We start from the raw sequence: 56350 nt of genomic DNA on the forward strand, positions 1-56350 counted from the left end.
TAAAGACGGTTCTACGAATCAATTGATTAAGCTTACTAAGCACGTTCCAGCACTTTAGCCAGCATACGGTGAATAACCTCGTGATCTCGTGGATCATGCAATTGATACTCTTCACCAGGTAGTGTATACCACTCTGCTGCCCCCGCGTATGTGATAGCGAGGTTCAGAATACCTTGTTCATTGCAGCTTGTCTTAAGCTCGAGCTCTCCGCTGATCACACCCACCTCTGTAGTCATTACGCCATGAGTTGCCGTAAAGACTGTTGATTTCTCTTCCATTGGAGCAGCTCCTTTCTATTAAACAAGTTAGTACATTGTTTATACTCTAAATTGATTAATACGTGCAAGTGTTAAGCATGCTTTGTAGTTGTGTTTTTTCTGCTGATTGAAGATTTAAGCCCCAGTTGTACTTTGTTTGAATCCACCATTTTGCGTATCCACAACCAGCTGCAGTCCGAGTTGGCTTCCATGTTGATGGATCTTGGTCACCTTTTGATCGGTTAGAACTTGCCGTCACGGCAATAAGTTGCGGACCAGTAAGATCGTTCGCGAAATCCTCACGTTTGTCTGTTGTCCAGCTACTTGCACCAGAACGCCAAGCCTCAGCGAGGGGTACAACATGATCAATATCAAGGTCAGATGGATTCGTAATCGTTACACCATCATAATAGCTGTACCAGCTACCGGATGTTACTGGACAATCTCCGCTAAAAGAGTCAGCATCACGCTTAAGAACAACTTGACGTGTATCACATCCTCCACCTTGACTCGACCAGTGTGGAAATAGATCGCGAGAATAGCCAGTCATTGAACCTTCTGTCTTAACCACTAATGCGTTCAACTGAGATTGTGCAGCAGATTTAGTAGGCGTTCCTGGCGGTAGCGCCCATGCCTTTTGATTATCATCAGATGATACGACGACAAAAGACATCACCAGAGTAAAAATAAACGAACACAACATCGATTTCTTCAACATGCTTAAATCCTCCAATATGTAGTTTTTTGAATCGTTATAATTTTATAACATCTCTTAAGAAAAAGGCATTACCTTTAAATCAATTAAACATAATCTAGACCTTAGATATAGGTGGATAGTCTGGATTTTCTACGACAATTCCACTCACGAAAAGCATTATAGTAAAATATAATTATCTCTTTGTGTTATTCCACTATTGCATCGCAGGCTGTTTTTCTCCTGGTAAAGGAGCCGGTTCCATGCTTTGGTCGTTTGGCGATAAGTCAATTCCATAATCTTTTGCAAACACCATGTGTGTCTCTTTAAGAACGTTTTCGTGATTCAGATCCAAGTTAAAGACACGCGCTCCACGGAGGCGATTCTTCTCTTCCCCAGGAAGTCCGTACGCTCCAAATCCAGCGCTTCCGCCATAACCTAACATAATGCCATAATAGTTTCCGGCATACGTGTTGATGTGGTCATGTCCACAAAAGACTCCTTTTACATCACCACGATGCTGCATCGCTGAGAATAATCCAGAGTTGATCGGACCGGGACACTCATCTTCATTTCTCTCACCTGTAATCTGATGTTTGTTCACTGCTCGTGAATGATCAGCTTCAGTTCGGCCATCTACACTCGAATACCACATATAACGGTGCTCCCAAAGCGGAATGTGTATGAACATGAGAGAAGGCACCTTAAATCCAAAACGGTTTTCGATTTTTTGAGATGTTTCATTGTACCAATTGACTTGATCAAAACGAACCCAGTCCCATGTTGGATAACCTTCAAAATTTTGACCCGCAATCTCTTTTGGTGCGTATCTTCCACTATCCATCAACCAGAAATTAAAAGCAGGCTTCTTTCCTTTCGTGTCCCAAACAAGAAGGTTCATGTTCCCAGTTCCTGTGATGTGCTTCGCTCCCTTCTCGTTCACATTGTGTTTATAAGATTGGTAGAATACTAGCATCTTACTCTCATCCACACCGCTTTTTGGGGTAGAATCCTCATCATGATTTCCGAATGTAATGGCCCACTTAATGCCTCTCTTCTCCATCGGTCCAGCAACATTGTTCATCGCCTGTTTCATTTCTAGTTCTGTGTCACATCCACCCGTAATTACGTCTCCGTTCAATACCACAAAGTCAGGCTTCTCAGCATCTAGCACTTTTTCCATCAGCTCAATCGTACGACGGTCGATCCGCTCATCATCTTGTGTATCGTTAAACTGAACGACCTTGAATTTTCCATCCGAATGAAACTTTAGCACTTTCTCTTCCTTTCGATCTGCATGGGCTTTTTCAGTGAATAAGTTGGATGTATCACCGAGCGAACCTAGTGTTAATGCCAACGTGCTCGCTCCACCTATCTTAATAAAATCACGACGATTCACTTGTTTAGAACTCATTTTGCTACCCCTCCGTATTTATTTATGTTGGATTGTTTGTTACAAGATTAAGAGTAGCAAGGCTATTTTTAGGTAGTGTTTGATTGGTGTAAATGTTGTGTGAGGGTGGTTGTTGAGAGATTTTACAATTTTAGGCCCCCACAAAGTTGAAGAAATGGATATATAATACCCTTAACGATAAAATGTGTTTCATTTGGAGGTTTGTATGTATAAATCTAATAAAAATGTTCCCACCTCTGTTGGCAACGTGTATGCCGTCAAGTTACCAGATGGCCGCTATGGAGCAATCAGAATTATTGATAGACAAAAACAATCTACAACTCTCGTAACCACTCCTTATATTAGTGATAGACTTCCTAACATTGATGATGAAAAATTAAAACAAACGCTAGTCCAAAATCGGTTTTTCTTTGATGGGCAAAATGCGGGATCGATTGTTGATGGTAAACCACCTAAAGAGTTAATTTTTATTGGTCATATTCAGATGAAAGAAGAACGCCGCTTTCCCAGTTATAGTGGCGATTGGGATATAGAAACGGGAATAGAATCTTATTATGAATGGCGCTGGGAACATGATCGAGAAAACTTTGAAAAAGAGATGCAGGAAGATGAAGAACGAATGGCGAGAGAATCACTCGCTAAAGTTCAAGTACCCAAGAAAATGATGAGTGAAGAAATGTTTTGGTCTATCATCTCTTTAGTAGATGATGAAGATATAGAAGCTGCCATTCAGAAGTTAGCAGTACTAGGTGTACGGAATATTAAGCAGTTTGAAGAAACCTTGTCTTATAAACTCTTTCAATTAGATACGGAAGAACACGCACGAAACATTGGAGTTTATTCCTATAAGGACGAAAATAAGCATTTTTCGGTTGATTTATTTTTATACTTTCGATGCGCTGTCATTACCAAAGGAAGAGACTTTTATGAATTGGTATTACAGAACCCTATACATATGCCTGAAAACGATACGTGTGAGCCCCTACTAGATCTAGCTTCTGAAGCATACGAGCTTCGCACAGGTAAAGACTTCGAATATGAAACGGGTTGTGATTATGAAACATTCTCCAATCGCAAGGGTTGGAAATAGCGTGACTAAGTGCTTTAGCTAAGGGGTATAATTTACGCGAAATTTGTCGAGATTTAGCAACTCGTCGATAAACGATTGAAACTTGTGGAATTATTATTCAAACTCGTGGAATTATTGACGAAATTTATGGATTAACGCTATAAATTTCTTGAATAAAGTGGTTGAATACCCTACATGGTATGTATTGTTGATAAGAACAAGCCACTAAAATGGAGCATAATTACACATTTTCTTCTAGTTACAACTCACTGTTCTCTTTCAAACGCAAAAAGTGACTTTCTCCAACTCTTTTTCTCAAAAATAGTCGTTCACCATCACATTATAATCATATATCTTCGCTCTCGTCCTGTGTTTTCCCAAAAACACAGGCTGTTTCTATTTCCAGCACCCAATCCTGTAACGGTGGACAGACTGTATCCATATTTTATTATGAGGAATTTGAGCAGAGATTCTCTACTCGTTCTAGATCTGACAAAAAACAAGGAGGTGTTTGTATTGGACAATAAACACCAATGGAATTTGGATGGATTAAGTACTGGAGACTTTCAAGTTAGTGGCGGTCAGCCACATCATCCCCAAGAACAGCAAGCACAAGACCCTCGTCTTATCGTTCCAGGCTGTGTAATAGGAATCTGTTTTAACTTTTGTGGTGGTTGCGCAGGTTGTGCTGGATGCGCAGGATGCGGCGGTTGTGCTGGTCGTTGTGGAGGCTGTGGCGGTTGCGGAGGCTGCGCAGGACGTTGTGGTGGTTGCGGTGGACGCTGTGGCGGATGCGGCGGACGTTGCGGAGGCAGATAATCAGATAAATGCATTGTTCGAAGAAATTTCAGGGGGCTTTGCTCAAGTTTTTGAGCATCAGTCCTCTATTTAATTTTTCTCGCCCCTACAAACATGGTTTCGTCTACCTCAAGTGGACAATTCCTACAAATGTATTTTTCAAAATGACACACATACATATATTCACGGTAATTCAAAATAATTTCACGGTAATCCGCAATATATTCACGGTAAATAGCAATTTATTCACGGTAATTGGTTTTATATTCACGTTACTCAATTACTTATTAATCATATGACATAACGGACAAGCAGAATCCATAGGTATAGATGATGAGCATTAGGTTAGGAGGGGTATTATGCCAAGCGTCACTCTCTCGATGTGTTTGAAAATCAACCGAGACACGTTCGTCTATCCACAAAATAACGGCGGCGTTTATCTCCGTAATAACGTGACTTCTATACAAATGGACGGAAATACGATCGAGCAATGGCTGCAAAAATTAATTCCTATGTTAGATGGTAACCGGTCCATGGAGGAAATTACGGACGGGCTGCCTGATCCATATAAAGAGCAAGTCTTTAAGATCGCTGAAGTGTTATATAAAAATGGTTTTGTTCGCGATACAAGTCAGGACCTTCCACATCAGCTACCTCCTGCTCTTTTAGAAAAATATGCTTCACAGATTGAATTTATTGATCACCTTAGCCACTCTGGCGCGCATCGTTTTCAAAACTATCGTGAATCGAAAGTCGCTCTAATAGGCTGTGGTCCACTTCTCACTTCTCTCACAGCTTCACTTTTACAATCAGGACTTCCTGCTTTCACAATTTTTCACAGTACGGTAAACCAAAATGAAACTAAAATACTGCAAGAACAAATAAAGGTTGCAACAAAGCAAGAGCCCGAATCAACCATTACACTCTTACCGTTTAATGAAAACAGCTGTAAAGAAGATCTATCAAACGTTGATTATGTTCTTTATGCAAACGGAGATGTGAACACAGACATACTCTCTATGATTCAAAATATATGCAGGGAACAATCGATATCATTTCTACCTATTACATTACAAAACAATCAAGCTTTTGTAGGTCCTTTTGTCTTATCAGATTCTTCAGCATGCTGGAAAACAGCTTCTTTACGCTTAAACAAAAAACGCAGCGAGGGAAACAAATCCATATCATCGCGAACAGCTTCAAGCCTGCTTGCGAACGTCGCTGTTTTTATGTTGTTTAAAAAGATAACCGGCGTACAGGAAAATTCTGAAAACTCCATCTATCAACTGAACGTGGAAACATTAGAAGGAAGCTGGCATCCGGTTTCTCCTCACCCTCTCATAAACAAAAAAATGAAGGTTGATCAGGTCGATGACCCTCACTTGTTTTTAAAAGATTCACCCAACCGAGAACTTGATCTGCACTCGTTGTTTTATCAAATTACATCAAGGGAAACCGGATTATTCCGTTTGTTTGAAGAAGAAGATCTAAACCAGCTTCCACTATCACAGTGCAGAGTAAAAGTGGCAGACCGTTACGGTGAAAGTGAGCCAGAACTTATCACAGCCTCAGGCAGAACACACGAAGATGCCCGACTAGAAGCAGGTCTAACTGGACTTGAAACGTATGTGAAGAAGTTATTTCATCATTCTCCCGATAAAATGAGTGTTGGTACCGGCCGGTCTGCAGCAGAAGGAATGTGTAGAGCACTGCAAAACAAGCTACAAGAAATTTTCATGGAGTCTCATAACAAAATGCAAGTCTCTGCAGAAATTGATTCGAGATCCATTCAAGATTCATACTCCACGTTTTTGATTGGAGCACTATCAACTCTTAGTGATGAAATCAAGCTCTTTTTAGGAAAGAAAGTTCATGGTTTTCCAGTGGTATGGGTTCAGCAGCATGGTAAATGTTTCGGCTCTATCGGTCTAGATGAGAACCGTGCGTTACAAAACGCACTTCAAGGAGCACTTATGGATCGGCAAAATAACGAAGAAATTTCAAGTAAGAAATGCATAAAGTCATCAGCTACCATTTCAACCACTGGACTTCAAACGATTACCCTCTCAGAAACAAAAGAAGTACCACTAACAGAAATATTAGCATCAGCTCTACAAACGTTAAAGAACAACAACTGCAACGCAACGTTTTACACACTACATGCAGAACCCATTTTGAACGAAAATACTTCTGGCATGTTTGGAATCACACTCTCTTCGGAGGTTCAATCATGACTCAAAAAATCATTTTGATAGGAAATGGTAGTTTAGCAAACGAAGTCTACCAACAACTATATGAAGCCTGTCACATCTCTCGTTTTAAAACGGTGGAAGATGCTGAAATCAATAATGAAAAACTAGCATTAGTCCTTCATGATAGCTGGAATCCGGCTCAGCATGTTAAAGCAGAAGAATTGTTCCGAAACAGCAATATTCCATGGTTGCGAGGATTTGTATTCTTTGGTGAAGCACATGTTGGTCCACTCGTTCAGCCAGATCAACCAGGCTGCTCACAATGCGCGGATCTACGTTTTTTCATGACCGGTCAAGATCGTAGAGAACATTTTCACATGAAAGACTATCAATGTTCAAAAGAAGAATTACCGCGAGATGTTTGGGCTACTAATCTCGCAATCAACCAGACAGCTGCCCTCATTTGTGATGAGGTCGAGCGTCTCATGCATGTTGGTACTCCTCTCACCCATGAACACGTATACTTGATGAACCTACAAACGTTCAAACTTTCGAAGCATTTCTTTTTACCAGATCCGTATTGTGAAACATGTGGTGACATACTACTTGATACCGATGATCATGCTATGGTTTCTCTTCAATCTAGTCCGAAAATCTCTCGAGACGTTTATCGTTGCCGTTCGATAGATGACCTTCAAAACGTATTAAGTCGAGATTATTTAGATAATCGTACGGGTCTTCTCAACTTTAAAAGATATGACTTGATCTCACCTTTCGCCGACACTGTTGTAAACCTGCCTTTGCTCTCTGGTAATGAACTGAATGCCGGCAGGACACATTCGTATGTGCATAGTGAACAAGCGGGTATTTTAGAAGGACTTGAGCGGTATTGTGGTTATGCGCCACGAGGAAAACGAACAATCGTTTACGAACCATACAACAAAGTGAAAAATGTAGCAATGAATCCCCTATCAATCGGAACTCATGCACAGGAACAATACAGTCAGCACCATTTTCCATTTCAACCGTTTGATCCAGATCGACCGATCCACTGGGTGTGGGGATATTCCTTATCTGAAGATCGCCCTGCATTAGTGCCTGAAACGTTCGCCTATTACAGCATGGGTGGAGGAGAAGGCTTCGTTTATGAGACTTCAAATGGCTGTGCAGTTGGTGGTAGTTTAGAAGAAGCCATTCTTTATGGCATCTTCGAGATCGTGGAACGCGATGCGTTTCTTATGACGTGGTACGGTGAACTGCCTATTCCGCGTCTTGACATGAAATCAATTGATGACTGGGAGCTTCAGCTCATGGTTCAACGCATCCTCCATGTGACAGGGTTTGAGGTTCAATTATTTAATGCTACTACTGAAAACAGAATTCCAAGCATTTGGGCGATGGCAAAGAATACGAAGAACGATGGCTTAAATTTGCTCTGTGCAGCTGGTGCCCATCTTGATCCACTTAAAGCAGCCAAAGGTGCTGTTCAAGAGCTTTCTGGCATGCTTCTTAATATGGAAGAAAGCTTTCTGAAAGACCGTAAGAAATACGAAAAGATGTATAAAGACTCTAGTCTAGTTCGTCATATGGAAGATCACTCGATGGTGTACGGCTTAAAGGAAGCAGAGAAACGATTATATTTTTTACTAGATAAGCGGAAGGTGCGAGACTTTGAAGAAGAGTTCAAACCGGTTCGTCAAACTGACGATCTTTTAGAGGACCTAAATAGTGTGCTGAAAATCTTTAAGAAACTAAATCTTGAAATAATCGTTGTGGATCAAACTGGACCAGAATTAAAACGAAACGGCCTACATTGTGTAAAAGTCATCATACCTGGCATGCTGCCGATGACGTTCGGACATCATCTTATTCGATTACAAGGGTTGGATCGTGTCCTCACGGTTCCGATGAAGCTCGGATATGTGAAACAACCGTTATCACCGAACGAATTGAATCCACACCCTCACCCGTTTCCTTAAAACTGTACGATAGAAAGAAAGGGGCATTGTACATGAACCTCGATAAGTTTTTATACAACCTTCATTACGAGACCGCTAAGATCACGCCTCCCGATTGGGAAGTGAACTGGGAAGATGCCCCGCTTCCCTATAAACTGTACACAACAGATCTGCCTGAAGTTGAATTAACCAGAAATTTTTCTGACACGCACTCACCTAGTACTCATCCAACGCTAGCTGATCTAAGTCAATTTCTTTGGTATTCCTATGGAATTACGCAATTGAGTGAGTCGTATCTTTCCATGGATTCAGTGGAAACGTGGATGACTTATCGACGCTACGTTCCTTCTGGGGGTGCACTCTATCCGAGTGAAGTTTATCTGTATCTGAAACTCCAAGAAATACCCACTGGCATCTATCATTACGATGCTGCACATCATTCGTTAATTTGTTTGCGTGAAGGCAACTTTGATGAGTATTTGAATCATGCTTTAGGAAATCGCTGCGATATGTCCAAATGTTTTGCAGCTGTATTTGTATCGACTTTTTTTTGGAAGAACTTCTTTAAATATCATAACTTTTCATACCGTCTTCAAGGACTCGATGCAGGCTTTTTGCTTGGCCAGATGTTAGAAGTCGGAAAACGTAAGAACTTTGCGACTGGAGTTTATTATCAGTTTTTAGATGGAGCTATCAACCATCTACTTGGGGTTCATGAGGATGAAGAAAGTGTGTATGCTGTTCTGCCTCTCTCCATAGACAATGAAATGAAATGGTTTGAGGATATAAAAGACGTTCAGATTACCTCAGCAAAACTATGTGAAAAGCTTGAACCCATACATCATCAACATTACATGAAGTCAAAGGTTGTTCGCCCTTATCCCATGCTGCTCAAAATGAATCAAGCATGTATGTTGCATGCTTTAACTAATGATAAAAAGCGTTCAATCAATAATGATTCTTCTCTTGTAAAGGTACCGCAAACCAACGATTTAACTTATTCGTTCTCAAAAACATGCAAAGATCGATATTCCCCAGGACAAGATTTTGTATTAAAACCACTACAATTCGAAACTCTAACACACCTTTTAAATGAACTTACTTTAATGAGTAACTATCGAAACGATATTGATCAAGATCTTTCACTCTTAACGTCCCGTGTTTCCTTACGCTTTACTTCATATGGTGTAGTTGGACTTTCTAACGGTATGTATGAATTCTGTAATTCTACTCATGAGATAAAGCAAATCTCACACGGAGATTATCGGATGTCTCAACAAAATGGACTGCTTTCCGATTTTGTGAACATGGCGCAGATCCCTCTTTCTTTTAATTTTAGCGGCAGCAACAACCACTACCAGGAACTGTACGGTTATCGAGGGCATCGGATTCAGCACATGGAAGTGGGTATCCTATCTCATAAATTACTTCTCGCTGCCTCTGCACGAAACATGAATGGTCATCCTGTTCTAGGGTTCGATGTTCCTTGGTATGATGAGTTGTTCCAACTAGGAGAATATGAAAGAACGAGTTTGCTTCAGATTCCAGTGGGTTACCACCTGCCCCCAGCACGACTACAAAGTCCGTTAAATATGTAAAAGCCTGTGGCGATTGTGCTGCAGGCTTTAGCGTTCTATAGTGACAGATTATAGCTGATTTGGACAAACCGTACCGATCGCGATACCAAAAGGCTCAAGACCTACAGTGATCTCTCCAACGAATGTATTTGTTGTAAGATCAAGAACAACTACTGTAGTACTACCAAAATTATTGTTAGTTATATAGGCAAATTTATCGTCTGGAGTAATCGCGATATTTGCTGGAAGATCTAAATCAGGACTCGTAAGTAACGTCGTTTCACTTTTCGTTATTGTATCTATGATAGAAATTGATGGATCACTTAAATTCACGACATAAGCAGTGCTACCATCTGAAGTAATGGCTATTCCTAAAGGAGCACTTGTTCCTGGTACAATTCCTACCGGTATGAGGGTTTCAGCTAGTGTCGTTGTATCAACTGCGGACACAGAGCCCTCAAAACTATTCGTAACATAAACTTCTGCACCATTAGGAGTTACTGCAACCCCAAAAGCACCAGCAGGAGGAATTGCACCAACTGTAATAACTGTCTGTGTGGTCGTAACAAGATCAACAATAGATAGTGTTCCTTGTGTTTGATCAGTCACATATGCTGTTAGACTATCAGGAGAAATTGCTATATTAACTGGATTACTAGGTGCATTTCCTACGGGAAATACGTTAATTATAGAGTTTGTGACTGTACTGATTGCAGTAAGTGTTCCATCATTTGCATTTGTGACATAAACAGTCGTTCCATCTGGAGTCACAGCAACTCCGGTGGGACCTCCAGGTACATCTATGGTGTTAATTACTGTATTAGTTAACGTATCAATAACTGAAACGGTATTGCTAGTAAAGTTAGTTACATAAGCTCTTCTTCCATTAGGTGATAGCGCCACAAGTAATGGTAACTCTCCAACTGATATCGTATCAATCGTTGTATTTGTTTCCGTATCAATAACAGATACTGTGTTATCACCTGTATTTGTAACATAGGCTAACACTTGGCATGCTAGTGGCGGAACCGGGCTAAGAAATATGCCTGCGATACAATCACAGTTAGTGACAAATACTCTGCCATCTCTTAAAATTCCTGAAACACATCCTGTTCGATCATCATAATTTTGAAAGTTTATCACGATGGGAAGGGATGTGTTTTTTAATAGTATGGAAATAGAAGTGCCCGTTTTCAGTGTTTTCAATAACGCGCACGTACAATGCATGCTATGATTCGGTTCGTTCATGTTCTTCTCCTCTTTACCGTTCAATTTAGAACAAACATATATGTGTTTATTCTATGCATGTACCCCTAAATGCGTTAAGAGCATGTAAAAAGACACCTTCACTTGAAGATGTCTTCAATATCTAACTCTAGTTGCTATCTAAATTCTTATACCGATTGAAAAAAACATAAGATGCAATGGTTGCGATGAGAACAGTTGATAGAACCACAACGAGCATGCCCGTAAATTTATAAATGCCTGGCAAGAAAGATATTGCAACAAGCAAAATTCCTGCAACTACAAAGAGCTTCCCGCTCAATTGGTGCGTCTTTCTCCATGTCTTTTCGTTCGCAAGCGTCCACGGTGTGCGTACTCCGATAAAGTAGTTGTGTTTGATTCGTGGCAAATAATTTCCGAGTACGATAAAAAGTAACCCGATACCTAAGTTCACAACCAATGAGATGTCTATATTAACACCTAAACCATAGCTTATGGTCATGGATTGAAGAAGTAAGAAGAATACGTTCATAATCGTAATAAAAATCGTATAACTGCTAGAAAATTTCTTGTAGTTTTCTTTCTTCGGATCAATTCTTGGCATGAAGATAAACAACGCCATCAAAACAATCATTAACAGTGGTGGAAAGAATGCAGCATATTGCTTATCCCAATATCCATCCACCTCACCATGGATGTTCCAATGCATCGGCATTTGATCAGGCAGGTAAGGATAAGCGAATACACCGATCAGTATACTAAGTGCAATAAGAAGGTAACTCCATCCATACTTTTTCATCATTTTTCCTCCTTCGTTGTAAATGTAAAATACCAGCTCATTAATTCATGAAACACTGTTGTGTTTAAAGAATAATAGATATGCTGTCCTCTTCTCTCATCATCGATTAACGAAGCATGCTTTAAGATTTTCAAGTGATGAGATACACTTGGCTTTTGCATGTCAAAATGTGAAGCGATCTCTCCTGCGGTTAGTTCATCTTCTTTTAACAGCGTTAAGATCTGTCTTCGGGTTGGGTCGGATAATGCTTTAAATGCTTCATTAAGAGACATCTTGTCACCTCAGGATGATTCCCCATTATTAGATATTTAGATAAATGTCTAAATATCTAATTACATAATATGTTTATTCTGCCTTTGTGTCAATCATTTCAGTAAAATGTGTTCAATAAAAATAAGCACATTTATTAGTTAAATAAATGTGCTTACTTCAAGGAATATTCTTCTGATTTAACGATGCGATGGCCAAGATCCCTGCATTTTTCTCAACAGCATAATTTGACCAGTATGATAGGCATCATGAAGAAAGATATCAATGAGATCACTTTCTAATCCATTCTCTTTTAATTCTTCTAAACTCATCTCACTTAGTAAGCCTTTGAGCTTGTTGTGTACGCTTTCTGCGCGATTAGTGGTAAGATACCAGTCATCATCGTCTTCCGTTTGTTTGGTGATAAAAAAGGTATCGTTTCCATCAATTCGCGTCCATTCTTGTCCTTCCAACGTGGCAACAAGTCGTTCTTTGTAATAAATGAGATGATTGACGTTCTCCCAGATAGATTTCGTTGCTACGCCCGGCGGTCTAAAGCTCGCTTGCTTAGCCGTTAATCCCTCTATAGCTGGTTTGAGCGGGGCATACCAGCTCTCTTTATCAAATGTCGAATCTAGTACATCCAGTAAGAATTCTGCTCGGCTCAAGTTACTAACCCTCCTAATGATTTGTCGGATTTTTTATCATAGGCTCAACGAGATCTGTATCTGGCGGGGCGTATCCAAGTTGTCTGCCAATCTTCACAATCTGTCCTTTGTGATGGAATTCATGAGTCATCGTGTGCGTAAATAACCACAATGCTGTAAAGTCTGCTTGACTGCCATTTCTAAATGTCACTTCTATTGTGTGATCCCAATTGTCTTCAAATTTGTCGAGAAATTCATAAACCAACTCATCTGTTTTTCTGAAAAGCTCACGCATCTCTTGAACGTTATGTATGGACTCAGGAGTAATTTCTGGAAGTGACTTTCCAAGAGCACGATCACCGAGCCATCCTTGATAACAACCTGCTACGTGGGCATGTAGGCTGAGAACAGATTCACCACTAAACCCTTCAAGTTTCTTTTCATAATCAGCTGGATCTAATGTCTCGCAATATTGAAAAAGAGTCTCTCTCGTTGAACGTACCCAATCATACTGAGTTCTGAACAAATTCATACTCTCACTCTCCTTTTTGAACTTACGAATACTTCCCTATCGTTAAGTAGATTTCCTTCTTAAAGGGTTTAAGAATATGACGTTAACCTCGTTAAAAAAGATGCATTCCTTGTGCTAGGAATGCATCTTCGATAAAGAAATGCTTATAACGTTTGTAAAAACCGGTCAATTCGGCGCATTGCCTCTTCAAGCTTTTGCACAGAGGTCGCATAGGAACAGCGAACATGCCCCTCTCCACTCTCTCCAAAAACACTGCCTGGTACAACGGCAACCTGTTCTTTCATCAGAAGCTGTTCGGCGAACTCTTCCGATGACAGTCCTGTCTTTTCAATGGAAGGAAATACATAAAATGCACCACCTGGAACATGGCATGATAAACCCATCTCCTCTAGAGCATGAATGACCAAACTACGGCGCTGCCGGTAACTTTCTTTCATTTTCACTACATCTCTCTGCCCGTTAACGAGTGCTTCAAGGGCAGCATGCTGAGCCATCGTAGGAGCGCACATCATCGTATACTGGTGAATTTTTAGCATAGCTTGCAGAATAACCTTAGGTCCGCAGGCAAAGCCCAAGCGCCAACCCGTCATGGCAAATGCTTTTGAGAATCCAGAAATTAAGATCGTGCGGTCACGCATATTTTTCACTGCAGGAAAACTCGTATACGGTTCATCGTACGTAAGTTCAGCATATATTTCATCTGAAATAACGAGCAAATCATGCTTCTCCACTACCTCCGCAATCCTCTCCAAATCACTTTTAGATAAAACAGTGCCTGTTGGATTATTCGGACTGCACAACATAAGCACTTTCGTTTTGTCAGTGATAGCCGCTTCGATTTGTTCAGGCTGAAGCTTGAAATCATCTTCACTGTAGGTATTTACGGGCACAGGAACACCACCGGCGAGAGTAACTGTTGGTGCGTAGGAGACAAAACTTGGTTCTACAACAATAACTTCCTCTCCTGGATTAAGGACCGCTCGCAATGCTATATCAATAGCCTGTGAAGCACCGACAGTAACGATTATTTCATCTTCAGTACTATACATAACACCAAACCGTCTTTTCATATAGCGAGAAATCTCTTTTCGGAGCTCAAACAATCCTGCATTAGCTGTATAAGCCGTATAGCCTTGTTCTAACGAGTGATAACTTGCTTCAATCACATTCCATGGTGTAACGAAATCCGGCTCACCGACACCAAGGGAAATAACGTTTTCCATAGAAGAAGCAAGGTCAAAGAAACGACGGATACCAGATGGCTGGATGGATTGCACGGTATTTGATAGATATTTAGAAGTGGGTTCAGTAATCATGGTGACACCACAATTCGTTTATCCTCATCATTATCACTAAATACAAGGCCGTCATGTTTGTATTTTTTTAAAATGAAATGAGTGGTTGTTGAAATGACTGAATCGATAGTCGAGAGTTTTTCCGAAACAAATCGTCCAACTTCCGCCATCGTTTTCCCTTCGATCGATACTGACAAATCGTAAACGCCGGACATGAGATATACCGCTTTAACTTCAGGAAAACGGTAAATTCGCTCCGCCACTTTATCAAAGCCAACACCTCGTTTTGGTGTGACCTTTACATCGATCATAGCTGTTACAGCACCGTCTTCGGTACCTTTCGTCCAGTCGATAATGGCCGAATAGCCTAGAATCACTTTTTCTTTTTCAAGCTTGTCTAGTATTTGTTTTGTTTCATCCTCTGTAATTCCCATTAACCTTGCGATTGTTGCTGTTTCAAGACGTCCATTTTTTTCAATGAGTTGCAATAATTCACGTTCTGTAGAATCCAAATCAATCACTCGCTTTTAGTAGAATATGCAGACCATTATAACAAACCCTATAATTTAATCCACTTGGAAATTATTTAATAAATGGATATCTGTTAGATTTTCTATTTACAATACAAATACTCCGTATCATACATTGTAGCTCTGTAACGCTCTTACCCTGGTTCTATTTAAAGCCATTCATAGCAATCGTCAGCTAAATGCTGTAACTCTTCTATGAAAATACTAGCGTGATATCCGTCACATACCGCATGATGCACTTGTATAGATAATGGAAGCAATATTGTCGAATCCTGTTTAAAATATTTTCCACTTGTTATAATCGGTAACAAATAACTGTTTCCCTCATTTATGTTCAAGTTGAATCCTGTAAAGCTAACCCAAGGAATCATGGATATCGGAAATGAATTTGGTGGTTCATTCTGTTTCGTGAATAACCCCTTTATGCTAGAATATCGCTCTATATCATCATTATAGTTTTTGTAAAAACGATCAAAATGATTGGAATATTCTGTCCAAATGCTCGAGAACGATTTGTTATCACTATGAAAGATTGTATAGCTCGGCAGCATCTCTTCCCAATAACCTAGTGTTTCATCCTTAAAACAGGTGCGGAATTCTTTATGAGAATTAACAACTTTACTAACCATGTGAATGAAAGTCGGATAAAACGTAATGCCTTTTTTCTGAACCTGTTTTAGTAACCTTGTAATGTTAATATTTGCGGTCAAGCTAAAGGTGCATTTTTGACGTAAATAGTGTTCAAAATATGGAGTTCTATCCCAATTCTTTTTATTGATTGCATGAAATGTCATGTATTTCGCCTCCTGGAATATTTTTTTAAGTTTCAGGAGGCTTACTTATCTGCTTTCACCATTTTTCTCACCTCTCAAATTTCACTGAGTGCACTAGTTATTCTACTTTAATATTAGCAACGAACTCCGTATCACCTTGATCAGAATCAAAGTCTATCTCTAGAACATAATTACCCTTTTCTTTAGGGAAAAAGAAAGTCTTGTCAGCATCATTTAACATTGTGAGATCCTCACCTTTTCGAGCTACTACACCAATACTTACTCCCGAATATGGATTCATTCCTTCGATCTCATTTTGTTCAATGATTAAAAACCCGCTACTTCCAGGGTTAACGGAAATTTGCTTTTCTTTTGCAGCAACTTCTTTTAAACTTATGTATTCTTTATCATATTCACCTTCAGTAAAGTTCCACTTTCGATTTCCTTCTTTAAGTTTATATAGCTCATCGCCCACCTGAAGAAATGCTTCTGGAGGACTTTCATAGTAATCTTCACCAATACAGCCTGTTAACAAAAAAGGAGTAAGAAGCAGTGTTGCTAGAAAGGTTACGCTTTTGGATTTATTCATATTTAATATTTCCTTTCCTTACTAACCTTGAACAAAAATGAATTATTAGAAAGTATTTTCTTTACCTAAACCGTTTAAAACGATTAAAAAGTTTGTCAAGTTCCTTTAATGATTCTGTACATATGTTTAACAACATTCAATAAAAAATGCACTTCTCCTTCTTGAAGAAATGCACCCGCAGTGGAATATAATTCGTTAATTACTATGCACTTTAACATAAACTGAACCAAACAATTTATCATCAACGTACGCATTCAACTTCCACATCCCTGAATGAGGCAGTGACATCATCGAAGGGATATGTGCATCAGCTCCATTGTTTGATCCGCCTACAACTGAATCTACAAGAGACACTTCTTCATCTGTTTTTTGTGATGTGGCAATAACTTTAAACGGCTTACCAGGTAAGTCTTCAGATTCCCACAAATGCCACATATACTTCTGCTCTTTGTTAGGGAAAAATCTAGTGACTTCTGAGTCATCGTAAATAAAACCTATCTTATCTTTTTCACCAATCATCGTATAACTACCAGACTCAAATAAGGTACTTTCTTTCCAACTATCTTGATTACATGCCACAAGGACTAAGATACATATAATTATAAAAATGACTTTTCTCAGACAAGATTCCCCCTTTCTTTACGGATAACTGCTTTTTCTAAAGTTTCTCCTGTTTCTACAGCACCGCCTGGTAGAGTAACCATATAAAACTCGAACATTCTTATTGTTCTAGTTTTCAATACTTAAGTTTGATTACAATTTATGTTCATTGTTGATATATTAGTTATCATAGATTTATTATTTGAAAGAAAATAATTAATAGAAAGAGGTTGAATTTTTATGAAATCGTTGAGCAACATATTTCGTTCATCCACTTTTAGAAAAATTGTCCCTGTTCTATTTCTTTCTAGTGCAACTCTTGTAGGTTCAATCAGCCATGTTGATGCCAAAGTAACAAGACCCGATGAACAAGGAACTGCAAATCATCATGTTTTTTCCAAGCTTGAGGAAAAATTTGATGCGAAACTTGGAATCTATGCTTTGGATACTGGTACCAACCAAACCGTAAACTATCATCCAGATGAACGTTTTGCTTATACATCTACTCATAAGGCTCTAGCTGTAGGAGCACTATTGCAACAGAAATCAATAGAAGACCTTAATCATACAATTACCTATACACGCGAGGATCTTGTTACTTATAGTCCGATTACCGAAAAGCATGTTGATACCGGGATGACTCTTAAAGAGCTTTCGGATGCTTCTCTTCGATACAGTGACAATACTGCTGGAAACCTTATTCTTAAACAACTGGGAGGACCAACTGGATTTAAAAGATCACTGGAGGAAATTGGTGATTATGTTACCTACCCTAAACGCTATGAACCTGATTTAAATGAAGTTAATCCCGGTGAGATTCACGATACAAGTACACCAAGAGCACTTGCTACTAGTCTTCAAGCATATGCTCTGGGAGATATACTCCCAACAGAAAAACGCGAACTATTAATAGATTGGATGAAGAGAAATACTACTGGAGATGCCTTAATTCGAGCAGGAGTGCCAAAAAGGTGGGAAGTAGCTGATAAGACTGGGGCAGGATCATATGGTACGCGAAATGACATTGCGATCATTTGGCCGCCAAAAAGTGACCCTATCGTTCTTGCTGTACTTTCCAGTCGTGATCAAAAAGATGCTGATTATAACGACAAGCTTATTGCTGAAGCAACTAAAGAAGTAATAAAGATTCTTAAAGTAAAAAAATAACAAAGGTTACGTCCAAAGGATGAAGTAAATAAGCGTTTTAAAAAATGCAGGATAACTTTTATCTTGCATTTTTCTTTGCTCTTTTAAACTGTGTTGTACGAATAGAAGAGTTCATAAGATATTTTCTGTTTCGAAACGAAGGAGGCTCTTATGATAAACTTTTTTTCTATCAATCGTTTAAAAGGGTACCAGAAACTATTATTTATCATAATCCCACCTTTCAAATTAATTATTAACTACAGCATTATAATGGTGCATTTTACTTCTCTAGAATCGCACCCTAATGTTAAATAAAAAATGACTAAGCTAAAAAACTATGTTCATTAAGCCACCGTATTCTTAGAGATATTCTTTTATTCCGTTTTCGAAGGCACGATTATCGTTATTTATCAAACCATGCAACGCTTCTTGTAAAGCAAACGTGCTCTTATAAAATGTAACACGCTGAGCTATTTCTGAACCATTTGGATAAAGGTCTATACACTTGTTAAAGAAATCCTCACCATAACTTGATAGTATTCCTGCAAAATCAAAGGCAGGATCACCAATACGGGTACCACCAAAGTCTATGACCCCTGAAATTTCACAATTTTTGGAGTTCCATAAGATATTCGAAGCTCCAAAATCTCCATGTATAAGAGTCGTTTTTAAATGTTCTTCATTATTAAGGAAACTCTCAAATGAATAAAAGATATCCTTTTGAGCTTTTTCATTGATAAACGGAAAGAGCTTGTCCTGTATATTTTTAAAGAGTTCTTTCATTTCTTCATAAGGGTTACGATCTTTTAATTCTAGATCCCTATTCAACTTCTGTTTTGATATGGAATGAATTTCAATTAAAAATGTTACGAGTTGTTTTGCAAATTTTATTGAATCCACATTATCAACTCTAACTAAATGTTCATTCCAAAAAGGATCACCTTCAATACGTTCATAACCAGTAAATACTTTACCAGGTTCTAATAGGTCAAATGACTGATATTTTGGACATGGAATTGGGATGGATATTGTGCCCCTAATAAGTTCTAAGATTTTCGTTTCTTCTATTAAACTTACAATTCCTTTATCGTACTTGGGAAATCTGAATACAAGAGAATTGTTAATTATTAAAACATCGTTATTTTGACCAATATCATTAGGATAAACATCCTCAATTAAAAGTTCAGGATAGACTGCTTGAATACGTTCAATATAATCATTCATTAGTATACTCCTTGTTTTTCAACCTAACATTTATTATTTAGTGCTTCATTTAAGCACCCTTTTCTTGAAGACTTGAATTAATTACCTTTAACTCAAGCTGGGTTCATTTGTTTTAGAGTAAATACAAGTGTCTGTCAGCATGCTGCCATCTGCCGATAGGTCATCATTCCTTAAAGTACCTTCAAATGTAAAACCAAGTTTTTCTGGTATAGAGCGACTTTTAACGTTTCTTGATTCACATCTTATTTCAATCCTCTTAAATGCGAGGTGATTTAACCCAAAGTTAACTAACTCCTTTACAGCTTCGGTCATATATCCATGTCCGCTATGTTTTGTATGAATCCAGTAGCCCATCTCACATTTTGGAATATCCCAGTCAATCCTGTGTAGGCTAGCTGTTCCAATAAAGTCCTTCCCTCCATCTTTATCAAACATAAGAAAACGAAAATCTTCTCTTTTTAAAAATTGTATATGAGCATTTCTTAATAGTATTTCGGTTTCTTCAACACTAGGGATTTCTTGAAAGAGTGAAAGCCACGCTTTTAATTCATCAAACGAATCTTTTATGGCTTGGTGCACAGTCTCTCCATCTCCAGTTTGAAGTGGTGCTCGAAGAATTAGTCTTTCCGTTTCTAATTGTAAAGGAATATCTAATAACAAGGGGTTCATCGTATCTTCCTCGCCTTTATTATTTTAGATTAATTATGAAAAGCAGTAAGAGCATTTCTACTTATTAAAAAATGCACCCAAAAGCGGAAGAACAAGGTTCTTAGTTTTCTTTCCAGATAACCGCTTTCTTAATTAACTCTTCAACAAATACTTCTTTAACTTCTTGATATTTATGCGTATCATCAGGGAACTGTTTTGCCAACACCTTTTTAAGATCTCCGTATTTTTTTGCATCTTCTGGATTGTTGTTTAGGTAATCTTTGAATGTTAAATGTGTTTCAATGTTTTCATTTCCAAGTTGAAAAATATGAATGTGATGAGATCTTTTACGTTTCCCTTTTGTAAAATATCTTCTTCCTGTTATTCCATGTTCATTCCTTGGTTCATATCCTAAAGAAAGCATTTCCTCATTGTATAAATGAACTTTCTCGATATCTTTTACAACGATTAAAATATCAATGATTGGTTTTGCATAACCAACAGAAGGTAATGATGTACCACCTATATGATAAATTTTAATCAGCTCATCTTTAAAAATTCTTTTAAGTTTACTTTCTTCTTTTAAATAAGCGTTCTTCCATTCTTCAGTCCATGGAAGTATCTCTGTCTTTCTCACCAGCATTTACTCCTCCCGCATAGAATCCCACTTCTTCACAAGCGCCTTCCATATTCCCATGCCTCTGTAATTTTTATAATACGACGTTTAATGATAGTTTCCTTTCCAACAATCTATTCAAGTTATGCTAGAAACAATTCAGCCACATAAAAAAACGCAACGAATTTCGTTGCGAGCTTCAACCATATTTTACTAAAAATCCCTTTTATATTGAACGGCCAAATAAATGCCACATGCTAGAATGGCTAGTGCGTATTTGTATAAGAAGAAGATGTTCGCCATATACTCAGTAGGAAAAACGATGTCACAAAGAATGATTGTCAACAGCATAAAGTAGCTGCTCTTCAGATAAATGTTTTTTGTCCGTTCATCTTCATTCCCCATCTTCTTATAGAACACATAGGCTAAAACCATACTAACCATTAACAATAAAAAACCAATTCCTAAGAGAATGTTCCAATTGCCAGTAGACTGTTCAGCCCATGACTTCAAAGGATAAAAAGCTGCACCAGGGATATCTGAGATCGACTTAATTTCCATTTTCATCAATTCCTTTCTTATAAGTAAAAATATCGTTTACATCCACCTTAAAGAATTCGGCAATTCGAAAAGCTAACAACAGAGTGGGTACATAATTTCCCTTTTCCATTACAAAGATGGTTTGTTTGGAGACCCCGACTTTTTCTGCTAATTCTTGCTGCGACAATCTGGCAAGTACACGGTATTCATAAACCTTATTTGAAATGGAATCACCAAAATCTTTCTTCATGACATCACCTCTTCTATTTAATTATAAACTAATTTCTTACAAAAAGTAAAGTAAACTTATACTTTGTTTTAAATTACTTTTATTTTTAATCAAGTTACTTTGATTTTAATGAAAATTTCTATTATAAAAAAAGCTGAAAGAAACATTAGTACATTAAGTTATATATTTTTATGTGATTTTCCATGTATCCATATAAAGCACGCCTAACTTCATTTGCCGTATGTTGAAATAGATGTTGATTAATTACCCACAACAACAAAAAAAGGCCGTGGTTTATTTAACCACAACCTTTTAACTAACACTATCTTGTTTATCTATCTTGTCCAAGGAGCATTTTAATGACCTCTAGTGATTTAACGTGATAGCCTTCAAGTTCGAGGACCTTAAAGCAGTAATTTTCTACGACTGCCTCGTCTCCCATTGCAATGTCCAAGCTTTCTGATAGAATTCATCCACCAATCGTATCTACATCTTCATCACTCAGGTGGAGACCAAAAAGGTCATTCACCTCACTGAACAATACCTTACGATGAAGAACAGTCTTATTTGACCCAATTGAAACGCAGAAATATATTCGTCTAGGTTTCGGATTACAAGGAGTTGTGTCTTTTTCAGAAAGGTCGGTAAGTGAATATGAAGAAAAGGCTTTCCTTATGAAATAGATTGAGTATTTAATTTTCAGTGAGTAGAATTAAGAGATGCGGCAATCATGACTGCTATGAAGCTAAAAAATGTAATCTATGTGCTAATTCCTTCTATATTATCAAACTTCTAAATGATAATGTTATGAGGGAATCATAATGTTTAAACCAGCTTACGAAAATGTAATTAAAAGGAAAAGAAAGGATGAGAAAAATGGCATGTTTTACTATCGATGAACAAGTGATTAATGGCGAGTCGCTTCCCTTATTTTCCCTTACCGTCAACGATTCGCAGGCAACATCAGTTTACAGTGATGCTGATGTGCAGGCTAAGTTGGTGAAAATCCTACGCAGCAATACTAGCATCCCCGTTCTTGATCTACAGGAGGGGTTATACATGCGCCTGTCAGTAGAAGACAATATCGCTTTTTTTAAAAAATGGTTCGAATGTAAAATGCCATTACCTCAAATTCTGGTGGAGTTTGAACTGCATACATGTGCAAAGAAAGCTTTGGACAAATGCTCCGAATCTGAAATTCGACGAGTATACTTTGCTAAATATTTTATAAGCGGATACAAGAAAATGGCATTCCTGGAGCCGATACACGGTGTTGATGTTATAACAGTTAATACGTTTATTAATATGCTTCAAAAAATAAAGCATCTACAGATACCTGTGCTTATTTTAGTATCCAGCATGGAACATGCAGTTTTACTTGGAGATAGTGTGTACAAGCTTCAACAAAATGGGTTGCAAGAAGTTGAAGTTGATGAAATGGCCACAGTACAGCCTGAAATGGAAAGTTCCACAGAACCATTTGTTGCAAATCTATTCAAAATTTCTGCACGTGTAGGAGATAAAATAATTCTATTTGATCCGACAGAGATCGATTATATCGAAAGTCAGGATGGAAAGACAATGATTATTATTAATGAGGAATCTTTTGCGATGGAATACACACTGGCTGAAGTAGACAAGAAGTTAGAGGTTTTTGGATTTTATCGTTGTCACCGGTCCTACATAGTAAACCTGCAAAAGGTACGTGAGATTATTACATGGTCAAAAAACACGTATTCACTCAGAATTAGCAATAAGGTTCAGTCAACTATTCCCCTGTCTCGTTCTAAAATTCAAGATATCCAGGAAAAATTAATCCTCAAATAGACACAGTTCACCATAACTAGAAGATCTTTTTAAAGATACTTTAACTTGATATAAGTACAGTTCAATCTCCTTTTCGTACATTTCAGCCTGATATGACTGCATTCAGTAATTCACTCCTTTACGATAAAGGAAATCGTCGAAAGGAGTGTTTTAGTTGGAACATGTCATTGAAGTAAAAGGAATGCAGAAAATTTTTGGCGCACATACCGCCATTAAAAAAGTGAGTTTTAATGTGAAGCAGGGGGAAATTTTCGGATTTCTTGGTCCAAGTGGATCCGGTAAAACAACGACTGTTAAAGTATTGACCGGAGAGCTGAAACAAACTGTTGGTGATGTTAAAGTACTTGGTATTGATTCAGCAAATTTCGGAACGTCAGAGTTCAAATCCCAGATTGGAATATTATCAGATAACAGCTCGTTATATGAGCGACTGACGATCTATGATAATCTGAAATTATTTTGTAAATTATATCGTGCACCACTGAAGCAAATCGATGTGGTACTGCGAGAAGTTAATTTGCATGATGAACGATCCAAAACAGTTTCGATGTTGTCAAAAGGAATGAAGCAGCGTGTTCTGCTGGCCAAAGCGCTTATTCACAATCCTAAACTGTTATTTCTAGATGAACCAACATCTGCTCTGGATCCTGGAAATATGGCACATATTCACCGTGGACTTCAAAAGCTGAATGAAGCAGGTACAACCATTTTCTTGACTACTCATAATATGGAGGAAGCGACTGAGTTATGTGACCGGGTTGCGTTTTTGCATAATGGAGAACTGCAGGAATTAGACAGCCCGAATTCACTCCGCTATAAATATTCCACGCACGCATTTCATGTGGAAACCTTTAAAGGCAATCGGTTGGTCATCAGTAATCAACCGGATAAGGCAGAGCAAATCAGGGAACTGATCGCAAATGGAGAAGTTAAAACCATGCATACGGATAATCCGACACTTGGTCAGATCTTTCTAAAAGTTACTGGAAAGGAGTTAGAATAATGAGTGTTCAACGAATACTTGCAATTTTTGAAAAAGACATAAAAGATTTCCCAAAAAATATGGCGCTGTTGATGTTGCCAGTAAGTAATGCGTTACTCGCATTAATTTACTCCCTAACTTTTGACGGAGAACTTCCGATTAAACTTCTATATGTAATTATTGGGGCAACTTTATCAATGGTTACTTCAGGCATCATGATGAGCATGATAGCCGAAGAAAATGAGAAGAACACAATGAGAGGTTTGATACAATCTCCTGCTTCGCTATTAGATATCATTATTGGGAAAAGTCTTGTTACAGGGATCATTACAGTTATTTCCCTAATGGCTTCACTAATGATCGTGGGCATTGAACCGTTTTTGAACTTCAGGGCGATCATTGGACTAATCTCGTTGTTCCTATTCTTTCTTTTGTTAGGTATCGGTATTGGACTATTTTCAAAATCGCTTGCTGCCACATCCGGTTATCTGATGCCAGTCATGTTCCTGTTTGGTTTCACGCCAATGATTGCTACATTTCAGTTTGCGGAAGACAGTATGATAGTTAGAGTCACTAATACGTTTCCCATCATGCAAGCAATCGAATTGTACCAAAAAAGCTTTTGGCTACCATTATGTATAATTGCTATATGGATAATCGGAGCAGCATTGTTTACGTATGTTTGTTTTCGAAAAGTCATGACTGATGACTAATCGGGTAAGTTTGGCTGGTTATCGTTACTCATACATTTAAGTTCATATCAGTACAATTCAGCTCCAAATATGTACATTAGAGCTTGTTATGACTGAATTAATGATTAATCCATTGTAAGGTTGGTACAACTCAATTTAATGGAGGTGTTCTGAAAAAAGTATTTATGAACAATTAGGAGTTGTAAAAGGTAACAGCGGGTATATGAAGTATTATCGGTCTAAACGAATTTGATGCTTTTGCTAGTTTACTGAACGCACGTGACAGGTGAGTATCGGATAATTAATTCAGGGAGTGATAATCATGTTCGGAAAAAAAAATGACAATGATAAAAGGTTTGTTGAAAAATCCGTGCAACATTATCAGTACGGAATGATCTTAGTACTCGTCGATACAGCAACAAATGTCCATTACCTGCATACCTGGTCTACACAGGGAACTTCCCTTACACCATTATTAGACGAAAATGGTGATGTGGTTATAGAAAAGGATTCCAATTAATGTTTTCACCGTGAAATCACAGAGACCTGGGCAAAACCCGGCATAAAATGTCCCCTAACCATAAAATGTTACGCTACCTATCGCAAACACTAATATTGTAAGCTTAAACGTCTAACAAATTGTACAACGACCTGTTAGACGTTTTTGAACCAATTTATTAATAAATTATAAGAAATAAAGAATAAATTAATGAAAAAAATTAGATTTAAAGTAAAATTTTCATCAGCCTGAGCTTCCAAAGTCTATTCATTTTAACATTTTCCACCTTTTTTCCTAGCGGATGACTTGCCTAGTAGAATTATTTGATTCAATTTATAACAAATTTGGAACCTATCTTTTTGTTAGCCAGGCATCGATCAACACGGTATTGTAAAAAATTAAGTTTGGAACAACACCCCATTCAGCGCATCAACGTACCTTTTCGCTGATCGTTGAACGGACTCTGCAGCATCTTCTTTGATCACTCGGTTAAAAGCATCATAGATACGATTAAAGTTTAGTTCTTCCATACGCTGAGCGATCCTCTCAACCGTAGCACCTGGTAAAGGAATAAAGTTTGGATAACTATACATAAAACTGACCCAATCCCGGTCCGCTACAATACGTACAATATCACCACAAAGAAGAACACCTTGTTTTTGGTTCCCTTCTTTCCATTCAAGGATGGTGCCCCCCTTAAAATGACCACCAATTCTCTGAAGAACGATTCCTTCACTTAGTTCGAGTGTGTCACCTGACCAGTACACGATTTTTTCACTCGACCTCGTTACCCACTTCTTATCATCTTCGTGAATATAAAGTGCAGCATCAAATGTTTCAGCCCATTCCACTTGAGTGGAATAATAATGAGGATGTGATAAAGCTATCGCATCAATTCCGCCGAGCTGCTGAATCGCTTCAATCGTACCTTCATCTATGTAAGTCACACAATCCCATAACACGTTATATCCCTTGCCCTTTACGAGGTATGCCGTCTGGCCGATTCCAAAGCTCGGGCTCGTCTGAACACGATACAGATTCTCTTCTTCAACACTAACTTCTGTTTTATAGTTGCCGCTTTCTACCATCGCTTCTAATGTTGTCCAGAATTGCCCTTTTGAGCTCACATACTGTCTTTCTTCCTTACAGATGGAACATGACGATGGTTCATGTAATGTTGCTTCATATTGAACCCCACACGTCTTACAAATATAGTTATGCACGATATTTCCCCCTTCTATCTCTCTAACTCAAATTATAATAGCTGAAGGAAATAATTAGAAATTTTATGCTTGTAAATAGGATCACAACAAGAAAAAAACCTTACGAAAACATGATCTCGTAAGGTTAAAAAACCGTAATCATTCAAAAGTAATTTATAGTAGTTCCTTATTCTTCAGATAGGATCGCTTTAATGAAATGTATGTGGATAAAAACTTTACTACACTAACACTTACTAACAACCCCGATATTTCTAGCCATTTGTTCAGACTCGTAGGTACACCAATAAATAATAGATAGATTGTTAAAAAGATAGCAATAAAACCAACCGTTTTCATGATTGTAGCTTTTAACTCTTTTTTGTAGGCTCTCTCTGTTGAAATATCTGTGTATTCAATGCCAGATAAGATATATCTCCCCGACACATAAAAAAGAAAGATACCCATAGCTACCAGTAAGATTGTTTGTGCATCTAAATGGAAAGACTTGTTGCCGATAAGCATAACAAATAGGGAAAGAAAAAGAAGGATTGCACCCTCAGAGAAAAAATATAACATCTTTCTTTCTTTGTATTCATCATCCGGTAGTAAAAAAGACATCCAAGATTTCATTTCGCATCAACCTCCCAAAATAATTCATCCAACGTTTTCTGCAGTTCTTTAGCTATTGCAATACACAACTGAAGACTGGGATTAAACTCGCCCTTTTCTATAAGACCGATCGTTTGTCTAGTGACACCAACTTTTTTCGCTAATTGTTCCTGAGTGATGGCAGCATTCATTCTAGTTATTTTAACGTTATTCTTCATTTCTCACCCCAGTTGGATGTTAAATATAGTTTACATATGCAATTTATATATTACATACGATATAAGAAAAAGTCAAATTTTTCATAAATTTAACAAATTAATTTAAAAAAACGTATCCTTGAAACCAGCTATACTGCGAACGTCTTCTATAACATTAAATTCTTAAAAAATATTTCTTTCCTACGGATTTGATGAATATTAAACCCTTGAACACAAACATCCTCACCTTATCAGTGAGGATGCCAGAACGTAGAACAAACCGCTTTACAATTTTAGTTATAATGGGATTTGTCTACATATTGAATTTAGTTAATAAGTTTGAAAAGTGGTTAATCATATATAACATTCTTACCTTGTTCAGTTAAAGTCTTCAAGTGAGTAAGCATGTGATTGATTTGTTGCTCTGAATGTCTTTCCCATGATTTTAATTCAGCGATGATTCTCAATGGTGATTTAGATCTGTAGGATCTTGTTGGGTTACCGGGGAATCTTTTATCGGTCACGTTCGGGTCATTTTCAAATTCACCTAGTGGTTCTACGATATAGATTCTCTCTTTCGATTGAGATTTTGCTAATTCAGCTCCCCATTTAGCAGCATCTAATGTAGCGGTAAAATAAATATAGTTAGATTTTTTGTCTTGGTAATTTGATTGGTATAGCGGTTCTAATAAGTCTCCAATTTTCAGCTCTGCTTTAGTACCATGAAAGAAAGGACCTTTATCTAAGACTTCTTTTTTATCATTCATCCATAGACACCTCTAACTTTTTTAATTTGTTTAAAACAGTATATAAGTAAAATTCAAGAAAGAGTAGTCTATAATTTTTTTAGCATTCGGAGTATAATTAAAGTAGAAAGAGTGATATAGCGTTATTAAGTTTACCCTTCTTAGAGAATTGACAATTTTACAGATGTTACCAAAAAGTACATAAAAAAACATAGGAAGTATATCATCTTCCTATGTTTTCATCCTATTACTTATCTGTTTGTTTTTGCTTCTTTTTCAAAAACTCCATGCGTAGTTTTTCAAGATGCTTCTTTTTATCAAACCTGGCAGGCGTCTGTTTTTCATGAAACTTTGTTACAGCTACCTGAGCTTTGTCATCCAATTGATATTTCCCCACATTGTTCACCTACTTTTTTATCTTCAATTCATCTTATATACTATACCTTAGTTTGCTAAAAGAAACCTTATAATTATTTGGAAACAAATCAACTAGGAAAGATTATTGTGTCATCATTGAATATAAAATTCTATCCAATTCATTTATTGTTTTTAAAATAATGCACAGGACGAATTTCTATGCGCCAGCCGAATTCTTCCCCCTTGCTCACTTGAGTTGTTGGATGTAAAGAAGCAAGTTGAGTTGCTTCATCCATGTTTTCTGCTTCAAAAATGAAAATACTTCCTATCATTTCTTTAGTTTCTGTATATGGCCCATCTGTTACGATTATCTTGCCGTCTACACGGCGCAAGCTTTTAGACTCTGTGTCAAGACCGGCATCAAGCAAAACCTCACCGCTATTATAAAAATTCTCAATGTGTGGTTGACATTCACTCATAATAGCTTCAATCTCTGTCCTTGGACGTGCATCCATCTTTTCAGGGTTGTAATAGCCCATACATAAAAATATCATGATCCTCTCTCCTCGATTACTCAAAATTTTGTATACACTCATACGACGATCAACAATCTGTATAATCGACAAGATGTTAAAATTTTTTAAAGAAAACCTTTAATCTCTTATTTCAATAAAAAAGAGCGCATTCCTTTAGTTAAAGAAATGCACTTGATTGCAGAGATTTTTTTATGGAGGTTTTCTTTTTATTTTGGAGCCAATATAATTCTTTCATCTTTCTGTTCAATAATGATCTGAAAGGTATTACAGATCAACCTCTGCCTTAATGCGTAAGGAATGGTAAGATATCCTTTATTGGAAATTATCTGTTTAAATTCTCTTTTTGAAGACTTATCAATGACTCCTAAATAAGACGTATCTCTAGGTCTTACCGTATTCCTTTATAAAAGTTATACACTTTTACGTTTTCAAGCAGTCCTATCCTACGGTAATATTTCAAACTTAACTATTCCATAGAGTTCATTAACTGAAAAAAGTATTCGGGCTTTTGAGTCTTATTGAGCTTATGCCATGAATGTAAGGTATCCGGTGCAAGAACATCTAATCTTTTCAACACTTCCCTCGCAAATTCGAGAGGAGCTATTCCTGAAGCCGTAACCAAATTCTCATCAGCAACTGCTGGTCCCTCCTCATATAATTTTTCTCCTTCATAATTTGGACAGACCATTTTCAAGTAGTCTAAGTTATTACTCGTATGCTTTCTTGTATCGAGGTAACCCCTATTCGCAAGTGCCACTGTTGCACCACAAATTGCCGCAACAATCGTACCCTGCTTTAAAGCGTCGCCTGTTTTTTCCATGATGGGTTGATGAATAACTTCTCCCCATGTATTACCCCCAGGTAAAATTAAAAGATCTTTACTCTTTAGGATACACTCCTCTATAGATATATCTGGTTGTATACTTAGTCCACCCATCGTAGTAACCATTTCTTTATCAGCGCCTACAGTTACTACGTTTAAAGGTGCTGTATCTTTTTTAAAGTACCTCCCTGTATGTAGCTCAGCAATCAAATAACCATACTCCCAGTCTGACATTGTATTAAATACATATAGATACACTCTTCTTGTTTCCATCCCATAACACTTCCTCATCACATGTAATATAGACAATTATAAAATAACTTCCCTGACAGTTAACGTCAGGGAAGTTATCATACTTGATGAAAGTTTATTAGATCAGACAGAACCTCAATAATCCTTTTCTTAAGACTTATAGGCTCAATCACTTGAATCGAAGTACCGTATGGTAAAAGCATGTGAGGAACATATGTATGTAAAATATCTTTTTCCAGAAGAAATGTTGCTTGATTTGATGATTGACTCTGTAAATAATGTCCCAAAAACCAATGTTGGACAATATCTCCCAAGGCATTTGTACTCCCATTAATAACTAAAGTGGTGCTCTTGTCTTTATCTTTAAGAGTTGGCAGTAGGTTTTTCATAAAAAAGTCAGAAGCTGAAAAATCTTCTGGCCGAATAAACTTGTCTTCGGTTTGAATGAGCCTTTCGATTCGATCTATTCTAAAACTACGGACTTCCTTCCTACGATGACAAAAGCCAATCACATACCATTTCCTATTCCAATAGATGATTCTGTATGGATCAATCTATCACTTGATTGGTTCTCTTTACTGTTTTGGTAGGTAATCTTTACAGAGTACTCATCAGCTACTGAAGTCTCCAACTCCTTTAACGTAGATTCTGCAAAGAACGAAGGTAAGTGGCTGATTACTTCTAGACTCGATAAATGTTGGTTTCTTTTTGTTTCCTGTTCTTGATTTGAGTGTCTACCTAGTTTAGATACGGCTCTATTTAGTGCTTCACCTCCATAATAGCCCGCTTCACCTGCAAAAACAGCTGCGTGAAACAGTGACGTCTGCTCTTCAATATCAAAGAAAAGAGGAGCCTCTATAAATTGGTTCAATAGAGAGTATCCACCGTTATGTCCCGAATCTGAAATGATAGGTACACCACTTGTTGAAAGGGTATCAACGTATCGATACACCGTCCTAATATTGAGCTCTAACTTCTCTGAGATTTGTTTGGCAGTGACTTTTTCACCTGACCGAAGCATCCATAAAACGGCTAGCATATTGTCGATTTTAGGCATAAGAAAACTCCACTTCTTCATAAATCATATTCTATAGATCCAATCTCTAGTATAGCTCATCACAAAAGAATATTTTCTGTATTTAGAGTTCATTTTTAATGTGATTTCTACATTTTTAAGATTACCAATATACCTTTAACAGAGCTCAATAAAGAAGAGTTTGCAGACATATAGGTGTCTGCAAACTCACAGAATTACTTTTAGTTATAGAAATTAAAAAATAGTCGGTACCATTCCCCCATCCATACGTATGGGAGCTCCTTTAAACGCGGATGCATAAGGACTGCATACAAATGTAGTTAATCTACCTATTTCAGAAGGTCTGATAAATCGCTGAATTTCAGATTGAGGTAGGTTTGTAGTCATAAATTCTCTCTCTTTCTCTGAAAAATTCATGTCTTCATTTGGGTAGATCCCTTCAATGATTTGATATACATTTTCAGAGAGCGTTGGTCCTGGCAGGATTGTATTAACTGTTACTTCTGTTCCTTTAGTTAATTTAGATAAGCTTTTTGACAATGATAATAGCATTGATTTTGTTGTACAATACTGAGGCATTTGTCCTGAAGGCATCATTGCTTCTTCACTCGCAATGAAGATAATGCGGCCATAATCATTGTTCAGCATTTTAGGTAAATAAAATTTAGATAATCCATTTGCAGCAAGAAAATTAGTGCGGAAATATTTTTCCCATACTTCATCATCTACGTCCTCATATTGCATGATTTCATATATCCCCATATTGTTAACTAAAATATCAATATGGGGATATTTTTCAAACAATACTTCTCTCTGTTGAATATCCACTAAATCAGCTGTAGCATTTTGAGGAGAGGTAGCTGGGAAATCTGATTTAATTTCATTTACAACTCGTTCTACTTCTTCATAGTTTCGTCCATTAATTAGTACATGAACACCTTCTCTAGCAAGTTCAATGGCAATTGCTTTACCTATCCCTTTCGTCGACCCGGTAACTAATGCTGTTTTATTGTGTAATTTCATATCCACAATTCATTTCTCCCCTGTATTTACTTCGTGTGAAAAATTATATTCTTAAAGATAGTGCCTATTTAACGAGTGTTTACCTAGATGTTCATTACGCCAATTTGAAGGAGTATCACCTTCCCAAAGGCGAAAGGCACGGTAGAACGAGTTCTGGTCTTCATACCCAATCAGGAATGCCACTTCTTTAATATCGAGGAAGGGGTCTGCCAAGTACTCTCGTGCCTGCTCATGTCGGACCTGTTTCAGTAAATGCTTGAAGTTTGTCCCTTCATCAGTCAGTCTGCGCTGCAAGGTACGATCGCTCATCCCTAATTCGCTAGCGACAGTCTGAATGTCAGGGCGCCCCCCTGTTAAGCTCCGTTTCGTAATCCACTTAACCATCTCGGTGATTGAGCGACTGCGTTGCTGCTCATTTAACGATTGGTCTAGTACGGGAGTGAGAATCTCCAGTAACTCCGCGTTGTACGAAACAAACGGACGATCCAGATCTCTTCTATATAATGTCAACCTGTTACAATTTGCACCGATCTGAATACGGCAGCCAAAGTAATCTTCAAGCACCTGTACATCGCCCATAGCGTGTGAAAATTCGACGAACCTCGGCGTTAATGGTTTACCAGTGCCGCGGCGTCCTAGCTCCAGAAGAAATGCTAGCGTAATACCAACCAGCAGGGGCGGACCAGGTTGATCGATATCCAACCAATCCAGTTCGATTGTACAGTTCTCACCTTCCTCGATGATACGTAAACTTTCAGGGGGGCAAAGTTGTTTGTACCGGGCCATTCGCTTTAGAGCGTCACGGTAGTCACGAGCGTGGTAAGTAGCTAATACGCTAGGTGGGTAATGAGCTGTTTCAAAACCGCTTGTAAGCTCGATAATTCCTTTTGCATTGTCATCAATGAGATCGGAATAAGCTTGCCAGATCGCCAAATATTGGGCGGTGGTGACATCTGGTTCAGTAATAATGGTGAGCGGAAGTCGTGCTTTTCTAACCACATCGTGGGAGGCAATCCCCAATTGATTTAATCCTGTCCAAAATCCTGCCGGGATTTTTATTCGAGAATGAGACGTCATACATATATGTCCTCCCTATTACTATTTACACAATCACTATTATTGGATATGACTAGCAGTACAGTTTATACATTACCTATCCAATGTCACTCTGTAACTAGTAAAGAACGACATTTTACTTGCTGATTACGTCGAATAAGTAGTGTTAGTATTATGTATGATAACTTCCGTAGTATAGGCTCCATAAAAACACCACACCCATTAGAGTTTTTGTTATTAACCTTTTCAACAAATAGTAAATTCATAAAATCTTAAATGATAAATGTTGGACCTTTAAAGCCTTCAAGCCTTTCTTCTGACTCATTGACTTTCTTTCAACCTAAACCAATTCAGCTAGGATATGATCACAGAGTAGCATCGTACGAACATTATCACGTCCACTCGAACATGCTTCTCTATCATTTATACAACTCTCTATAAAATGAGCCATTTCTCCAACAAAACCACGCAAATAAAGATCCCTGTAACCTCCAGACATGGGAGATGCAGAAGGCGCAAATACGGTATCATTCTCTGCAAGTGATTTCCAAGGTAGTTGGTCAAAGGTCTGAGATTTATGTACAGTAAGTGTATGAACTTCATCTGCAATCGCAAATCCGTTATCGAATGTTACTGTCACATTTTCGCTTTCCCTAGACCAAGCTGTCATTCCTGTAAAATAAAGGCTACCCACGACTCCATTTTCAAATTTTAATGAAATACTCTGAGAGATAAATTCACTGTGACTGTTTTTAAAACCGGATATTTGAACAACTTCACCAAACAAAAAGCGGACTAGATCAACTATATGTATAGCAGCGAGCTTCAAAAACTGCTCATCGTCTTTACAAAACGGGGTGCTGTCTACAGCAAATCTTGCTTGAAAAGAGCGAGCTTGTCCAAGGTTACCACTATTGATTAATTCTTTTAACTTCTGATAACAGGGCGCATAACGTTTCATAAATCCTACCATTAATATGACCCCTGCTTCTTCAGCAGCATTCGCGATTTCCTCAGCTTCATCAGCATTCATGCCAAGAGGTTTATCTACATAAACATTTTTTCCCGCTCTAATACAGTCCATGACTAAAGAGAAATGATCTTCAGGTTGAGCAACTACTACAACGCCATCACACTCTTCAGAATTGAGCATAACTTTATAATCATCATACGGTGTTCCATTGCTTCCGAAGCGTCGAAGTGCATCTTTCGAACGATTAAGATTTCTTGTAGAAATAGCTTGAATTTCCGCTCCAGCTTCAATAGTAGATGGATAAATATTTGTAGATGCATGGAACCCCGCACCTATAAAACAAAGGTTAGCTTTCTTCACTTTTCTTACTCCTCTTTATTCAAATTTATATGAAATTTGATCTTACCAAAATAGGGTTATTCAGCACATAGTAGGGTATGCTCATGTAAATTTAACACCTGTTCAATGAATTAAAAAACCACAAAACCTTACCCGTTTGTGAAGTAAACAGACATCGTAAACAAATTATAAATCCTTCTTTATAACGATTCTATTCTCATTTATGGTGTAGTTATTTTTGAGATAAAACGCTTCTGCAAGACCTCCATTAGCTGTTAATAAATAAAGGCTTGAAATGTCTCTTTTCTTTAATTCATCTTCTAAATACAAAAGAAGTTTCGAACCGTAACCTTTGCCTTGGATCTGATTACTAATACAAAATTCAGCCAAATAAAAAGTGAACCCTGCATACGATTGTTTACTATTTCCGGCAATGAATCCTATTAAAGCATCGTTTTCATATAACAAATAGCCAAGACATTTAGGTGTATGCATTAAATCCGTTAGTCTTTCTTTAGCATCTCGATCTGTCCAGGTCTCATTCCATGGTTCTTTGTTAAAAACATTAATATATAATTCAACACATTGTTCTATTCTATCAAATGTCATTGGTACAATTGTTTCAGTCAACATAATCTCTCCCATTGACGATATGTACATTTTATAACCTAATCAGAAATCCTTTTGTTCTCTTGAATTTATTACAAATGCACCCATTAATACAAAAAGCTCCCTATAATATAGTAAACATAAGTTAAATAACTAATTATGACTAAGGAAATGGAGCTGAGATTTATTAAACTTGAATACCCCATATTTTTAAAAATACGGTAGAGTAAATAGAATGAACATAGAATAATAAATTGTAAAATCAATGTTATATAAATATAAGTATGTAAAGACTCTCCAATCCCAATAAAAATCCCTGTACCCACTAAAAAAATGCCTGATAATCCAATTATCCCAACCATATTATTTAGAGTACTTCTTTTAAATTCTACTATTTGAGCTGGAATCAATGCTATTCCTAACACCATGAAACTTATCAAAATATGAAGTATGAAAACTAACAACATTATATCCCCTGTCTTCTTCCAAACATTATTTTACATCCTAATTGACACTTTAACATATCTTGATTTTTCAAGGTTTTGTACTATCGATATCCTTTTATCCCGTTTTCAAATACAGCATTATCGTTATTTATTAAACGATGCAGTGTTTCATGTAAAGCAAATGGACTCTTAAAAAATGTAACATGCATAGATATCACTGAACCGTCCCTCTTATCATTACATTTTTGAGTAATCTTCTTGAAGAAGCCCATAGACAGCACAATCCTTATAATGATTCTTAGCATTGCGGATCATATGTTTAATTGTACCTTCGTGTTCCATTCCAACCTTTTCCATAATTCTTCCTGAGGCAGGATTGTCAGTATTATGAGCTGCAGAAATTTTGTGGATATTCATATCCCTAAATCCAAATTCAATAACAGCTTTCAACGCTTCAGTTCCATACCCCTTGTTCCACCATTGATAGCCCATTAAATAACCCACTTCACAATTTTCAGTTGACTGATCAAAATTGAATAGATCAATGGCTCCGATCAACTTACCGTTTTCTTTCAGTTCCATACCCCAATAACAAAATTCTTGAGAATCATAGTTACTTACGACTTCTTTTACTCTATCAATTGTTTCAGATAGAGACTTGTGTGCTCCTTTAATTAAATTATCCATTACGCGTTCGTCTGAAAGCCAATGGTCAAAAATACTTTCCGCATCTTCAAGTATAATTCTTCTTAAAATTAATCGATCCGTTTCTAATGTTGGTGTTCCTAAAAATTTTATCACTTGCTCACCTTACCTAATCTTATCTATTTTATAATACGATTGCTGAATAACGTAATAAGTTCAAGATGCTCATATTCAAATCCTTTCCTATTCAACGATCTGACTCTCAAAAACGAGAAAGTTTAACCTTTTCCATAGAAAAACACACTGTTTATTTGAGAATAACAGTGTGTTGAGAGTGCAATTCTAGTTGTAAGCTAACATTTTAGAAAATCTTAAAATCATTTGAATTTAGAACTTCATTGCTTGAATTAAAGTGTAATAATAATCGGACCATCTTTAGTAAGGATAATTGTATGTTCTACTTGTGCTACATAGCTTTCGTCAGTAGCATAGGTCCAACCGTCTTCTTTTTGGTAAACTTCTTCTTCCAACGTTGATATAAATGGTTCGAATGCGATAACCATCCCATCCTTTAATAATTCGTGATCCCATGGATCGTTATAATTTAAAATATGGTCTGGTTCTTCATGTATTCTTCGTCCCACACCGTGTCCTGTAAGGTTTTTGATAACCGTGAATCCATGCTGTTTCGCTGTTTCATATACTGCTTTTCCGATTCTGCTTTTTTTGGAGCCCGGTTTAGCTTTCTTAAGACCTGCTTCAAATGCCATTTTCGCAACGTCGCATAATCTCGTTAATATTTCTTCTCCTTGTCCAACTACAAATGAGATTCCAGTATCAGCGAAATAACCATTCTTTGAAGCAGAAACATCAATATTAACAAGATCGCCTTCTTGAATAACCCTAGGACCGGGAATACCATGAGCCACTTCATCATTAATACTGATGCACGTAAACCCTGGAAAGTCATATTCACCTTTAGGAGCTGAAACTGCACCTGCTTTTTCTAATAGTTCTCCGGCAATATCATCAAGTTCTTTCGTCGTTATGCCTGGAATTGTTCTTTGTACTAAATCATCTCTAACTGAGGCAATAATTCTGCCAATTTCCTTCAATCCATTAAAATCTTCTTCTGTTTTTGCAATCATTTTTATCCTACCTCATTATTTTTATAATCATCTACATAGTAACTCTACTTTCTCAAAAAATTATACCCATGTAAATTATTTAATACTCCCTTATACGCTTAATAGCAAAAAGTACATAGTGTTAGACGCGGATATACTTGCTGGCAGTTTCAATATTAAAAATAACTAGCAGTTGTAAGTTGACGATAGTCTAATTAGACCTTATTATAATATTCAAGTCTAATTAGACTATTATGTAAAGGAATGAAGATGATATGATTAAATCTTTTTTAATGTTAGGGCAATCAAATATGGCAGGTCGAGGCTTCTTGCATGAGGTAGAACCTATCTATAATGAAAAAATAAAAATGCTGCGCAACGGACAGTGGCAAATGATGACTGAACCTATTAATTATGATCGTCCTGTTGCTGGTGTAAGTCTAGCTGCATCCTTTGCAGAGGCGTTTGCAAAAGCCAACCCACATGATGAAATTGGTTTGATTCCTTGTGCGGAAGGTGGCAGTTCCTTGGACGATTGGCATCCACAAGGTACTCTTTTTCAACATGCCTTGTCTGAAGCACGATTTGCTCTGGAAACCAGTCAAATTTGTGGCATACTTTGGCATCAAGGTGAAAGTGATAGCCATAATTCTCTACATGAAACGTATTACGAAAAGCTATCTCTGATTATTGAAACTTTACGTAAAGAATTAAGCCTTCATCATGTCCCAGTAATGATTGGGGAGCTTGGCGATTTTTTAGGAAAAACAGGTTTTGGAAAGTACTCATCAGAGTTTCAAGAGATCAACAAACAATTACGGCGATTCGCTCATGAGCAGCAAAATTGTTATTTTGTATCGGCAGAAGGCCTAACTCCCAATCCGGATGGTATTCATTTAAACGCAGTTTCCCAACGAAAATTCGGTTTTCGCTATTACGCTGCATTTTCGAGAAAGTCTCATATCTTAGAGCCTCTTTCGGATGAGGATCAATCCTTAAAAATAAACAATAACTATTCGAAAACGGAACAAATTTATATTCATAGTATGGATTTAGCTCTAGGTAAAATCACATACGCTGAATTTGAAGCAAATATGGCGGTGGTGATGCAATCTTGATTCCCTTACTAATCCTTGGCTTACTTATACAAAACCCTGGCGCTCATGGATACGAACTATTAAGTTTAATGGAAAAACGACATTATCAATATATCGTTAATTTTACGAAAGGATCATTTTATTACAATTTGCAACAACTTGAAGAAAAAGGTTGGATTGAACAAACACAACACATACGTCCGAACAACGGTCGTGACATTCACACCTTTAAAATCACGTCTTTGGGCTTAGAAGAATTTGATCAATTAATGATCAAATATGGAACGAAATCCGAATATGTAAAATTACCAATCTATGGGACGTTACTATTTGCAGATGTATTCGATACAAATAAGTTATTAGGAAATATTCAATCTCAGATTGAACAAACTGAAGCCAGAATTGCCCTACTTGATGAATACTTAGCAAACCATAAGGAACTACCTGGAAAGATTGATTATTTTCGCCGTATGAACGAAAATTCTCGTTCTCACCATTTAGTAAACTTAAAATGGTTTCAAGAAATAAAGTCAGACATAGAGAAACCTTCTGTATAGATAAAACTAAAATCACCCATCCAAATTTTTCATTAAAAATGGATGGGTGATTTTTAGTGATCTAGCCTTGAGCTGATGACAATGATTCAAATCATCGTCTTCCAGCCATACACTCTAATATTTTGAGGTCTAGTGCATCCACTCTACCAATGTGTACTTCCATATCCCAAAGCATGATCCTTGTAGTTTCAGCATTCTCTACAAACGGCTTCAATTGTGTGACTTCAGAATAATACACAGGATTACGTTTGAAAGATACATTCCCTACATGTTTTGAAATAACTAAACCTACTAAACTCAGTTCTGTCACACTTTGTCCTGTTTCTTCATATAGCTCTCTAATGGCACATTCTTTTGGTGTTTCACCCGTTTCTCTTTTTCCTGCTGGCAGCTCCCACTGTCGCCGCAAAGAGTTAAAGCCCATAAGGAATTTGCCCTCACATTTTATTACAGAAAAGGAGCCAGAAAGTGGACCAAAATCCTCAAGCTTTTCTTCCTTCACGTAAATAAAATCCACAAACTCATATCCGTTAGGATCTCTAGACTCGTAAACTACTTTCACTTTTACAACTCACAAAGGTAATCTATTAATTCTTTAGAACTTTTATCGTCTGCATTCGTTGATAGTGCTTTACTAAAAAGATCAAATGCTCTAGAATCGTTCTCTTTCAACCATTGAAAAGAAACCTTTGGTCCGAGAAACCATTCACCTTTTAATTCAAAATAGATTTCCAAACTGTCTTTTAGCATCCAATGAAATCGATAGTTTCCTTCTAAATCGTTCTTAGCAGATCTCACATGCATCTTTTTCAGCCAACTTTTCAAGAAGTTCTTTTCATCTTGAGATAATCGTTTCGTCCCTTTTTCAAAAGTACGTTGAATGTTAGCTAAAAACTCTTCCGCTAAACCTTTCTTGTTAATCCAAATTTCGCCTTTATGTACACGTAGAAACGGTTCAGACTGCTTCATTTTTTCAGTAGGATAAATCCAAGCATCTAACTGCTTTCCTTCAATAAATTCTACATCATTCGTATCCTCGGTAACGGAATCTGAAAAGCAGATAAGATCCACATCGCTTTCTTCTGTATAATCTCCACGACTATACGATCCGTACAAAATGATGGTGTGGCAATCATACTTCTTCAATAAATAAGCTTCAATTTCTATTAAATCGCTATGTGTATTCATGAATGTCATCCTTTATATTCTTTGTTTGTTGTATGTGTTTTGTGTTTGAAACCATGCTCTAAGTTTTGCCGCATAACCCGCACGTTCCTCTGGATCGCTAAGACTGCCGTGCGTCAGATAAAGATGATCGTTAAAATACCGAGGGTACACATGCAGATGATAATGCCAAACATCCTGGCTTCCACCTGGTTCGTTATGCTGCCTGGTAGATATACCATCACACGCGTAGCAATCTTTCAGAGCATAAGATACTTGCTGAGCCACTTTATGAATGTGAGCGGCGATGTCGAGTGGTAGATCAAAGATATTTTCATAATGACGGTTAGGAATGATGATCACATGACCTTTGTTATTCGGCCACCATAACGTTGCGATGAGCGCCGTCACATACTCATCCTGATAAACAATATCTTGTTGCTTGCTCTGAACCAGTTTATTGTTGGGGTCCTCAACCCCTTGAACGACTAAACAAAAGGGACAGATATAGTTCGGTGGCATATGTGTGTACATAACTACTCTCTCCTAAATATTATTCATGAACTTCACAACTTCTTCTTGGAACAAATGTGCTTCTTCTAGAAAAGGATAGTGATTACTTTCGTTGAAACGAACAAAAGTAGAATGTGTAATCTCTTCATTCATTTCTTCTGAAAACGAAATCGGACACTGAACGTCATGCACTCCGCCCATAATCAAGGTAGGAATTGTTATGTTATGTAGTTGCCTCGTCACATCGAATATCATTTCTTCTCTTATAAAAAAATTCATGCGAGATGCCGACATTTTTTTCGTAATTGGTAAGGAGAAATAATTGTCATACTTCTCTGGATTATATAGAGAAAGCTTTGTTCTTTCTTTTGAAATTCTTGCCCTCTCGCCAGGTGACAAATCAGGATCCTTAAGTGCTTCTATAAGTTCCTGCATCAGCCCGAATTTTGGGTGTTTCTCATGATATATACATGTTGGAGAAGAATTCGCATACTTTCTAGCTGCTGACCCGACAATGATCAGAGAAGATAAGGATGAAGAAAAGTGGATACCGTATAACAATCCAATCATGCCACCAGTTGAGTGGCCAGCAAATGTCCAGACAGAGATACCTAACGCTTCTCTAATAGCTTCTAAATCATATACAGCGTCAAACATGCTCAACTCGTGAGGATGAATAGCTTTTGAAGTATTCCCCGCTTCTTTTAGGTTAACTAAATACACTTGATAACGGTCTGTAAAAGAGTCCGCAAAATAATCACCAGAATCGTTAAACTCCGAATAATGGTGAGTCACGCATACTGGTTTGCCCTCACCTTTTATAAATAATTCAAATGTTCCTCTTGATGTAGGTACTAATTTCGTCTGCCACTTAGACATTCCATAGCTCCTTCACTTTTACAGATTTCTTAGCTTTCTTATCGAATACTTTTATGTGAGCCGTCGCAATTAGGCATTCGTTTAGATAGCCCGCACGTGCAATCATTTAACCCTTTTCCATCAAGGATCTGGTCCATATATTTTTCGATGCGAGCTTCTCGCGTTTTAGACTGTTTTGCTTCAGCAAAATACCGAATATAAGCTTTTTGCCTACCTGGTGTTAAAGCATCGAAAGCTTCTTTTAAATCTGAGATCTCATCCATTTTATTTTGGAATTCAACGGGTATAGAATAATCCGCTGTTTTCTTCAATTGCACTTCTAACCCCGATTTTTCTACTTCAATCGCTTCATGAATATAAGCTTTGAGCGTACTTTCTAAATCAAGGATCTCTTTAACATTCGTAAATCGAATTTGACGCGCTGATTGTACATTTTCTGTTTGTTGAATCAGAATCTTCTTTTCGTCTTTCAACAAAACGCCTTTATGAAACAATAGAGCACAATATTCTTTAAATCCATGAATTAAAACAACATTCTTGTTATTTAACGTATAACACGGGTGCATCCACTTAAAGTCTTCAGTGAGGCCGCAGTCTAATACGATTCTTCGTAACTGTTCAAACTCTTCTTTCCACGATTTTGCTTCCATCAAAAATTCATCAACTTTAGGATTCAACATACTTTTTGGCATAGAGCAGCCCCCTAATCATTTTTTATTTGATCAACTTCTATCATTTCTATGAAAACACAATAATTCCTTTTGAAAAAGCTAACTTCATTAACAATCTCTCAGAGTTGACGCAAGATCAATAACTTAATACGATAGAACATATTTCAGATGGAGGTTTTTGTTTGATCAACTTATGTTTAGAGCTGAGTAAGTAAACCTTCTTCCCTATGAAGAAGGTGCCATTTATAGAAAATAAGCGTGTATTAGAAAAGATGAGGAGACTATAAATGGATATAAAAATTCGCATTGAACGCACGGAAGATTATAGAAAGACGGAAGAAGTCGTTAAAAGTGCATTTGAACCAGAGGAATTTAGTGATGAGAAAGAACATCTACTAGTAAACCGGATTAGGAAGACAGAAGCATTCGTACCTGAACTTTCTTTAGTCGCTGAAAACAACAAACAAGAGATCATTGGGCACATTCTGCTTTCAAAAGTTAAAATTATTAATGAGAAGAAAGCTGTTGATTCACTAGCACTCGCTCCTGTATCGATTATTTCAGAGTATCAGAATAAAGGGATTGGGAGTCTACTCATAAAAGCTGCGCTATCAGCTGCCAAGGAGTTGGGCTATCAATCTATCATCGTTTTAGGACATCAAGATTATTATCCGAAATTTGGTTTTCAACCGGCAAGCAACTGGGGGATTAAAGCTCCTTTTGAGGTTCCTGATGAAGTCTTTATGGCAATTGAGTTAACTGAGGATTCCTTAGCTGATGTTAGTGGTTTTGTTCATTATTCAGAGGCATTTTCTTAATAAGTAAATTTGACCTTCTATTTAGAAGGTCTTTTCATGTTGACTCGCACAGTCCAATATCTCTTGGTACAGTGCGTTCCATTTATGATAGTAAGTAGAAACCTCGCTAGGATCAATGAATGTACGTTGGGAAGCTTCAAAATCCCCGGTAAAAGGGAGCGCTTTAGTGATATTCATTTTGTAAAAAACTTGATACCCTATCTTAGGATAGCTGCTCTCCTCTTTCCATTGCGGGTTCTCACTGTGGTCAACCGTTATATGACCTAGCATCTTACAATCACCTTCAACGTACCCTTCTTCAAGTGCTTCTCTTTTAAAACAATCTAATGGTGTTTCACCGGTTTCAATGTGACCCCCTGGAAAGTCCCAACCCCTATGTTTCAAATCAACTAATAATAACTGACCTTCTTTAAAACAAAAACCGTGAACACTTGTAATTAAATGATATGGAGGGAGAGAAGCATACCTTTTCCAAGTTAATTTGACTATTGATTCTCCCCAATTTACATAGATAGTACTCAAAATGAAACCCCCAGTAGTAAGTACGTTAATTTCATGATTTCATTTACTCAACATCAAGACTTCCGTTTATGCTTCTCCAGAATGATTTTCTTATTAAGAATCCTTACTTCCCCAACCATCAGCAGCCTCATATCCTCAACGATATACTTTGCTAGCTCTTCATCAGAAATATCATCACCGTGCAGATCCAGACGGAATTCTTGCCCCTGCAATCCCCCACCATTCGAAAAATCGATCTCAAAGTCAAATTGAACACGTTTATCCAAAATGAGAACACCTCACCATAGTTTTTAATTATGATTTATTTAAACAGGGTTAAAAGTAGAACCATAATCATCCCCACACCCATCGTTCCCATGAAGAAGTACCCTAGAATACGGATGGGCAATGGAAAGCCTTGCATGTTAACTTTGGACAGGTTCTTAGTGGGATAGCCTTCAATCTTTCCGTAATGATCTATGGCATCGTTAAATGGTGCGTCAGTTTTGTTTTGATCATTCAATTGTTCTAACCGTTTATCTATACGTTGTTTCACTTTTTGAAGATCTTCTTCCATTGTTGCCACCCCACTTATCAAAACAAGCATCTAACAATAATTTCTATAAACAATAATCTATTCCTTCTCCATACATTTTACTAGATTCACCAATTGTCCAATCCAATAAGACAAGCTTGGCATAAGATATAGAGAATAGGGATTGTTGAGATCCTTATTCTTTTCTCAATATGAGATAGATGGGGGTGTCTTCTTTGAGTAGTTTCATTAAAGTATTAGATGGATTATTGGCTTGCAAGAAAGCACGTAAGAGCAAGAAAAACAAAAAGAGAATCGGTTAATAAAAGAGCTGCCTTTCGGGGTAGCTTTTCAAGTTTACGATACATACATACACGTTTAACATGAGGATCTAAAGGGGAAATATAGGATTATCATTATTATAGGGGGTTTGCTATATGAAAGAACAAATCAAGAAAGTACTCAGCAATCCAAAAGTACAACAAGGGATTAAAGATAAAGTTGTTCCTTTAGTTAAAAAGGAAATGGAAAAACGGAAGAAAAAATAAAATGGATTAGAGTCATACAAGTAACCCATCCCATGTAAAAAGAAATGGGTTACTTTTTTGCCACAGCTCAAATCATTACATCATTTATTTGACTGTAATAAAAAAAACATGACTTGCTGATCCCCGTTTCCAATTTCCGTCTGTACTCACCGCATATGTTCCACTGTCTTGAGGAGCTACAAAGGTTCCATCCTCCAACAATTTCACACGTTTAGAATCTGACTGACTCTTAGACCACACCATTACTTCTTTAGATACTTTAATAGGCTTGCGATTATAAGAGATCGTGATCTTCTCACTTGGTGCAACGGTAATAGGTTCAATGTCGTTCATCATAAAAGGTTCAACCATATCTCTGCACTCACCATTTAAAAATCCATCCCAACAATAACTGCCTTGTTTAACGGGAATCGTTACGTTTGCTTCTGTTTTCGCACTTGCGGTTGGTGGTTTCGCGTTCATGATGTAGTACGTAAAGAAACCTGAAATCAATAAAAATGTAAGAACAAGAGGTAAAACCTTTTTTTTAGCCATCTTTACTCCTCCTAAATAAATCATTCATTAACGTTTTGTCGTTTACCACATGTATTTGGTTTCACTCAACTTCAAAGAGAAATTCTAAGAGATCGGAGAGTTTAGTTTGAAACAAGCATTTTATGTAACGTGTGTGTATTTCATTATCTGTTTATTTCTTTTTCCCTTCCTCTCCATAACGAATTGGTCGCTACTCACATCAACTTTACTGCTTTTATCATTCACTGTTGGCTATTTAACCTATAAGATACGTAACTGGTGGATCTCTTTCCCTATTACCGCAATGCTAGTCACTTTGTACGTTTATTTCATTAATAGTAAATCCTCTATTGATGTTCCAATTCATGTTCCTCTTATTATGGGGCTATTTTATTTGATTAGTGGCGTTACAAAACAACTTCGGAATAATAGTTAATTATTCAGAGCCATTCTTCAACAAGTTGTTGAACCATGTTTCGCTGCTCAATATGCAGCATATGACCCGCATGATTCACAATCACTCGGTTTAAATGAGGGAACTTGTCCAACAAAAACTCATAATCTTGATAGCCACAAATATGATCTTGTTTTCCGAGTATAAGGAGTACTTCTTGCGGTAAGCATGATACATCAGAAAACGGTTCCTGTGAAAGAAAATACCCTTCCTCTCTCCAGTCGGAGGTTAGAAAATTACGATTTGCAAGTTGTCTTCCTGGTTGAACTTCTTCTAAAAAGCATTTTAGGTTCCCTTCATTCTGACAAATCATTAAGGTTTCAAATGCTGCTCTCGTATCCGCATCTAGCGCGTAAAGTATTGTATGGTTCTTCTCCAGTATTACTTTTTCCGGTACGTTTCGTTCTTTTCGATAAATGGCTGGAGCCAATAATAGCAGCTTTTTTACATCCTTCCTTTTTATGTGAACGATCCCTTGTGCAAGGTATCCCCCGTAAGAAGAACCAAGCAACGCAAAGTCCTTATTCGAAAACATAATATCTATAAACTCTATTAAGTTTGATAGTATATGATCGGTTGATTTAACGGTTGAATCAATCTTGCTGTGCCCGTGAGCAGGTAGATCCACATACACTCTTTGATAACCACGCTTGTTGTTGAATATGGGTTCCAGCCACGCCTTCATAGAACGATGGTCTGTGCCCATTGAGTGTAATATGATTAATGGCATCCCTTCACCAATCAATTCATAATGAATACATCCCCTTTTAACTGTACAAAGCATGAACACTATCCCCCCTTCTGAAATTTAGATTAATTAACTTAATAATTTGCCGAAAAACATTACAACAGTAATAAATGTCATGATAAAAAGTGTCGCCACAATCGTAATGAAACTTCTTAACATCGATTTCCAACCTTTGACACCAGAAAGTCCAATGACACCTAACATTAAAGACATAAAAGTGAAGAATAAAATAATACTCAGTTTTTGTATGCCTGTTGCGCTTGTAATCAAGTTATTTTGAGGAAGTACAAATAACAGAATCAAACAGGTCACCGATAAATAAAAAGACACTTTGTTTAACTTTTTCATCATATTAAACCACCTCAACTTGCAGATCATGTCGAAAAGTTCTTTCGAATATTCCTTTACAAGAATATTCCTTATGAGTTATATTGTATGTGAAAGGAGGAACAGTTTATGGGCGAGAAACTAACAACTTTGCATGCACTTGCCGAGCCCAATCGCTTTCACATTGTTGAGCTTTTGAGAGTTGGTCCTCTTACTGTAGGAGAAATTGCCGACAGCCTTAAGCTGCGCCAACCACAGGTATCGAAGCATCTACGTGTACTTAGTGATTCTGGGCTTGTTGAGGTTCAACCTATTGCGAATCGTCGAATCTATAAGCTGCAGTCACAACCTTTCTTAGAACTAGAAGAATGGCTTGATACCTTTCGAAACATTTGGGAAGATCGGTTCGACCGCTTAGATGAATATTTAAAAGACATGAAATAAACGATAATTGGCACTACATAAATGAAGGAGGAATTAATAATGACTGTTGAAAATAAAACGAATCAATTAACTTCTAAAGTAGAAGGAAATGTACTGGTGTTAGAACGTACCTTTAATGCACCTCGCGAACTTGTGTTTAAAGCTTTTTCTGAAGAAGAACATTTGAAGCGCTGGTGGGCTCCAGGTGGCTGGACGATGTCGATCAAACAATTCGAGTTCCGTCCTGAAGGAGTTTGGCACTATTGCATGAAATGTACAGATGAGAGTCAAGAATACTTCGGACACGAATCTTGGGGCAGAGCGGTATTTCATGAGATCGTCGCACCAGAGAAAATCAAGAGCGTAGACGCGTTTTCTGATGCTGAAGGTAATGTTTCTGAAGAATTGCCTCAAACAAAAGTTACATTAACCTTTATTTCAGAAGGCAACCAAACAAAACTGATCAACCGTGCAGAATATGCTTCTGCTGATGATGTGAAGACAGTTCTAGAAATGGGTATGCTCGAAGGTGTAACGATGACTTGGAACCAGTTGGAAGAATTATTAGCAGAGATGAAATAAGTATTGAAGCGAAGAAGGCTAACTGCTTTTTTCGCTTTTTCCTTTACTCTCTTTCCTATCCTCCTTGTTAAAAAGGTAAAGAATTGCCCTAACACTTAGATAAAGCGCAGGAATTCCGATAACCAAGTAGAGTATTCCTTCTGGCATAAATTTATCATAATAGTAAAGAAACAATACAGCCCAAATGAAGATCGTAGTGTATTTGATTACATTTTTCATTTCTAATAAAACATCCCTTTTTCGCTCAAATGATTTACAAGTTTATAAGAGTAAATCTTCTAATGATCCAAATTCTTTAAGGAATTCATAAATCTCATTACGAGCTTCCTCTTCATTCCCATAGTAGCCATCAACTGCCATTTCCCACCTATCTGTAAGATTAATAATCAATCTTTCAATATCCTCACAGCTCTCTGGAATGTGACCAACAAGACGATACATATATGTACATATTTGCGTCACATCACTTGTTTGAATTAGTTCATCATTAAGTAGACTTAGAATTCCTTGAATTGGAAGCGCCTCATCACACTCTCCTTTTACATCGGTTAACTTTGAACATACCGAAGCTATTGTTGCATTATTAGATAACGAGATTTCAAGAATTTCGTAAGGAGGCTGATCCAACTTCTCTATTAATTGATCAGCCCACTCGATAACATTTTTCACTTCTAAGAAGCCGATAAAAAGACCTAAGCGATAGATTTCTGATTGTACTTTAATTTCCATAAAAACTCCTATATCACTTAATATTTTTCATTGATCTCTTTCAACAACTTTATAATCTCTTCATTTTGTTTATTGTTCTTTCTAAGTTGCACATCAATGCCCAGCAAAGTAAACACCACGATAACTATGATTGCAATTCCGGTCATATACATTTTTTGTTCACGGTATCTTTCATGCATTTTAACATCTGTTGCATTGCGCCAAGGTGATAAGCAGAATGAGCCAACGAACCTACTACTTCATTTGCTAAGTCCTCATTCCACTCCATGTGATCAATCTTTTCTAAAAGGCGATGATATTCATGCTGCAACCCTGCTTGAATGTAAAGCCACTCCTCTTCGCTAACCCTATGAATTTCCCAACTTTTATTCCAATCCATTGTAGGAAATGTTCCTTCATACAACCATTCATTGGTTCCCCACATATGATATCGGATATGATCGGTATGAGCTGCGAGTGTTGTTCCATAGATTTGTTTGGATACATCAGCAGCAGATAGATGAGATAAAACTCCGAAAATACCTGAGTCTGGTTTTGTATTTGTAAAATAGCTTACAGTCACTGGCTTTGGTGGTCCTTCAAATGCTTCTTGTAACATTCTTTTCAAACCTGCTTCTAACAGATGATTCATCCTAACCACTCCTCACGTAATCTACTAACTCTTTCCATAAAAAAGTGCACTTCTCCTTCTAGAAGAAATGCACGTTCTTTATTACGCGTTGGATTGCTCTTTAATGCTATGTGAACTATTTGCCAGATCGACTACAAACGTATTGCCTTTCGAGTTTTCAATCGTGTTCATTAAGCGAAGCTTCGCTAATTCTGGGTTGTTTTCCAGCATTTTAGCCGTGTTCGCTAGACTTCTTAACGTTGCTGCTTCTCCTCTAGCTCTCTCCAGTGAGGATTGCGCTTCTTTTTTCGCTTTGATTACTTCAAGAAATGCTTTTTTTAGTTCAGCAGATAACATAATATCTTTTATGTCTACTGAGAGGATGGATAATCCAGCAAACGTATTATCAACAAGAAGTTGTTGAAGCGAATCATTCACTTCATTCCGCTTGCTCAACAGATCACCTAATTCTAATGAAGATACCACATCACGCAGTTTGAGCTGCACGTTCATATAAACGTGTTCTTCATAATCTTCATATTCAGTGATCAGAATTTGTGGATCTGTAATTTGATATTTTACGGCAACACTAATCTTTACACTAAGTTGATCAGCCGTTAATAACTCTTGCCCATTCAGCTGCAGGATCGTCGGTCTCATGTCAAAAACCATGATCTCTGTGGATGCTGGAGAATACTTATGCTTGCCTGGGCCTACAATTTCCTGAAAAGCCCCATATTTAAACTTCACACCACGTTCATACTCGTACACCGTTACCGAAGCAAAAAATTTCTTAATGATCGATAGAATGGCAAAAACAACAATAAACACAAACCCAATGACTACAAGATATTCTAAAATTGATTCCATCCCAATTCCCCTTATTTTAAATACGTATGAAACCACCCAGCAGACATGGAGAGAACAATGGAGGTCTTACCTGCAAAATTGTTCAATCCTAAGCCTGTGAATGGCTTCATTTAGGGCTTCGAACCCAAAACCGGTTCCACAGCGGTATACCAGTTGCCAAAGAATGAGAAAGCCGATCAGCAACACTGTTTAAAGATTTTAAACGGAGGCTTTGCATTTCTCTAAGAACTAAATTATATCAAGATATTTAGGAAAAAAGTACATCATTTAGAAAAAATTGTTCTTTAAAATCAACATATAAAAGATTAGGAATTTCGGTTAGAGGAGGAGAAGAAATGGACAACTGGGTGTTTGTGTTTATGGCAAATATTTTCGGAGGGATTATCGTATATTATGCTCTCATGTATCTGTTAAGTTTGGGAAGAGGATCAATGGATAGCGCCTTCTTCATAGGAATTTTTCTATTTGTTCAACTCAGTTTTATTACTACGATTCTTTTTCAAGTACTGCACAGAGTTAATAAGCTGGAGAAGCAACAGATGGTTCAGAGTGACCAACAAAAAAGCTGATTATACATGAATAATCAGCTTAAGTAATCTTCACGAAGAATTCCATACACCGCACAATCCTTATACTGATTCTTCGCATTGCGAATCATGTGGCGGATCACGCCTTCTTGTTTCATTCCAACTTTGGCCATAATCCTACCTGAAGCAGGATTATCAGTGTTATGTCCAGCAGAGATCTTATGGATGTTCATCTGTCGGAAGCCGAACTCTACTACAGCTTGCAGTGCTTCGGTCCCGTACCCTTGGTTCCACCACTTGAAACCAAGCGAATAGCTTACCTCACAATTATCTATCGAGCTATCAAAATCGTACAGATCGATTTCGCCAATCAGTTCACCTGTTTCTTTCAACACGATGCCCCAATAACAAAATTCCTTATTTTCATACTGAATTACAATCTTTTTCACACGCTCTTCTGTTTGAGCAATACTCGTGTGAGCTGCGTTCACTCGATTGTCTGCCACCCGTTCGTCTGAAAGCCAATGATCAAATACGCTTTGAGTGTCGGATTGTTTTAAAGGACGTAGAAGTAATCGGTCTGTATCTATTAGGGGAGTTCCTGAGTAGTTAATCATTTATACACCTCTATTCAATCAATACTCCAGCTTTCATCTTCTGAAACCAATCCTGCATCTAATCTTCAGGCATGAATACTGTGTTCAAATCTAATTTTTTTTATTTTTTGGACTGCCTCGTCTTCAACAGGGAACGCTTTGCAAGAGATTTATGAACGAAAAACAAACAAGGATATACCTGCCCTCACTGCCAATTCCAAGCACGTTGTCAGATTTTGCATATACACTACCATTGTAGATGGAGTGAAGTAAAGAAACAACGTTATCGCTGTAAATCCTGCGCTACCACTTTCACCGATTTAACCAACAATGCACTTTATAGAACCCGTCGCCTAAACAAGTGGATAAAGTTCATTGAATGTATGATAGATGGTTACTCTTTACGTATCAGCCGAGATGGTTAAAGGTGTAACCCACATCACGTTGTTTTACTGGAGACATAAGTTATTATCAGCACTAAAGCAAATTGAAATAGCGGATTTTCAAGGTATCGTTGAAATGGACGAGACCTATTTCCTGTACTCTTAAAAAGGGCAAAAGAAAATTGCAGGAAGAAAACCTCGTAAACGTGGCGGAACAGCAAAGAAACGTGGCATCAGCAAGAAATAGGTCTGTGTTTTAGTAGCAAGGAACCCTGACAAAAATACAGTTTCAACAACACTGGGTATAGGCAGAATAAAAATAGAGCAATTGGATAAAGCCATTGGTCAAAAACTGTCATCCCAAAATGTATTATGTACAGACTCTTGGAGAGCTTTCAGAACCTACGCTAATGACAAAGGAATGACCATTTATCAGTTCAAATCAGATGGCAAAGTCCCCACAAAGGGTCTCTATCATATCCAAAACGTCAACAATTATCACAACAGACTTAAAGGGTTAATACAGCGCTTTAACAGCGTGGCAACCAAGTATCTCGATAGTTACCTTGTGTTGTTCCAGGTACTTGAGAGTATTCATCATCAACTGAACGAAGTGACAGTCAATGATATGATAATTAGGGAATTTAATTCCAATTGTCGAAACCTATGATAAACTTAGGTTGTCTACGTTCAAGAAATAATCATATGTCTTATTCAACTAACGATGCAGTTTAGCTGAATGCAAGTTAATTACAGTTATTAGATTTCTTCAAGAGGTGAATGAGTTGAGAATTATTAAAGTAATATTTGGGACTATTGGAAGTGTAATCTTAGGCTTAATATTTATGGGAGGATTAGATTTAGACGATATAAGATTTCAAAGAAATCTACGAAAGTTAAAAAAAGAGAGTTGGTTTAAGGAACTTAGTGATAATGGTTGGTATTATGAACGGATATTTCAAAATGAAGTAGTACGAGAATACTTACTCCAGGATAAGATAGTAGAAAAACTAAAGAACGATGTGCAAGAAAGAAATTATTTAATATCGATAATCAAGACATCTTAGTTAAATTAACAGCTGAATAAGCCTTAAAAAACAACGAAAAGAACTTCCATATATATGAAAATTCTTTTATCATAGTAAATAACAACATTAAACTTTAACATAGCCAATTTTTTAAATATATTCGTATTGGCTAAGTATAAATCCCACTGACACTCAATATCTCCGGCTATGAAGAAGGTAAGATCTCCTTTTTCGTCTAGATCTTCTTCTTCCCACGCCATCGTTAAGTTATCGCACCATTTCGCAAGTTCGTATTGAGAATACTCACTCTTCTTCTCTCAGAAATCATTTAATAGCTGTTTCAAATTTTCATACGAATACTGGAGATTAATTATGGTCTCATTCCAATTCCAGTTCATACAAGGTCCACCTCGATCTCTGCTCCGATGTTTGACGCGAATGTGAGGATGTCTTTTTCTAAATACAAAGCAGGAGCTTGCCCGTTTACCATTCGGATTACAATATAGATTTTACTCGCTAAGCCAAACTCTGCTTGTAATTCATTAATGACATAGCATTTATCTCTCAACTGATTCATAACTTGCTGTAGCTGCTCATTTACATCGAGCGAGTTTTGGTAGTCCGTCCCATAATCCCAGCTTGTTTCTTTTCTGCGTATCGAAGAATTGGCTGAAGTGAGATCTCCCTTTTTATAGCTATTTGTTGGTGTGATCTCTAGTCTTCTCGTCACTTCATTCATCGGAAAGTCATCGCCAAAAAGGGAGAAGTACACTTTCAATTGAGTTTTGTTCATTGCATCTCCCATCAATCCGTTACTTGTTTTTTCCATTTAAAGAGGTGGATTTTCTACACCTAGATGAATCCAGTCTTCTTTCGGTGGCCCATATACTCCAAAAGGCTTAATTCCTGCTTGACGCATTAAGATTGTTACTTGTCCACGATGGTGAACAATGTGCTTGATGAGTCCCATCAGAATCTGAGCGTTTGATTCTTCTCTACCGAAGGCCGTTTGCACTTCTCTCAAGCTTTCGTCTGTCCATTGCTCTTCAATGGCTTTCGTTGCAGCAGAACTTAAATCTTTAAAAGTGTCAGCAATCTCTTTAGCTGATGTTGGAACCTCTTCTTTATGTTTTACTTCATCAACTTTCAAACCAAAATGAGCTAAATACTCTGGAATATTAGTGGTAAGATGCCATGCGATTCTTCCTAACGTTCGTCCTTCTTGATAAACTTTTTGTTGCAACGATTCATCGGTTAAACCATCTAACACCTTTTCCGTTAGCGTTGCTTCGCGATTCCATTCTCGAATAAAATCCGCAATGGTTATGTACATATTTAAAACCTCCATTATCTATCCTAAATCATCCAGCAAAACCACTTCACCCGTTTCAGCATTCACGCCATGATGACAGTCTAACTTTCCGCATAGAATATACTGCTTCTGTTCATCGTCATACACATAAAATGGTTGGAGCTCAAATAAGCCTTTCAATTTTTCATACGCTTCGTCTTGTGTAACCGCTACTTCACCAGGTGCTTCAAAGGAATTATACATCTCTAACATGAACTGGTTGTCAATATAGTTCACAACGTCCATCGAATGTGGATCTAGGAATACCGACAGTTTTCTTTTAAAAACCCGTGTTTCATGTTGATCCGTTCCGAGTGTCGCAACTAGAAACTTTTTGTCTCGATGTAAAGTTGTCACACGCCATATCCCAGACTCTTCCGAATATTCCTGACGCAACAATCGTTCTACTGCTTCCACACACTTCTTCTCATCTTCCTCCGTAATAGGTCGGGTGGTTGGAGAAGGCGTGCACGAAAAAGCTTCATTCACCGTAATCTCTTCTTGCAAATCGATCTCTTTACGTTCAAAAGCACCTGAGATCGGCTCGTCCCATAGCAAAATGTGATTCACTTTTTTTGAAGTCCCTCCATCTTGAAGCATTTCAAACGACTTGTTCGTCAAATCATTGTTTCTTATGTAGATCTCTTCTACCGCATACACGGCAAATAGCTTCTTTTGTTCAAACGACGGAAATTCTAGTCTTTTCACTTGTTCCTTAGCGATGTGTTCCGCTTTCTCTAATGAAAGATTATAGGTTTCACGTAATACTTGATCACCTGTCGGATACTCTCCATGAACCGAAAAGAAGGTCAGCTGTCGCTTCTCATTCCATTTCACTTCAATCATCCCAGACGGTGAAATAGGAATATTGTCTATGAATGAACGAAATTCTATTTCATTTTCAGTCACATTATGTATTTGTAACTGCTCTTTATAGCGGATTCCAGTTTCTTGTTCGACCCACTTAATGACTTCCTCCGTTCCACCATTAAACGTGATTCCATCTTGTGCATAAGTCTCACCCATAACAAAGATTGCATTCTTTAATTTTCCGGTGTTCACGTCGTATTCAATACTTGCTGTACCATCTGGATTCGAACCATCTTCATCGGACTCCGTTCCATTCGGAAACCACTCCAAACAAAGTGTGTAACTCGTTTCGTTGAAGTGGTTCACGTTTCTCCAGAGACTATGATGATGTAAATAGTAGTTTCCGAGTCCGAACGTTGTTTTGGCTTGATCTACGAATGCTTGTATTCTGCTATCCACTACTCTCGCTCCTTTTGTGACTGTTCGCCAAGTTCTACCATGACGATGAATAAAATCCAGACTCCGAGAACAACAACAACTCCGTAACCTACATAGTACAAAACTGTGTTTATAAACCAGATTAAGGCGCCAAATGGACCAAAACGTTCCAGATCCACTAGACTTAGTGACATAAACCCAAGTCCGACTAGAAATCCATAAAGCAGATGCTGCATTCTGTTCATCGGAATCCCCTCCTTATTCCCCTTACTTCTTTTCTAAATAGATGTACTCATCCACCGTGTTCATAGCAGAAGAGGCTTTCAAGATCTTTATCCCCTTCAATCGACTGCCGCACTGAAAATGAACCGTGTCATCTGCACCGATCTGAATCTTGTGTGTAGCGCTCTCTACCCAATCGATCTGCATCTTCACGATATACTCGCCAGGAGCTACATCCAGTTGTTTCGTTTCTCCGTCCTTGATCTGTTCTGTCTTGCTCTCGTTCAAGTAAATATCAAACTTTCTCATCTTGTTCATGAACTGACTGTCTCTCTTAAACACTAATTTCGCCATTTTCGTCCCATCCTTTTCTATGATTCTTACAAGTTATTACATTCTTTAATTATATACTTCATATAGCTGAGTGCATCATTTCTTCTCTTCCTCATCGAGCCGTAATGCGAGAACTTATTTTCATTTCGGATGCGCAATGCTTCTCGGATGATTTGATGATACGCTTCAGGAACCGTTTGTAATGCATATTCACCAGCTCCCTCTTTTGACGTGATATCTTCTTCTCTTATCGAATAATAAAGACGCGTCACGCCGAGCACTCCCCACTCAATCATGTTAGCACTCATATATAATCCTATATATTGAGTAGACGGAAAACGCTCACAATTCTTCATCCAGTTTAGCCAATAACCGTTAATGTTCTCGACCAAGTTTGTTTTCAATTCTGTCCAATCTACAGATAGATTATATGTTTCAATCGGCAGTCCTTTAACGACGATGCCATATGTCTGAAGTTGGTAAGTATCGATCCAATTACGGTAAAAAGGTCGATAACTTTGAAGCTTTCCTTCATTAAAATACGGAC

The 56350-nt window shown here is 37.5% G+C and carries 69 protein-coding genes and 2 pseudogenes (1 of these 71 cut by a window edge); 18 read left to right on the top strand and 53 right to left on the bottom strand.

Annotation, left to right across the window (positions count from 1 at the left end):
• Positions 1-35: 35 nt before the first annotated feature.
• The 3 genes from IHV10_RS12650 to IHV10_RS12660 all read right to left on the bottom strand — a co-directional run bounded on the left by IHV10_RS12650 (position 36) and on the right by IHV10_RS12660 (position 2365).
• Positions 36-278 (bottom strand): hypothetical protein, encoded by a 243-nt coding sequence (locus IHV10_RS12650; RefSeq protein WP_197130069.1) that lies wholly within the window; start codon positions 276-278, stop codon positions 36-38.
• A gap of 55 nt (positions 279-333) precedes the next feature.
• Positions 334-975 carry an HNH endonuclease family protein gene (locus tag IHV10_RS12655; RefSeq protein ID WP_197130073.1) on the bottom strand — a complete coding sequence of 214 codons (642 nt, stop codon included), beginning with the start codon at positions 973-975 and terminating at the stop codon, positions 334-336.
• A 193-nt stretch (positions 976-1168) separates the two neighbouring features.
• On the bottom strand, positions 1169-2365 hold the full coding sequence (locus IHV10_RS12660) for a metallophosphoesterase (protein WP_197130076.1): 1197 nt from the start codon (positions 2363-2365) through the stop codon (positions 1169-1171).
• Between the two features lie 205 nt (positions 2366-2570).
• Between IHV10_RS12660 and IHV10_RS12665 the strand changes: the two genes are divergently transcribed.
• The 5 genes from IHV10_RS12665 (at position 2571) to IHV10_RS12685 (ending at position 9980) form a co-directional block, all read left to right on the top strand.
• On the top strand, positions 2571-3455 hold the full coding sequence (locus IHV10_RS12665; RefSeq protein WP_197130082.1) for a DUF4240 domain-containing protein: 885 nt from the start codon (positions 2571-2573) through the stop codon (positions 3453-3455).
• 495 nt (positions 3456-3950) lie between these two features.
• Positions 3951-4253, top strand: a complete 303-nt coding sequence (locus IHV10_RS12670; protein ID WP_197130085.1) for a hypothetical protein — start codon at positions 3951-3953, stop codon at positions 4251-4253.
• Positions 4254-4591: 338 nt separating this feature from the next.
• On the top strand, positions 4592-6466 hold the full coding sequence (locus IHV10_RS12675; protein WP_197130089.1) for a bacteriocin maturation protein: 1875 nt from the start codon (positions 4592-4594) through the stop codon (positions 6464-6466).
• Positions 6463-8403, top strand: a complete 1941-nt coding sequence (locus IHV10_RS12680; RefSeq protein ID WP_197130092.1) for a TOMM precursor leader peptide-binding protein — start codon at positions 6463-6465, stop codon at positions 8401-8403. Before IHV10_RS12675 ends, IHV10_RS12680 begins: the two co-directional genes overlap by 4 nt.
• Before the next feature lie 32 nt (positions 8404-8435).
• A complete protein-coding gene (locus IHV10_RS12685; protein WP_197130094.1) occupies positions 8436-9980 on the top strand; it encodes a SagB family peptide dehydrogenase in 1545 nt (514 codons plus the stop codon).
• 48 nt (positions 9981-10028) lie between these two features.
• On the opposite strand, the gene IHV10_RS12690 is transcribed toward IHV10_RS12685, so the two are convergent.
• The 10 genes from IHV10_RS12690 to IHV10_RS12735 all read right to left on the bottom strand — a co-directional run bounded on the left by IHV10_RS12690 (position 10029) and on the right by IHV10_RS12735 (position 17176).
• Complete coding sequence (locus tag IHV10_RS12690; protein ID WP_197130096.1) at positions 10029-11207, bottom strand: hypothetical protein; 1179 nt, start codon at positions 11205-11207, stop codon at positions 10029-10031.
• 127 nt (positions 11208-11334) lie between these two features.
• Positions 11335-11985 carry an SdpI family protein gene (locus IHV10_RS12695; RefSeq protein WP_197130098.1) on the bottom strand — a complete coding sequence of 217 codons (651 nt, stop codon included), beginning with the start codon at positions 11983-11985 and terminating at the stop codon, positions 11335-11337.
• On the bottom strand, positions 11982-12254 hold the full coding sequence (locus tag IHV10_RS12700) for an autorepressor SdpR family transcription factor (protein WP_066394788.1): 273 nt from the start codon (positions 12252-12254) through the stop codon (positions 11982-11984). The genes IHV10_RS12695 and IHV10_RS12700 overlap by 4 nt, the downstream gene beginning before the upstream one ends.
• A 177-nt stretch (positions 12255-12431) precedes the next feature.
• The gene (locus IHV10_RS12705; RefSeq protein WP_197130100.1) at positions 12432-12899 is read right to left on the bottom strand and encodes a DinB family protein; all 468 of its coding nucleotides are present in this window, start codon (positions 12897-12899) and stop codon (positions 12432-12434) included.
• A 13-nt stretch (positions 12900-12912) separates the two neighbouring features.
• Entirely contained in the window at positions 12913-13410 is a 498-nt protein-coding gene (locus IHV10_RS12710) for a DinB family protein (protein ID WP_197130102.1), read from the bottom strand.
• 143 nt (positions 13411-13553) lie between these two features.
• Positions 13554-14726 (bottom strand): aminotransferase, encoded by a 1173-nt coding sequence (locus tag IHV10_RS12715; protein WP_197130104.1) that lies wholly within the window; start codon positions 14724-14726, stop codon positions 13554-13556.
• On the bottom strand, positions 14723-15217 hold the full coding sequence (locus IHV10_RS12720; RefSeq protein WP_197130106.1) for an Lrp/AsnC family transcriptional regulator: 495 nt from the start codon (positions 15215-15217) through the stop codon (positions 14723-14725). Before IHV10_RS12720 ends, IHV10_RS12715 begins: the two co-directional genes overlap by 4 nt.
• A 167-nt stretch (positions 15218-15384) precedes the next feature.
• On the bottom strand, positions 15385-16029 hold the full coding sequence (gene catA, locus IHV10_RS12725; RefSeq protein ID WP_197130108.1) for a type A chloramphenicol O-acetyltransferase: 645 nt from the start codon (positions 16027-16029) through the stop codon (positions 15385-15387).
• A 97-nt stretch (positions 16030-16126) separates the two neighbouring features.
• Positions 16127-16597, bottom strand: coding sequence for a hypothetical protein (locus IHV10_RS12730; RefSeq protein WP_197130111.1), 471 nt, complete (start codon positions 16595-16597; stop codon positions 16127-16129).
• Positions 16598-16792: 195 nt separating this feature from the next.
• Complete coding sequence (locus IHV10_RS12735) at positions 16793-17176, bottom strand: DUF4871 domain-containing protein (protein WP_370568948.1); 384 nt, start codon at positions 17174-17176, stop codon at positions 16793-16795.
• 261 nt (positions 17177-17437) lie between these two features.
• Between IHV10_RS12735 and bla the strand changes: the two genes are divergently transcribed.
• A complete protein-coding gene (bla, locus tag IHV10_RS12740) occupies positions 17438-18364 on the top strand; it encodes a class A beta-lactamase (RefSeq protein ID WP_197130117.1) in 927 nt (308 codons plus the stop codon).
• A 339-nt stretch (positions 18365-18703) separates the two neighbouring features.
• On the opposite strand, the gene IHV10_RS12745 is transcribed toward bla, so the two are convergent.
• From IHV10_RS12745 to IHV10_RS12765, 5 genes are all read right to left on the bottom strand, one after another.
• A complete protein-coding gene (locus IHV10_RS12745) occupies positions 18704-19567 on the bottom strand; it encodes a phosphotransferase family protein (protein WP_197130120.1) in 864 nt (287 codons plus the stop codon).
• Between the two features lie 87 nt (positions 19568-19654).
• Complete coding sequence (locus tag IHV10_RS12750; protein WP_197130122.1) at positions 19655-20236, bottom strand: GNAT family N-acetyltransferase; 582 nt, start codon at positions 20234-20236, stop codon at positions 19655-19657.
• A 100-nt stretch (positions 20237-20336) separates the two neighbouring features.
• Entirely contained in the window at positions 20337-20858 is a 522-nt protein-coding gene (locus tag IHV10_RS12755) for a GrpB family protein (protein ID WP_231619544.1), read from the bottom strand.
• Positions 20859-21044: 186 nt separating this feature from the next.
• Positions 21045-21392, bottom strand: coding sequence for a DUF2178 domain-containing protein (locus tag IHV10_RS12760; protein WP_197130126.1), 348 nt, complete (start codon positions 21390-21392; stop codon positions 21045-21047).
• Positions 21382-21621 (bottom strand): helix-turn-helix transcriptional regulator, encoded by a 240-nt coding sequence (locus IHV10_RS12765; protein WP_197130128.1) that lies wholly within the window; start codon positions 21619-21621, stop codon positions 21382-21384. The genes IHV10_RS12760 and IHV10_RS12765 overlap by 11 nt, the downstream gene beginning before the upstream one ends.
• Before the next feature lie 846 nt (positions 21622-22467).
• Between IHV10_RS12765 and IHV10_RS12770 the strand changes: the two genes are divergently transcribed.
• From IHV10_RS12770 to IHV10_RS12785, 4 genes are all read left to right on the top strand, one after another.
• Positions 22468-23427, top strand: a complete 960-nt coding sequence (locus IHV10_RS12770) for a response regulator transcription factor (RefSeq protein WP_231619545.1) — start codon at positions 22468-22470, stop codon at positions 23425-23427.
• 154 nt (positions 23428-23581) lie between these two features.
• A complete protein-coding gene (locus IHV10_RS12775) occupies positions 23582-24430 on the top strand; it encodes an ABC transporter ATP-binding protein (RefSeq protein WP_197130131.1) in 849 nt (282 codons plus the stop codon).
• Positions 24430-25122, top strand: coding sequence for an ABC transporter permease (locus tag IHV10_RS12780; RefSeq protein WP_197130134.1), 693 nt, complete (start codon positions 24430-24432; stop codon positions 25120-25122). The genes IHV10_RS12775 and IHV10_RS12780 overlap by 1 nt, the downstream gene beginning before the upstream one ends.
• 301 nt (positions 25123-25423) lie before the next feature.
• Positions 25424-25621 (top strand): DUF6440 family protein, encoded by a 198-nt coding sequence (locus IHV10_RS12785; protein ID WP_197130137.1) that lies wholly within the window; start codon positions 25424-25426, stop codon positions 25619-25621.
• Positions 25622-25998: 377 nt separating this feature from the next.
• Here the strand turns inward: IHV10_RS12785 and IHV10_RS12790 are convergent, their stop codons facing one another.
• From IHV10_RS12790 to map, 14 genes and pseudogenes are all read right to left on the bottom strand, one after another.
• Positions 25999-26823: an MBL fold metallo-hydrolase gene (locus IHV10_RS12790; protein ID WP_197130140.1), complete on the bottom strand. Its 825-nt coding sequence runs from the start codon at positions 26821-26823 to the stop codon at positions 25999-26001.
• A 153-nt stretch (positions 26824-26976) separates the two neighbouring features.
• Positions 26977-27432, bottom strand: a complete 456-nt coding sequence (locus IHV10_RS12795; protein WP_197130143.1) for a DUF3278 domain-containing protein — start codon at positions 27430-27432, stop codon at positions 26977-26979.
• Complete coding sequence (locus IHV10_RS12800; protein ID WP_197130146.1) at positions 27429-27629, bottom strand: helix-turn-helix transcriptional regulator; 201 nt, start codon at positions 27627-27629, stop codon at positions 27429-27431. Before IHV10_RS12800 ends, IHV10_RS12795 begins: the two co-directional genes overlap by 4 nt.
• Positions 27630-27958: 329 nt before the next feature.
• Positions 27959-28375, bottom strand: coding sequence for an NAD(+)--rifampin ADP-ribosyltransferase (gene arr / locus IHV10_RS12805; RefSeq protein ID WP_197130149.1), 417 nt, complete (start codon positions 28373-28375; stop codon positions 27959-27961).
• A gap of 226 nt (positions 28376-28601) precedes the next feature.
• The gene (locus IHV10_RS12810) at positions 28602-28751 is read right to left on the bottom strand and encodes a hypothetical protein (protein ID WP_186320498.1); all 150 of its coding nucleotides are present in this window, start codon (positions 28749-28751) and stop codon (positions 28602-28604) included.
• 139 nt (positions 28752-28890) lie between these two features.
• Entirely contained in the window at positions 28891-29265 is a 375-nt protein-coding gene (locus IHV10_RS12815; protein ID WP_197130152.1) for a YciI family protein, read from the bottom strand.
• A gap of 448 nt (positions 29266-29713) precedes the next feature.
• A complete protein-coding gene (locus IHV10_RS12820; protein WP_197130155.1) occupies positions 29714-30343 on the bottom strand; it encodes a type 1 glutamine amidotransferase family protein in 630 nt (209 codons plus the stop codon).
• 77 nt (positions 30344-30420) lie between these two features.
• Positions 30421-31379 (bottom strand): annotated as a pseudogene (locus tag IHV10_RS12825) (helix-turn-helix transcriptional regulator).
• A gap of 213 nt (positions 31380-31592) precedes the next feature.
• Positions 31593-32387 (bottom strand): SDR family NAD(P)-dependent oxidoreductase, encoded by a 795-nt coding sequence (locus tag IHV10_RS12830; RefSeq protein ID WP_197130158.1) that lies wholly within the window; start codon positions 32385-32387, stop codon positions 31593-31595.
• Between the two features lie 45 nt (positions 32388-32432).
• Positions 32433-33458 carry an AraC family transcriptional regulator gene (locus tag IHV10_RS12835; RefSeq protein WP_197130161.1) on the bottom strand — a complete coding sequence of 342 codons (1026 nt, stop codon included), beginning with the start codon at positions 33456-33458 and terminating at the stop codon, positions 32433-32435.
• 319 nt (positions 33459-33777) lie between these two features.
• Positions 33778-34770: a Gfo/Idh/MocA family protein gene (locus IHV10_RS12840; RefSeq protein ID WP_197130164.1), complete on the bottom strand. Its 993-nt coding sequence runs from the start codon at positions 34768-34770 to the stop codon at positions 33778-33780.
• Positions 34771-34935: 165 nt separating this feature from the next.
• Positions 34936-35382, bottom strand: coding sequence for a GNAT family N-acetyltransferase (locus IHV10_RS12845; RefSeq protein WP_231619546.1), 447 nt, complete (start codon positions 35380-35382; stop codon positions 34936-34938).
• A gap of 659 nt (positions 35383-36041) precedes the next feature.
• On the bottom strand, positions 36042-36605 hold the full coding sequence (locus IHV10_RS12850; RefSeq protein WP_197130167.1) for a GNAT family N-acetyltransferase: 564 nt from the start codon (positions 36603-36605) through the stop codon (positions 36042-36044).
• Between the two features lie 251 nt (positions 36606-36856).
• Positions 36857-37597, bottom strand: a complete 741-nt coding sequence (gene map, locus IHV10_RS12855; RefSeq protein ID WP_197130170.1) for a type I methionyl aminopeptidase — start codon at positions 37595-37597, stop codon at positions 36857-36859.
• 254 nt (positions 37598-37851) lie between these two features.
• Here map and IHV10_RS12860 point away from each other — a divergent pair, with 254 nt between their 5' ends.
• Positions 37852-38694, top strand: a complete 843-nt coding sequence (locus IHV10_RS12860) for a sialate O-acetylesterase (protein ID WP_197130173.1) — start codon at positions 37852-37854, stop codon at positions 38692-38694.
• Entirely contained in the window at positions 38691-39230 is a 540-nt protein-coding gene (locus IHV10_RS12865; protein WP_197130176.1) for a PadR family transcriptional regulator, read from the top strand. Before IHV10_RS12860 ends, IHV10_RS12865 begins: the two co-directional genes overlap by 4 nt.
• 91 nt (positions 39231-39321) lie before the next feature.
• Here the strand turns inward: IHV10_RS12865 and IHV10_RS12870 are convergent, their stop codons facing one another.
• From IHV10_RS12870 to IHV10_RS12890, 5 genes are read right to left on the bottom strand one after another with little or no spacing between them, the layout of a single operon-like run.
• Positions 39322-39792, bottom strand: coding sequence for an NUDIX domain-containing protein (locus tag IHV10_RS12870; RefSeq protein WP_197130179.1), 471 nt, complete (start codon positions 39790-39792; stop codon positions 39322-39324).
• 2 nt (positions 39793-39794) lie between these two features.
• On the bottom strand, positions 39795-40418 hold the full coding sequence (locus tag IHV10_RS12875; RefSeq protein WP_197130182.1) for a nucleotidyltransferase domain-containing protein: 624 nt from the start codon (positions 40416-40418) through the stop codon (positions 39795-39797).
• 12 nt (positions 40419-40430) lie between these two features.
• A complete protein-coding gene (locus IHV10_RS12880) occupies positions 40431-40928 on the bottom strand; it encodes an HIT family protein (protein ID WP_197130185.1) in 498 nt (165 codons plus the stop codon).
• A gap of 12 nt (positions 40929-40940) precedes the next feature.
• Complete coding sequence (locus IHV10_RS12885) at positions 40941-41786, bottom strand: alpha/beta fold hydrolase (protein ID WP_197130188.1); 846 nt, start codon at positions 41784-41786, stop codon at positions 40941-40943.
• 38 nt (positions 41787-41824) lie between these two features.
• Entirely contained in the window at positions 41825-42478 is a 654-nt protein-coding gene (locus tag IHV10_RS12890) for a DUF1801 domain-containing protein (RefSeq protein ID WP_197130191.1), read from the bottom strand.
• Positions 42479-42744: 266 nt separating this feature from the next.
• Here IHV10_RS12890 and IHV10_RS12895 point away from each other — a divergent pair, with 266 nt between their 5' ends.
• Entirely contained in the window at positions 42745-43275 is a 531-nt protein-coding gene (locus tag IHV10_RS12895) for a GNAT family N-acetyltransferase (protein WP_197130194.1), read from the top strand.
• A 21-nt stretch (positions 43276-43296) separates the two neighbouring features.
• Here the strand turns inward: IHV10_RS12895 and IHV10_RS12900 are convergent, their stop codons facing one another.
• From IHV10_RS12900 to IHV10_RS12925, 6 genes are all read right to left on the bottom strand, one after another.
• Positions 43297-43797 (bottom strand): NUDIX domain-containing protein, encoded by a 501-nt coding sequence (locus IHV10_RS12900; RefSeq protein WP_197130197.1) that lies wholly within the window; start codon positions 43795-43797, stop codon positions 43297-43299.
• Between the two features lie 53 nt (positions 43798-43850).
• A complete protein-coding gene (locus IHV10_RS12905) occupies positions 43851-44063 on the bottom strand; it encodes a cyclase (RefSeq protein WP_197130199.1) in 213 nt (70 codons plus the stop codon).
• Between the two features lie 35 nt (positions 44064-44098).
• The gene (locus IHV10_RS12910) at positions 44099-44353 is read right to left on the bottom strand and encodes a hypothetical protein (protein ID WP_231619547.1); all 255 of its coding nucleotides are present in this window, start codon (positions 44351-44353) and stop codon (positions 44099-44101) included.
• Between the two features lie 590 nt (positions 44354-44943).
• The gene (locus tag IHV10_RS12915; RefSeq protein ID WP_197130201.1) at positions 44944-45393 is read right to left on the bottom strand and encodes a hypothetical protein; all 450 of its coding nucleotides are present in this window, start codon (positions 45391-45393) and stop codon (positions 44944-44946) included.
• Between the two features lie 419 nt (positions 45394-45812).
• A complete protein-coding gene (locus tag IHV10_RS12920; protein ID WP_197130203.1) occupies positions 45813-46610 on the bottom strand; it encodes an alpha/beta fold hydrolase in 798 nt (265 codons plus the stop codon).
• A gap of 33 nt (positions 46611-46643) precedes the next feature.
• Positions 46644-46925 (bottom strand): hypothetical protein, encoded by a 282-nt coding sequence (locus IHV10_RS12925; protein WP_197130205.1) that lies wholly within the window; start codon positions 46923-46925, stop codon positions 46644-46646.
• A gap of 105 nt (positions 46926-47030) precedes the next feature.
• Between IHV10_RS12925 and IHV10_RS12930 the strand changes: the two genes are divergently transcribed.
• On the top strand, positions 47031-47345 hold the full coding sequence (locus IHV10_RS12930; protein ID WP_137789207.1) for an ArsR/SmtB family transcription factor: 315 nt from the start codon (positions 47031-47033) through the stop codon (positions 47343-47345).
• A 39-nt stretch (positions 47346-47384) separates the two neighbouring features.
• The gene (locus tag IHV10_RS12935) at positions 47385-47906 is read left to right on the top strand and encodes an SRPBCC domain-containing protein (protein WP_197130207.1); all 522 of its coding nucleotides are present in this window, start codon (positions 47385-47387) and stop codon (positions 47904-47906) included.
• A 261-nt stretch (positions 47907-48167) separates the two neighbouring features.
• Here IHV10_RS12935 and IHV10_RS12940 read toward each other — a convergent pair whose 3' ends face one another.
• From IHV10_RS12940 to IHV10_RS12950, 3 genes are all read right to left on the bottom strand, one after another.
• The gene (locus tag IHV10_RS12940) at positions 48168-48635 is read right to left on the bottom strand and encodes a hypothetical protein (RefSeq protein WP_197130209.1); all 468 of its coding nucleotides are present in this window, start codon (positions 48633-48635) and stop codon (positions 48168-48170) included.
• 142 nt (positions 48636-48777) lie between these two features.
• Positions 48778-49266 (bottom strand): hypothetical protein, encoded by a 489-nt coding sequence (locus tag IHV10_RS12945; RefSeq protein ID WP_197130211.1) that lies wholly within the window; start codon positions 49264-49266, stop codon positions 48778-48780.
• 81 nt (positions 49267-49347) lie between these two features.
• Positions 49348-50115 (bottom strand): slipin family protein, encoded by a 768-nt coding sequence (locus IHV10_RS12950; RefSeq protein ID WP_197130212.1) that lies wholly within the window; start codon positions 50113-50115, stop codon positions 49348-49350.
• Positions 50116-50450: 335 nt separating this feature from the next.
• Between IHV10_RS12950 and IHV10_RS12955 the strand changes: the two genes are divergently transcribed.
• Entirely contained in the window at positions 50451-50684 is a 234-nt protein-coding gene (locus IHV10_RS12955) for a hypothetical protein (RefSeq protein WP_197130215.1), read from the top strand.
• Between the two features lie 14 nt (positions 50685-50698).
• Here IHV10_RS12955 and IHV10_RS12960 read toward each other — a convergent pair whose 3' ends face one another.
• Positions 50699-51259 carry a GNAT family N-acetyltransferase gene (locus IHV10_RS12960; protein ID WP_197130218.1) on the bottom strand — a complete coding sequence of 187 codons (561 nt, stop codon included), beginning with the start codon at positions 51257-51259 and terminating at the stop codon, positions 50699-50701.
• 111 nt (positions 51260-51370) lie between these two features.
• Here IHV10_RS12960 and IHV10_RS12965 point away from each other — a divergent pair.
• A pseudogene (locus IHV10_RS12965) lies at positions 51371-52322 on the top strand (IS1595 family transposase); the annotation flags it as partial.
• A gap of 84 nt (positions 52323-52406) precedes the next feature.
• Entirely contained in the window at positions 52407-52688 is a 282-nt protein-coding gene (locus IHV10_RS12970; RefSeq protein ID WP_197130221.1) for a hypothetical protein, read from the top strand.
• A gap of 355 nt (positions 52689-53043) precedes the next feature.
• Here IHV10_RS12970 and IHV10_RS12975 read toward each other — a convergent pair whose 3' ends face one another.
• The 6 genes in view from IHV10_RS12975 to IHV10_RS13000 are tightly spaced (at most 36 nt apart) and all read right to left on the bottom strand, a layout consistent with a single transcriptional unit that may run on beyond the window.
• On the bottom strand, positions 53044-53442 hold the full coding sequence (locus IHV10_RS12975) for a DUF4279 domain-containing protein (RefSeq protein ID WP_197130224.1): 399 nt from the start codon (positions 53440-53442) through the stop codon (positions 53044-53046).
• A gap of 36 nt (positions 53443-53478) precedes the next feature.
• Positions 53479-53982 carry a DinB family protein gene (locus IHV10_RS12980; protein WP_197130227.1) on the bottom strand — a complete coding sequence of 168 codons (504 nt, stop codon included), beginning with the start codon at positions 53980-53982 and terminating at the stop codon, positions 53479-53481.
• 18 nt (positions 53983-54000) lie between these two features.
• Positions 54001-55269, bottom strand: a complete 1269-nt coding sequence (locus tag IHV10_RS12985) for a hypothetical protein (RefSeq protein ID WP_197130230.1) — start codon at positions 55267-55269, stop codon at positions 54001-54003.
• The gene (locus tag IHV10_RS12990; RefSeq protein WP_197130233.1) at positions 55269-55493 is read right to left on the bottom strand and encodes a hypothetical protein; all 225 of its coding nucleotides are present in this window, start codon (positions 55491-55493) and stop codon (positions 55269-55271) included. Before IHV10_RS12990 ends, IHV10_RS12985 begins: the two co-directional genes overlap by 1 nt.
• Positions 55494-55515: 22 nt before the next feature.
• Positions 55516-55824 carry a hypothetical protein gene (locus IHV10_RS12995; protein ID WP_197130235.1) on the bottom strand — a complete coding sequence of 103 codons (309 nt, stop codon included), beginning with the start codon at positions 55822-55824 and terminating at the stop codon, positions 55516-55518.
• Positions 55825-55850: 26 nt separating this feature from the next.
• On the bottom strand, positions 55851-56350 hold the 3' portion of the coding sequence (locus tag IHV10_RS13000) for an aminoglycoside adenylyltransferase domain-containing protein (RefSeq protein ID WP_197130238.1). The gene runs 331 nt beyond the window's last position; 500 of the gene's 831 nt are visible here — the last part of the coding sequence; its start codon lies off the right edge, out of view; the stop codon is at positions 55851-55853.

The organism is Fictibacillus sp. 5RED26 (assembly GCF_015903895.1).
Taxonomy (GTDB): Bacteria; Bacillota; Bacilli; order Bacillales; family Fictibacillaceae; genus Fictibacillus; species Fictibacillus phosphorivorans.

What these genes read in the sequence shown, in the direction of transcription:
- IHV10_RS12650 (WP_197130069.1), bottom strand. Translation starts at nt 278, where the DNA reads ATGGAAGAGAAATCAACAGTCTTTACGGCAACTCATGGCGTAATGACT.
- IHV10_RS12655 (WP_197130073.1), bottom strand. Translation starts at nt 975, where the DNA reads ATGTTGAAGAAATCGATGTTGTGTTCGTTTATTTTTACTCTGGTGATG.
- IHV10_RS12660 (WP_197130076.1), bottom strand. Translation starts at nt 2,365, where the DNA reads ATGAGTTCTAAACAAGTGAATCGTCGTGATTTTATTAAGATAGGTGGA.
- IHV10_RS12665 (WP_197130082.1), top strand. Translation starts at nt 2,571, where the DNA reads ATGTATAAATCTAATAAAAATGTTCCCACCTCTGTTGGCAACGTGTAT.
- IHV10_RS12675 (WP_197130089.1), top strand. Translation starts at nt 4,592, where the DNA reads ATGCCAAGCGTCACTCTCTCGATGTGTTTGAAAATCAACCGAGACACG.
- IHV10_RS12680 (WP_197130092.1), top strand. Translation starts at nt 6,463, where the DNA reads ATGACTCAAAAAATCATTTTGATAGGAAATGGTAGTTTAGCAAACGAA.
- IHV10_RS12685 (WP_197130094.1), top strand. Translation starts at nt 8,436, where the DNA reads ATGAACCTCGATAAGTTTTTATACAACCTTCATTACGAGACCGCTAAG.
- IHV10_RS12690 (WP_197130096.1), bottom strand. Translation starts at nt 11,207, where the DNA reads ATGAACGAACCGAATCATAGCATGCATTGTACGTGCGCGTTATTGAAA.
- IHV10_RS12695 (WP_197130098.1), bottom strand. Translation starts at nt 11,985, where the DNA reads ATGATGAAAAAGTATGGATGGAGTTACCTTCTTATTGCACTTAGTATA.
- IHV10_RS12700 (WP_066394788.1), bottom strand. Translation starts at nt 12,254, where the DNA reads ATGTCTCTTAATGAAGCATTTAAAGCATTATCCGACCCAACCCGAAGA.
- IHV10_RS12710 (WP_197130102.1), bottom strand. Translation starts at nt 13,410, where the DNA reads ATGAATTTGTTCAGAACTCAGTATGATTGGGTACGTTCAACGAGAGAG.
- IHV10_RS12715 (WP_197130104.1), bottom strand. Translation starts at nt 14,726, where the DNA reads ATGATTACTGAACCCACTTCTAAATATCTATCAAATACCGTGCAATCC.
- catA (WP_197130108.1), bottom strand. Translation starts at nt 16,029, where the DNA reads ATGACATTTCATGCAATCAATAAAAAGAATTGGGATAGAACTCCATAT.
- IHV10_RS12730 (WP_197130111.1), bottom strand. Translation starts at nt 16,597, where the DNA reads ATGAATAAATCCAAAAGCGTAACCTTTCTAGCAACACTGCTTCTTACT.
- bla (WP_197130117.1), top strand. Translation starts at nt 17,438, where the DNA reads ATGAAATCGTTGAGCAACATATTTCGTTCATCCACTTTTAGAAAAATT.
- IHV10_RS12745 (WP_197130120.1), bottom strand. Translation starts at nt 19,567, where the DNA reads ATGAATGATTATATTGAACGTATTCAAGCAGTCTATCCTGAACTTTTA.
- IHV10_RS12750 (WP_197130122.1), bottom strand. Translation starts at nt 20,236, where the DNA reads ATGAACCCCTTGTTATTAGATATTCCTTTACAATTAGAAACGGAAAGA.
- IHV10_RS12755 (WP_231619544.1), bottom strand. Translation starts at nt 20,858, where the DNA reads ATGCTGGTGAGAAAGACAGAGATACTTCCATGGACTGAAGAATGGAAG.
- IHV10_RS12760 (WP_197130126.1), bottom strand. Translation starts at nt 21,392, where the DNA reads ATGGAAATTAAGTCGATCTCAGATATCCCTGGTGCAGCTTTTTATCCT.
- IHV10_RS12765 (WP_197130128.1), bottom strand. Translation starts at nt 21,621, where the DNA reads ATGAAGAAAGATTTTGGTGATTCCATTTCAAATAAGGTTTATGAATAC.
- IHV10_RS12770 (WP_231619545.1), top strand. Translation starts at nt 22,468, where the DNA reads ATGAGAAAAATGGCATGTTTTACTATCGATGAACAAGTGATTAATGGC.
- IHV10_RS12780 (WP_197130134.1), top strand. Translation starts at nt 24,430, where the DNA reads ATGAGTGTTCAACGAATACTTGCAATTTTTGAAAAAGACATAAAAGAT.
- IHV10_RS12785 (WP_197130137.1), top strand. Translation starts at nt 25,424, where the DNA reads ATGTTCGGAAAAAAAAATGACAATGATAAAAGGTTTGTTGAAAAATCC.
- IHV10_RS12795 (WP_197130143.1), bottom strand. Translation starts at nt 27,432, where the DNA reads ATGAAATCTTGGATGTCTTTTTTACTACCGGATGATGAATACAAAGAA.
- IHV10_RS12800 (WP_197130146.1), bottom strand. Translation starts at nt 27,629, where the DNA reads ATGAAGAATAACGTTAAAATAACTAGAATGAATGCTGCCATCACTCAG.
- arr (WP_197130149.1), bottom strand. Translation starts at nt 28,375, where the DNA reads ATGAATGATAAAAAAGAAGTCTTAGATAAAGGTCCTTTCTTTCATGGT.
- IHV10_RS12815 (WP_197130152.1), bottom strand. Translation starts at nt 29,265, where the DNA reads ATGATATTTTTATGTATGGGCTATTACAACCCTGAAAAGATGGATGCA.
- IHV10_RS12820 (WP_197130155.1), bottom strand. Translation starts at nt 30,343, where the DNA reads ATGGAAACAAGAAGAGTGTATCTATATGTATTTAATACAATGTCAGAC.
- IHV10_RS12835 (WP_197130161.1), bottom strand. Translation starts at nt 33,458, where the DNA reads ATGACGTCTCATTCTCGAATAAAAATCCCGGCAGGATTTTGGACAGGA.
- IHV10_RS12845 (WP_231619546.1), bottom strand. Translation starts at nt 35,382, where the DNA reads ATGTTGACTGAAACAATTGTACCAATGACATTTGATAGAATAGAACAA.
- map (WP_197130170.1), bottom strand. Translation starts at nt 37,597, where the DNA reads ATGATTGCAAAAACAGAAGAAGATTTTAATGGATTGAAGGAAATTGGC.
- IHV10_RS12860 (WP_197130173.1), top strand. Translation starts at nt 37,852, where the DNA reads ATGATTAAATCTTTTTTAATGTTAGGGCAATCAAATATGGCAGGTCGA.
- IHV10_RS12875 (WP_197130182.1), bottom strand. Translation starts at nt 40,418, where the DNA reads ATGAATACACATAGCGATTTAATAGAAATTGAAGCTTATTTATTGAAG.
- IHV10_RS12880 (WP_197130185.1), bottom strand. Translation starts at nt 40,928, where the DNA reads ATGTACACACATATGCCACCGAACTATATCTGTCCCTTTTGTTTAGTC.
- IHV10_RS12885 (WP_197130188.1), bottom strand. Translation starts at nt 41,786, where the DNA reads ATGTCTAAGTGGCAGACGAAATTAGTACCTACATCAAGAGGAACATTT.
- IHV10_RS12890 (WP_197130191.1), bottom strand. Translation starts at nt 42,478, where the DNA reads ATGCCAAAAAGTATGTTGAATCCTAAAGTTGATGAATTTTTGATGGAA.
- IHV10_RS12895 (WP_197130194.1), top strand. Translation starts at nt 42,745, where the DNA reads ATGGATATAAAAATTCGCATTGAACGCACGGAAGATTATAGAAAGACG.
- IHV10_RS12910 (WP_231619547.1), bottom strand. Translation starts at nt 44,353, where the DNA reads ATGGAAGAAGATCTTCAAAAAGTGAAACAACGTATAGATAAACGGTTA.
- IHV10_RS12915 (WP_197130201.1), bottom strand. Translation starts at nt 45,393, where the DNA reads ATGGCTAAAAAAAAGGTTTTACCTCTTGTTCTTACATTTTTATTGATT.
- IHV10_RS12920 (WP_197130203.1), bottom strand. Translation starts at nt 46,610, where the DNA reads ATGCTTTGTACAGTTAAAAGGGGATGTATTCATTATGAATTGATTGGT.
- IHV10_RS12925 (WP_197130205.1), bottom strand. Translation starts at nt 46,925, where the DNA reads ATGATGAAAAAGTTAAACAAAGTGTCTTTTTATTTATCGGTGACCTGT.
- IHV10_RS12930 (WP_137789207.1), top strand. Translation starts at nt 47,031, where the DNA reads ATGGGCGAGAAACTAACAACTTTGCATGCACTTGCCGAGCCCAATCGC.
- IHV10_RS12935 (WP_197130207.1), top strand. Translation starts at nt 47,385, where the DNA reads ATGACTGTTGAAAATAAAACGAATCAATTAACTTCTAAAGTAGAAGGA.
- IHV10_RS12940 (WP_197130209.1), bottom strand. Translation starts at nt 48,635, where the DNA reads ATGGAAATTAAAGTACAATCAGAAATCTATCGCTTAGGTCTTTTTATC.
- IHV10_RS12945 (WP_197130211.1), bottom strand. Translation starts at nt 49,266, where the DNA reads ATGAATCATCTGTTAGAAGCAGGTTTGAAAAGAATGTTACAAGAAGCA.
- IHV10_RS12950 (WP_197130212.1), bottom strand. Translation starts at nt 50,115, where the DNA reads ATGGAATCAATTTTAGAATATCTTGTAGTCATTGGGTTTGTGTTTATT.
- IHV10_RS12955 (WP_197130215.1), top strand. Translation starts at nt 50,451, where the DNA reads ATGGACAACTGGGTGTTTGTGTTTATGGCAAATATTTTCGGAGGGATT.
- IHV10_RS12960 (WP_197130218.1), bottom strand. Translation starts at nt 51,259, where the DNA reads ATGATTAACTACTCAGGAACTCCCCTAATAGATACAGACCGATTACTT.
- IHV10_RS12975 (WP_197130224.1), bottom strand. Translation starts at nt 53,442, where the DNA reads ATGAACAAAACTCAATTGAAAGTGTACTTCTCCCTTTTTGGCGATGAC.
- IHV10_RS12980 (WP_197130227.1), bottom strand. Translation starts at nt 53,982, where the DNA reads ATGTACATAACCATTGCGGATTTTATTCGAGAATGGAATCGCGAAGCA.
- IHV10_RS12990 (WP_197130233.1), bottom strand. Translation starts at nt 55,493, where the DNA reads ATGAACAGAATGCAGCATCTGCTTTATGGATTTCTAGTCGGACTTGGG.
- IHV10_RS12995 (WP_197130235.1), bottom strand. Translation starts at nt 55,824, where the DNA reads ATGGCGAAATTAGTGTTTAAGAGAGACAGTCAGTTCATGAACAAGATG.